Source organism: Paraclostridium dentum, from assembly GCF_012922555.1.
Taxonomy (GTDB): Bacteria; Bacillota; Clostridia; order Peptostreptococcales; family Peptostreptococcaceae; genus Paraclostridium; species Paraclostridium dentum.
Genome location: NZ_WIPK01000012.1, coordinates 1 through 57,671, shown reverse-complemented (window position 1 = coordinate 57,671; position 57,671 = coordinate 1). Strand labels below are relative to the sequence as shown.

Here is a 57,671-nt window from a genome sequence, read left to right as displayed (position 1 = left end):
AGAAAGTGTCCATCCACCTCTACTGTTACTTAAACCAGTGTCTGGAACACTTATTGGTACGTTTGATACTGTATAATTTCCTGATAAAGAATTTTGTATATATGATGTTACATCTGCCGCTCTATATCTATCTACAGTTCCCGATGTACCTGTATTTGTATCTGTATATTGAGGTGAAATTTGGTAGCTTCCTTTTGATGTTGTAAAAGTTATTGGATTGTCTTGTATACTTCTAAGGTCTTGTGCACCTTGTACATTACTCTTTACAGTCGAATACCATAAAAGTTCTGCATATAATATCGTACTATTTGATAATATATTCAAACTTGCTGTACTTCCAGCTTCTGCCCAATCCCTTGTTGTACCTCCGTCTGGTTTTATCATATCCGACGTATTTGATCCTGTAGCTGTAGTACTTCCGCACACCACGAAACTATTCCCTGTAGCTACTAATACAGCTTTATCTATAGCTGTAAATCTAGGTGTTAACGACACAATATCTCCTCCTAATTTTCTATTATACTTGTAAGGTTTCATAACTTGAAAATAACCCTCATATATACTATTGATATTTACCTTTTTAGTTGACTAATTTATTTATTTTATAATTTTAATTTTACTTTTAAATAATTTGTCGTATCACAAAGTATTTAGATTGAATATATTTTATTAAAAGGAGTGATTTCATGTCTTCAAATATACTGAGTATGACTATTGATAAAACCCAAAATATACCTATCTTGGTCGGTAATACATCTACATTTGATATAAAAATAAAAAATTTAAGCACCTCTCAAAGATTATATAATTTAGGTTTGTTTTTAAAACTACCCGATGGCATGGTACTTTCTAGCTCAACGATAACACAGACATCTAGTGTAACTAATGCTGATAATAGTATTACTTACTCTTGGATTAATTTAAAAGATTTAGCTCCACTTGAAGTTGATTACACTTTTTCTATAACTGTAAAGTGTAATACTAAATTTAAAAATGGAACAACAATTCCCTTTGACTACACATTTTCAGGAATCACTGTTTCTTGCCAGGTTGATACTATGCCAAGAGGAATTTATGATATAGGAAATGAAGTTATAACGCAACAGATAGATATGACATTTAAAACAGTGCGATTTTATAGCACGATTTCTACTGCAGGTAAAGTATTAAAAGGAGCAGGTACTTCAGCTTATTTAAATGATTATACTCAAGTTAATACTGCAACTTGTAAGTTTTATAATAATTCTACTTCTACATCACTAGTAAACATATCAATTTTATTAGAAGATGGTATTAGATATATTGGAAACATCAATGTATCAGGCACAGATTCTTCTAAATTTATAAATCCTACTATAAGCGTAATAAGTATAAATGGTAAAATTTATACTCAAATTTATTATGGGAATATTAATTTATCCGTAAGTGGTACCACAACTTTAAATTTTAATTATGCTGTTTGGAATCAATATAATAATAATCAAGGGAATTTTATAATTCATGGAACCCAATTAAATATGCTTATAAATATGAACTCAGCAGATCCACTTGTTGTTTCAAGCTCAGATAGCAATACTAAATTTTCTGCTATGGATTTAATTATTACTACGTCTACAAGTAAAGGTTTGGTAGATGTTCAAAGTACTGTAACATATACTTATGTATATAAAGTTGGTCAGTATTATAATATTCAAAATATAGTTGTTAATTATTTTTTACCAGATGGAATATATTATATTTCTAGTTCCTCAACGCCTACATCTGTTTTTGATGATCCAATACTTAAAGGATTTAATTTAACATATAACTTTAGCTTAGCTACTCAAAACTCAACTAAAACTGTAACTATATCTGCAAAAGTTGACAGTTACTATAGATATAAAAAAGATAGTCAATCTTTAAATCTTCCAGTAGTTGCATCTGATCCATTTTTGGCTACTACAAATATATCAGGAGTACTTATTGGCCCATTATCAACAGTAACAGATAATTCTAGTGTGTCTTCTAGTATAAGTGTCGGTTCTATAACAAAGCAATTTGTAAAAGGATACTACAAAGATGGAACTCCTAAAACTATAAATACTCTAGCTCCAGGAGATTTAGCTGAGTATTTATTATCATATAATGCTTCAACCTTGAAAGCTATTCAAAAAGAAGTTTATATAGATGATTTCTTCCCTCTTTCAGCAGACCCTATAAACAACTTAAATTATGCGTATACAGGATATAATCCAATTGCTTCTCCTAAACTTATAAGTCCTCATGGTGTCGACTTTTATTATGGTGATATTCCAGGGTTATCATCAGCTACAATTAACTTTAAAGTTCCAATAGCTCAACTAGGTTCATCTACACAAAATGCAAACCTAATGAAGTTAAAAGGAATAAACACATATGGATATGCTTATAGTAACAGAGCTCAAGTAAACTTCAATATAGGTACTCCAAATTTACAACTAACTAAAGCTGTAAATGGTCCTAATAAAAATGCTATAAAATCAAATGAAGTTTATACCTACTCAGTTACCATATCTAATACTAATAATTTAGGAACTGAAACAGATGCATTTAACTTTACACTTAGTGATACTTTATCATCATGGTTTACACTTGACTCAAGTAGCTTAAAAGTTAGTGGTTCAGGAAGTTATTCTTCTATAAATATACAAAATAATAATATAGTTGTAAGTATAAGTAAGTTAGCTCCTGGTCAATCCTTAAACTTAACTTATAAGGTTACAATAAGCTCTGTATTAGCTCCTGGAGTTAACATAACAACTACAGCTACTAATACAAATCCTTACTCACAAGCTTATGAGGAAGGTTCTTCAAATTATCAGTACTCTAACCTTATAAAAACTGCATCTATAACTTTATCTTCATTAGCTATATCACTTTCAAAAACTAATATATCCGATTTATTTAAAGTTGGATCTAATATAACTTATTTAATAGGAGTAACTGTTCCTCAAGGAACTATTGCTTATGGTTTCTATCTAAAAGATACTCTACCAAGTGGAGGTCAATCTTATGTAGGTCCAACTACAAGAAACAATGTTCCTATTACTCCAACAGTTTCCTCTAATATAGTAACATTTCCTAGTGAAGGTACTGTAGATGCTAGAAACTCTTCACAAACAATCAATTATACTATGGTTTGTAAAATTACCAATGCAAATAAAAGTTTAAATGTGACAACATCAACTCAATCTAATACTGTTCAATGTTTATATCAACAAATTCAAGGAGGAAGTTTTTCTAGTGTTAGTAAAAGTTTAACTGTAACTATAAATCATCCTAATTTAGTTTTAAATTTAACTGCAACAGATAAATCAAATTCTACAGTATATAATCAAAATGCAAATATAAATATAAACTCAGTAATGCAGTTTAAATTAACATTCCAAAATAATAGTTCTATTAAACTTGTAAATGGAACTATAGAGATACCTATAAGTGGAAATTTCTTATTCTATGAAGTAAATACAGCAGTATTTTGTACTGCTTCTTACAACTCAACTTCAAAGAAAATTATTATATCAATACCTCAGTTAGATGCTTCTACAACTGGATATGTATACTTTACAGTAGTTCCTCAATCAACACTTAGAGCTGGCACTTCTATAGCTACACAAGCAACTGCTGTATCTTATTATAATGATATATCACCTTCAAAAATTTACAGTGGTGAAAAAAGTAATATAATAACTTGTACTTTAGCTCCTGGTGTATCACTTACTCCAGATCCATTAACCAAAATAAATGATTCCACTTCATTTATAGTTACACAGCCTGGTAATACTGCTGTTATATTAGACTACTTCAAAAATACAGGTGGCGGTTATGATGATTTCACATTGATAATACAAAAAGTAGGAATACCATACACACTGTATATAGATAATGTTAAAATAGCTGATGTTCCAAAAAACACACTATACCAACAAACATTGCCTATAATGTCAAATTTAGCACCTAATACAACTAAGGTTATTCAAATAAATGCTTTAATTCCTTTAAATAATCCACTTGGAACTAGATATGATTTTATATTAACCGCTAAATCGGTTACTAATCCTTATCCTGAACAAACTGTATTAAATATAGATCCAAGTTTTTAAATTAAAAAAATCCCTTATATTAAGACTATTTTTTAATCTTTTATACGGGATTTAACTTTTTATTTTTATTTAAATTATTTTCAAAATACATATATAAGTTTGTGCTAGTAACTATTAAGTTTTTATTTATTAAATTTGCTGAAGCATAATCCACGTTAACTTTTATATTTTCATTTTTTATGTATGCAATTCCTATAGGTGTCATTAAGTACGATGAAAATCCAAATTGATATCTAATTATATTAACATTATTGTTTTCTTTGTTTCCAGATAAAAAATGTATTTTATACTCTATAGATCCAATAACAACTAAGTTGCACATGTTAGATCTATTTTTTTGATTCGTTCTATTGATTGGACTATCTACTATTTTTGACTCTAATACTTTTACATTAACCTCATATTTTAAGATTTTAGTAATATCTTTTTTTAACCTTATGATCTCACATATGTTTATTTGCTTAAATACTTTTCTCTGAAATTCACTACTTACAATGTTACTATCAATATTTAATTTAACAGGCGCTTCCTCTATATTTAATATATGATTTTGCTGGATAGTTGAAAAGTTAGTTATTGATTGTGTAAAACATTGAGGTAAAACTATAACCTTAAATCTTATGATTACACTACTTCTATAATTAATTTTATTTATATAAAAACCATTATCAGGTCTTAAGCACCTTTTTTTGATGTCGTCCACTTTTACTGAGTTTTCTATAAAAACAGTTCCTTTTGGTATTTTATCTTTAAAAAATACATTCGTAATTGTAAAATTACTTGTATTAGTTATAACTATACTATAAGTTAATATATCAAATGTATATGTGCATTTTTTATCTACAAACTTTTCTACGTTCAACATATCTTTTATTATTTCCGTTGATACTAAATTGCTAAAATTTGTTCTCGTCACTAATGGACTATCTTGAGTTAATCTATATTTAAAATCAACTCTACATTCATTGACAACCCTCATTGAATCACCTTTTCTACTTTGTATAGTTACATTTTAATAAATTTGTATCAATCTACATATTGTATTAGCATAGTAACACTTACTAAAACTTGATTTAAACTAATTTTAGCAACTGTTATATCTTCAATCAAATACCTTAAGTTTATTGTGTTTGTTGTACATATATCTTCTGGTATTACAATAACTGTACTAAAAGGCATATTAAAGTTAATAATTTCTCTCTTTTTAGCACTTTTATTTTTTTTACCTTTAGTACTGCATTCTAATATCAAGCTCATATTTATATTGCCTACTACGATAAGATTTTTACCACTTAAATGTTGCCCCTCTAGAGATGTACCTTTTATACTTTCAGTTATTTTAGTATCAATTATTTTAGTTGAGTATATTTCTATTTTTGGATTTGTGTTTTCTATATTTGAAATATCTAAGTTTTTACTACTTAAATGTAAATTTTGATATACGTTTAATTGCTTAAAATACTCTAAAGGCGGCAGTTCTTCAAAACAAGATAATTTACAATTCATTTTTTTTAAATTTACTTCCATATAATATTCTCCATAATATTTATATTTAATTTTTAATATACTTTTTATCCAATATATTAAATAATATGTAAACTTGTTGATTTAAATAACTATCATCTTAAAATATAAAAAAAGAAGAGAATATTCTCTTCTTTTTTAGCTTAAATTTAGATAATTATAAATTTCTATATGTTATCCGCAACTTCAAGTTCTCTAATTTCATTAAGTTCTTCATCTGTATACTTTTTCATAGAAAATCCTGTTACTCCATAAGTAAATGAAATGATTGGAGTTATCCAACTTAAAAAACAATATGGTATAAAGTCAAATGGGCTCACCCCTAATGTTTGACTACAAAATATTGCATTTGAATTCCATGGAATTAATGGTCCGCCAAGAGTTGCCGTATCTTCTATTATTCTAGATAAATTTTCTGGTTTTAATTTAAATTCTTTATACAAAGGTGACATAACAGTTCCTACAAATACAGATGTGAACATCATAGAAGAACTAAATGCATTTGCAAAATAACTAGTTATAAATGTTGCTCCTACTAACTTAGTTCTAGAGTTCCCAATTTTTTCAATCATAGGTTGTAGTAAAACTTCTAAGAATCCAGTTTTTTGAAGTATCCCTGCTATAACAAAAACTATAAATACTAGTAATACAGTTTCTGCCATACTCATCATTCCACCACGATTTAGTAGTTTGTCTGCATATTCAAGCCCTGTATCTACAGAGTATCCATTTAGCATATAGTTTAGTAAATCTCCTATTTTTTCTCCTTCTTGGAAAACTGCTATAACTCCACCAAGAATAGCAGAAGCTAATATTGATACTATTGGTGGTTTTTGTAATAAAAGCAATATAAGTAAAAAGATTATTGGTAGTAAAGCAATAAACCCTATATTAAAATTAGCTTCTAAAACATTTATAACTTCGTTGATTTGATTATAATCGATTGTATTGTTTGCATATTTAAATCCAATTACAGTGTACAAAATTATACATATTATATATGATGGTACGGTAGTGTACATCATATGTTTTATATGAGTTATTACATCCGTCTTACAGACAGCTGCAGCTAAATTTGTAGAATCTGATAATGGGGATATTTTATCTCCAAAGAATGCACCTGATATAATAGCCCCTGCTGTAAGTCCAGCTGGAACTCCCATACTCGTACCTATGCTCATTAGAGCAATACCTGAAGTTCCTAAAGTTCCCCATGATGTACCTGTTGCTATAGATGTAAGAGAACATACTATTAGTGCTGTTAGTAAAAAATATTTAGGTGTTATTATCGTAAGCCCGCTATACACAATAGTTGGGATTGTTCCTGCTGCTATCCATGTAGCAATTAATACTCCAACCGATAATATAATTAAGTTAGACTGAAATGCATCTTTTCCCACAGAAAATCCAAATTCTTCAATTTCACTATTCGTATAACCTAATTTCATAGCTGCCGGAACAACTATTAACCACGATAATAAAAACATAGTTGTTATAGATGCCTTAAATACAACCATTCCAACTGTAGTCAAAGATATAATCGCAAGCATAACTAAAACTGCAAATCTAAATGTAGGTTTCTTTTTTTCAACATTTTTACACATGGGAAAACTTCCTTTCTCTTCAATTAGTTTTTTGGTATCGTTTTCATAACTATTAAAATTTAGACCTCAAAATAAGTCTTATATAATTTTGAGGTCTAAGTTTTTTATAATGAATCTATAGCATTTTTTATTCTTGTTAAAGCTTCTTCAACCATAGACCTAGGACAAGCTAAGTTTATTCTTTGATACCCTTGTCCACCTATCCCAAATGAAGGTCCATTGTTTAATGCAACTTTAGCGTTTTCTACTAAAAACTTGGCAACTTCATCATCACTTAATCCAAGTTCACTAAAATCTACCCATAATAAGTAAGTTCCTTGTGGTTTTATTACCTTTAACTTTGGCATGTTTTGCCCAATATAATTAACAGCAAAGTCCATATTACCTTCTAAATAATCAATAAAATCTGTTAGCCATTCTTCTCCATGATTATATGCTGCTTCTGTTGCAACTAAACTAAATGCATTATTTCTTCTAATATCTATTCTTGCAAAAGCTGAGTCTAGTGCTTTGTAATCATCTTCGTTAGGAAGTATAACTTGAGACATTTGAAGTCCTGCTATATTGAAAGTTTTAGTAGGTGCCATACAAGTGATACTATTTTGTTCAAATTCCTTACATATTGATGCAAAAGGTATATGTTTATGACCTTTGAAAATTATATCACTATGTATCTCATCTGAGATAACTTTTACATTATGTTTAATACATATATCACCTAATTGCTTTAGTTCTTCTTTTGCCCAAACTCTACCCACTGGATTATGAGGATTACAAAGTATAAATATTTTTACATCTTTTATCTTAGCTTCGATATCTTCATAGTCCATAACATAATTTCCATCTTCTAACTTCTTTAAAGGACTTATAACTAATTCTCTTTTATTATCTTTTACTACACTATTGAAAGGACTGTATACTGGTTCTTGTATCATTATCTTGTCCCCTTGATTAGTAAGTTCTTGTATCAATATACTAATTGCAGGAATAACTCCTGGACTAAAAACTAGCCATTCACTTTTTATATGCCATCCAAATCTTCTAGATACCCAGTTTACTATTGATTCATTGTAAGAATGTGGTCTAGTTGTGTATCCATAAACTCCTTGTTCTAATCTGTTTCTTAAAGCATCTATTATGCATGGAGCTGCTTTAAAATCCATATCTGCAACCCACATAGGAATAAGATCATTTGTTCCATATTTCTTATCCATTTCTGACCATTTAGCTGCAAAGTTATTACTTCTATCAATTATAGTATCAAAATTATAATTCATTATTTACTACCTCCAATAAATTCTTTATACTTAAATGTATAAGCAATATCTATGCCAAATCTTTTTAATCTAAATTTCATTTTCAGATTAAAAATGAATTCATTGAAATTTCAATGCAATAACAAATATATTAGTTAATATATTTGTTATTCATTTTTGTATTAGTTATATAAGTTTTAAAATTTGTTTTTGAATTTGTAATAAATAAATCAAAAGAGGGTTAATGGGTTGAATAATTCAACCCATTAACCCTCTTTTTTGATTTTTACTTTACATTATTTTCAAAATTTATAATTATAAGTTTTTACTATAATTATCATATGATTTTGCTATTTAACATCTTCATTTCAAAGTAATATAATATTAATTGTAATAAATACATTTAAAATATCGAAAGAAGGAATTTGAAATGGCTATAAAATTAATATGCATAGATATGGATGGAACTCTTCTAATTGATCAACAAAATGTATCAGAAGAGAATAAAAGAGCTATAAAAGAAGCTGTTTCTAGAGGTGTCCACGTAGCTATAACTACTGGTAGAGTTTATAATTGTGCAAAATTATATTCTGATGAAATAGGTTTGAAAACTCCTATCATAGCTTCAAACGGAGCATTTATTGGTGGAAGTAATGGTGAAACTATATATAATAATCCATTAAGTTCTAATGAGATAAAAAACTTTTTAAATCTTACAAGACAGTATGGATTATTATCTTACTTAACTGGTAATTTTGGCATAGTATCTACAACGGAACTTCCAGATAATCATATATATAAAGTTTTAAACAAACGTCTCAAAGATGAAGAAAAAATTAAATTTGAAGTTATTGATAATATAGATAATGCTTTTAAATTATATCCAAATCAATTATTAAAAGGTGTTTGTATAGAGAAAAATAATATATCGAATTTAATGAAAGTGAAAAAAGAATTAAAACGATTAAATCCCGAACTTGAAATTGTTTCTTCTTGGGATGATAATTTTGAGATAATGAAAAAGGGAAGTTCTAAAGGAGAGGCTGTAGCACAACTTGCAAAATATTTTAATTTAGAAAGAGATGAAGTTATGTGCATAGGTGATAGTGAAAATGATTTATCTATGATTGAATATGCAGGAATAGGAGTCGCTATGGGTAATGCTATAGATATAGTAAAACAATCTGCTCAATATATAACTCTTCCAAATACAGAATCTGGAGTAGCTAAAGCTATAGAAAAGTTTGTTTTAAGTTAAATAAAAAAACACTATTTTAAATAGTGTTTTTTTATTTAACAAACTTATGCTAACTCTTGTTTTAATGCTTCACTGTCATGGTTACAACTTTCATATCTATAATTTTTCCCATTAGATACTAGCATTATAACTTGAATCATTGTAAATACAAGAGAAGTTCTTTTTTTATAAGCCATATATCTTCCATCCCAAGACTCACAATACTTTTCTTTAAACCTCTTTAGTCCTTCAAAAGAGTAAAAGTATTGTCCATGAGAATAAATTTTAGCAGCCATTTTTTCTCTTAAAAATGAATATTTAGATCTTCCCACATTAGATAAAGGTGCCATTCCCATATTAAATCTTGAATATCCATGATCTATCCCATATTTAAATAAATTTACAAATATAAAATCCATTATCCCATTACAGCTATCTTTTGAGAAACGCATTAAATCTATAGATAATGTTTTATTGCCATCATACATAGGCATTAAATTTGTAAATCCTTTAATTCCTCCATCTTTATTTTTCACTATAGCAATAGCATCTAAACTTAAATATCCTTCATCGAAGAACCCAACTGAGAATCCTTTTTCTGGTCTTCCTTCAAGCCATTCATCAGAAACTTTTTTAATTTCTTCAAGAAAACTTTTACTAAATGGCGGATATACCATTTCAAATGTATATCCTTCTTTTTCAACTCTAGAAAGTGCATTTCTTACACTTTTCATTTTACGTCCTTCTAACGTAAACTCTTCTAAGTTTACAGATGCCTCTTCACCTAATTTAATAAATTCATATCCAGTTTCATGTAAATGAGGTATCATCTTTTCATCTATTGCTGTAAAAACAGGTATATATCCGTATCTATCAGACATTTCATAAAATTCTTGGATCGATTCAAAGAACTTGCTGTCATCACCTACAAGGTTACCAAGAACTACTAACTTATTTGCATATACTTGATATTGAAGCATAACATCCTCATCTTTATTCATATATACAAACTTATCATTTAAATTTACAAAGTGAATTACAGAGCTTCCATTATATTTTTTTAATATATTGTCGACTTTATCTTTACACTGATATAATTTAACTTTCTCAAAATCATTCTTTTTATTTAAGTAATATAAAATAACTAAAAACGCTACTGCAATTAAAAATCCAATAGTACTTATTGCTCCAAACTTACTTACTTGTTCAAAAGTATGGTAATTACTTAAATTAAATATGGAGTTGCTAGAAACTTTTAAATGAGTGTTATTATAAGCTACGTATATATATAATCCTTGGAAAAATAATAATATTAATGTATTTTTTAATATATCTCCCCATCTCATTACAAATCCATCTCTATAAAATTGGTTTTTACTAATTTTTAATACTACGCCTACAATAATTAGATATATACTAACTTGATATTCAAATCTAATAATTAAAGATACAAGAATTCCAATTATAACTAATGCCATAGTTATCTTATATACATTTTTAGATTTAAAGCTTATTACTCTAGACATAGCAATTAGTAAAAATCCAATTATAATAGAAAATCCACCTGACATACATGTAATTTTAAATCCTAAAATTTGATTTACTACATGTATTCTCTCTACCATACCAGGTATAGCTTGTGATGCTAAAAGTAGTAATCCCGCAGAAAATACTAATATAATTAGTCCATAATGAGCAAATTTTGATGATACTATTGAAACTAAATACTTTTTATTTTTATCTACTTTGGTCCAAAGTTCAGATATATATAATAATGCGCCTATAAGTAATGGTATTATATAGTAAGTTAATCTATATAAAAATATAGCTAATATTACCTTCTCTGATGCAACACCTAGAGCATTAAGCCCTGTTAGTAAAGTTAAATCAAATGTACCTACCCCACCTGGTGACATACTTATTATCGCTACAGCTATAGCAGCTACAAATATTGGGAAAAATTGTGCTATCGATATATTTTCTCCTAATATTATCACTATTGAATAAACTAAAGTTATAGTTGTAATCCATTCTAATAATGATATTCCTATTATTTTAAATGTATCTATAACATCCCTTCTTACCTCATTTTTATACTTTATATATCTTCCAACTAAAATCAATGTTAAAACTGGTAAATACATACTTATGCATATAGTTAACACATTTGTGATACTAATTTTACCAAGATTAAATTTCATCATTATTAAATATATAAAACATGTCATTGAAAAACCAGTTAGATTTAAAGCTACTACTTTAGATACCTCTTTTGCTAAATGTTTTTTGTCTTTAACATATGGATTGTAAAAATGACTTTTTAAAGCAATAGCACTGCTTCCTCCAAACCCAACAATACTAGATACAGAACTGGCAATCCATGAGTATTTATATAATTTTTTATTATCTAAGTTTATTCCAACTCTCTTCTTGATTATAAAATCATAAAAAGTTAAAGGTATATATGAAATTATGCCCAGCGAAATAATAATAAGTATATTTCCTAATGTAAGCTGATCTGCATAAGTATAAAATGTTTCGATGTTAAATCCGCTAATAATATTAGCTGACTCTTTAGCTGTTATTCCTAAAATAATTACTACAAATAATATTTTTAATCCTAGTATTAGTCTATTTTTATTTGTTTTGATAACCATCACCTCTCTAATTTGTTTTACTTTATCAAGTCTACCACATTACATTACGCTTTTTCGCTTTATTACAAATTTGTTATGTACATGTAACATTACTGTAAAATATGACCTCTATCTTAGTATATTAGTACAAAATTCTTAAATATTTTGAGTGATATTTCTTAATTTTTTCTTTAGAAATTGTTATTTTTTACAATATGAAAATAAAAATCAGCATATAACTTATAAGTTATATGCTGATTTAAATAATTTTTATCATTAAAATTTATTTTACATTATTTTAAGCTACTAGTTCCTCAATACTAACAACAGGATAATCCTCACCTAATATTTTAACTATTTCCTCATCACTTAATGTCCCATCAAGTAATACATAAGATCCTTCTAGCATTACATCTACATTATTAACCTTATTATTTTCTTCAAAAATTCCTTTTACTCTTGCTACACAATGTCCACAATTCATTCCAGTTATTGTTATTTTCTTTTTCATAGTTAAATATCTCCTTAAATTTTTTATAATTATCAATATTATTTATAAGACTCAAACCCTTTAAGTCTAAGTGCATTACCAATTACAGATACTGAGCTTAAACTCATTGCCGCTGCTGCAATCATTGGATTTAATAATGGTCCTCCAAATATATATAATACTCCTGCTGCTACTGGTATTCCTACTGTGTTGTATGCAAATGCCCAAAATAGGTTTTGTTTGATATTTTTTATAGTTTCTTTACTTAATTTTATAGACGTTGGTACATCCATTAAATCACTTCTCATTAGTACTATATCAGCTGATTCCATAGCTACATCTGTTCCGCTGCCTATAGCTATACCTATATCTGCTTGCGCTAACGCTGGAGCATCATTAATTCCATCACCCACCATTGCAACAAATCTTCCTTGATTTTGAAGTTTTTTAACTTCGTTTGATTTATCTTGAGGTAAAACTTCTGCTAGTACTATATCTATTCCAACTTCTTTTGCTATAGCATTAGCAGTTTTTTTGTTGTCTCCTGTTACCATAGCAACTTTTATCCCCATGCTGTGGAGTTTATCTATCGCTTTTTTACTACTTGATTTAACTACATCAGCTACTGCTATTATCCCTCCTAACTCATTTTCTAAAGCTATATACATAGGTGTTTTACCTTGACTTGCTAATTCATCTGATGTTTTACTTAAATTTCCTAAACTTATTTTTCTATCATCCATAAGTTTTTTATTTCCAAGTAACACGTTTTTATTATCTATACTTACCTCTATACCATACCCAGGTATAGCCCTGAATTTTTCTACTTTCATGAAATCAATATTTTTTTCTTCTCCAAATCTTACTATAGCTTCTCCTAATGGATGTTCTGAGCCCTTTTCAGCACTTGCCGCTATTTTTAATAAGTAATCTTTATCTATACTTTTACTTACAACTATATCTGTAACTTTAGGTTTACCTTCTGTTATTGTTCCTGTCTTATCAAAGATTATAGTATCTATCTTATGAGCTAACTCTAATGCTTCTCCACCTTTTATTAGTATTCCATTTTCTGCTCCTTTACCTGTACCAACCATAATTGCTGTAGGTGTCGCGAGCCCTAGGGCACATGGGCATGCTATTACAAGTACTGATATAAATATTGTAAGCGCAAATTCTACACCTTGACCTCCAATTGTAAACCAAAGTAATGCCGTTACTATAGCTATTGTTATAACTGTTGGAACAAAATATCCAGATACTGTATCTGCAAGCTTTGCTATTGGAGCTTTTTTACCTTGAGCATCCTCAACTAATCTTATAATTTGAGATAAGGCTGTGTCCGATCCTACCTTTTCTGCTTTAAATTTTATACTTCCATTTTTATTTATACTTGCTCCTGTAACTTTATCTCCTATATTTTTCTCTACAGGCATACTTTCTCCTGTAAGCATAGACTCATCTACAGAGGTATGACCTTCTATCACTATACCATCTACAGGTATTTTACTTCCTGGCTTAACGACTATTAAATCTCCAACTTCTACCTCTTCAATTGGAATTTCTATTTCTTTTTTATTCTTTATAACAATTGCTACTTTAGGTTGAAGTCCCATAAGCTTTTTAATAGCTTCACTTGTTTTTCCTTTTGATCTTGACTCTAAATATTTACCAAGTAATATTAAAGCTATTATTATACCTGCACTTTCATAGTATAATTGGTGGTGTTCATGACTTGATACCATATTAGCGTTAGCCATTTGAAACGTTGTATATAGACTATATACAAAAGCTGCTAATGTTCCTATAGCTACCAGTGAGTCCATATTCGGGCTTTTATTTATAATTGCTTTAAATCCATTTTTATAGAATTTATTTCCTGCAATCATTACTGGTATCACTAGTATTAATTGAATTAAAGCATAATTTAAAGAGTTTGTTGTTGGGTTTATAATATTTGGAACTGGCCATGGCCCAATTGGACTTGGTACCATAGGCCCCATAGCTATATATAGTAAGGGGATCGAAAATCCTACTGCAACTAAAAACTTAGTAAACAGTGTTTTCATTTCTTTTTCTTTTATTAACTTATCTTCATCTAAATTTTCATTTTTACTTTCACTTTTTTCTAACACCTTATACCCTGCTTTTTCAATAGTATTTCTTATTTGAGTTAATTTTAATTTAGATATATCATAGTTGATAGTTGCTCTTTCTGTAGCTACATTTACATTGATATCTTCTATTCCATCTAACTTATTAACAGCCCTTTCTATTGCTTTTGCACAAGATGCACAAGTCATTCCACCTATCTTAAAATCTACTTTATTGTAATTGATATCTTCTATTAAATTGTATCCTGCTTTTCTTATTGCTTTTGCTAAGTCTTCAAACTTAACTTTATCACCGTCATACTCTATATTAATTTTTTCTGTAGCCATATTTACACTTTGATTAACTACTCCATCGACTTTTTTAACTGCTCTTTCAGCAGCCTTTCCACAGGCTGAACATGTCATTCCTGTTATTTTATAGCTTTTATTTATTAAACTACTCATTTTATTTCTCCTTTCATATTATTATAGAGACTATTTCTCTTTAATCTATCTAATTTTATTTTGTTATATTTTGCAGCCGCTTTGATTCTTAATATACCCCCATGGGGTATATCTATACTATAAGTATAGCTCAAATTTTTTAATTGTCAACAATATAAAAAAATAAAAACAAATTAGTAATAAAAAAGCGTAGACTTAATCTACGCGCTAAAAAATCTATTTAATTTAAGTTCAAATTAATCTTAATCTATATATTCTAAAGGATATTATTACATCTCCTATTTTTCCAGACTTACTATTCATTTTTAGCAACTACTTTTTCATCATGTAAGCTTTCAAAATACTTACGTTTCTTTTCTATATCCTCAATTATAATTTTAGCTAACTCCTTAGGGTTTTCATTGACAGTGAAAGAGGCTCCCAATTTTTCTTTTAAGTCTTTTGTTAATATTTGAACTGCTTTTGATGATCCTCCTACGGGAGGCATAACTCCTAAATAAGTATCTATACCAGATGCTACCATGTATGTTCCTATTGCTACAGCTTTTTCAGACATCCATTCTGGAGCCACTCCTGCTATTGGAAGATCACTTATATCCATATCTACAAAATTAGCTAGTTCTGACGCAACTTCTAGTATACGACTACAATCCACACATGATCCCATATGCAATACTGGAGGTATATCAATTAGTTCACAAACTTTGGAAAGTCCTTTACCTGCAAGTGTTTTAGCTGCTGATTTGTCCATTAACCCAAATTTAGCTGCTGCTGAAGCTCCACATCCAGTACTAACCACTAAAATATCATTTTTTATTAATTCCTTCATTATTGTTGTATGGGCTAAATTTGAAGCTACTCTAGCATTATTACATCCAACTACTCCCACTACCCCCCTGATTACTCCTGATTTTATACAGTCTACTAACGGCTTTACTGTTCCCGTCTCCTCTATGTTTTTGTTTACAACTTTATCAAGTTGCTTTATTATTGCATTTGTACTATATCCAACTGTAGCTCTTGATTTTAATTCAGGTATAAAAACTTTAGACTTATCCCTATTTTTAAAGTTAAGAATTGCTTCTCTTACAATTTTTAAAGCATCTTGATATGCATTTTCTTCTTTAAACTCCATATAAATTGAATCTGCAATTTTTGCTTTTTTGGATGTTGTGATAAATTTTGTGTGATAACACTTTGAAACTCTAGACAATGATGGGAATATACATTGAACATCTACGATCATAGCTTCCACCGAACCAGTTATTACTGCAAGTTCTTGTTGATGGAAATCTCCAGCTATTTTTATGCCATGTCTCATAGTTATTTCATTTCCTGTACAACACATCCCCGATATATTTATCCCCTCTGCACCTACCTCTTTTGCTAATCTTACTAACTCTGGGTCTTCTGATGCTAAAACTATCATTTCTGATAATGAAGGTTCATGTCCATGTAATATTATATTTACTTTGCTTTCTTCTAAAACTCCAAGGTTTGCCTCTGTCTCTCTAGGAGTTGGTGTTCCAAACATAATATCACTAAACTGAGTTCCTATCATTGATCCTTGCCAACCATCAGCCATTGATGTTCTTAGTGATAAACTAATTAAACTATCTATATCAGCACAACATCCTATATGCGTCGAATGCATAACTGTAGCTATTTCTCTATCAATTGCTCTTGGTTCTATATCAAGCTGTTTCCATATATTTTGTCTCTTTAGTGGTGCATTTTTTAAAAATACTGATACTCCATCAGGTTTACCAAACTCCATTAAAGCTATATGTGCCACTTCATGCGCTATATCATAAATATCTTTATTCACAGTTTCTATACCCCAATTTATTGCTAAATTTATTAATTTCTCTTCTTCTATTATTTTGTAATTTCCATCTTTACTGGTTAAAGCCATCGTATGTGCTATATCTCTAGCATGATCTGAGTGAGCAGCAGTTCCTCCAGCACACATCCTTGCAAAATTTCTCCCTACTATAACGTGTTCATCGGCCCCACATAACCCCCTTGGAGTTTTTTGTGAAATCCTACAAGGTCCCATTGCACATATCCTACAACAAGTACCCTGTAATCCAAACCCACATTGAGCTTTTGCTGCAATCTTTCTATCATACATAGTTTCCACACCATCTTTTTCTGCTTTTTCTATCAATACCTGGCTATTTAAATCGATAGTCATTAACTTCTTATCCACATTCATTCCCCCTTAATAAAAGTATTAAATATGCATATACTTTCACTTTGAATTGTAACAGATAGATACTTGTTTAAATAACAATACTTTGTTGTATCTATTACAACTTATAGTTATAAGAGAATTTTATAGTTTATCTAAATTTTTAGTGCTATACTTTTATTAAAAAAGGTTTATTTAAAATTAAAACATAAAAAAGGTGGGGTATATGGATATTAGATCTTTAAAATATTTTTTAGAAGTCTGCAAGCATGGAAGTTTTTCAAAAGCTGCAAAAAACTTATACATATCTCAACAAGGTTTAAGCAAAGCAATCAGTACACTCGAAAAAGAAATTAACGCCCCTTTGTTTTATAGAAATTCTAATGGAAGTGACCTTACAAAATACGGTGAGTACTTAAAAGACAAGTCAGTTTCTATAGTATATCAATTTGATATTTTGACTGAAGGAATAAAAGAAATGGCTCATACAGATAAACACATTATAAAAATAGGTGTTTCATATGGGGTTTTAAATTCACTATCTATGGATTTATTTGATAACTTTAAAGAGTTTAACCCTAATATAGATTTAATCATTGAAGAATATACTGACTTTGAATGTGAAGAAGCTGTTCTTAATAATCATGTTGATATAGGATTTGCTATATCACATCTTGATAAAAATAAGTTTGATTACGAATTAATAAAAAGTGAAAGATTATACGCGCTTGTAAGCAAAGCACATCCTCTATGCACTAAAGACTATCTAGATTTCAATGATTTAAAAAATGAAAATATAATAATTAGCAGTAAGTCTTCTAAGGTCTATCATAATTTTTTAATAAAATGTCTAGAAAGTAATTTCGATCCTAATATAATTAAAGAGAGTAAAGAGATGATTCTAATACATGATTTAAGTAAACACAATGAAGGTATAGGTATAAGCATACATTATGCCCATACTCCTAATTGTAAAATTAATTATATCCCATTTAAAGATAATTCCTTTACATGGGATATATGTATTATTACAAAAAAAAATATACAACTAAATGATAACTTAACTTTATTTATGAATTATATATTTTCTAGTTTAAATCTCTCTATTAATTAAAATATATTTCGAATTCAATAAAAAAACGAATATGGTTATCTTTAAGGACAACCATATTCGTTTTTTATAATTTATTTCCTTTTATATCGAATTTTCCTGGAATCGGATTATAAGATTCTATTTTTTTATCTGGGCCGTTTGGTTCACAACTTATCCCCAATAACTTATCTTCATCTGCTATTATATACATAACTGTAGAATTAACTTTATCTCCTTTTTTAGAATCTAATGGATGTTTTTTCACAACCACTGTATATTTACTTAAATCACTTAAGTTATTATAATTAGGTTCAATTTTATACGCTATACTTTCTTCTTCAGATATATAATAATTCTTCTCTTCATCAAAACTTATAAGTCTTAAATCATTGTCTTCTATAATTTTTTTTATAATAGGCGGTGTAAGTACCCTTTGAGATATATTTGCTTCTATTGTCATGTATGCACATAATAAAACACCTACTAATAGTCCTGATTTTAGACTTCTATATTTTGATTTTTCATAAGCGTCTAACTCATCTTTCTTTATATATTCATAAAAATTTGTAAATGTTAACTGAATATAAGGTCCTACCCAAATATATGCTATCCCAAAGGTAAATCCAACTAAAAGCATCCATCCAATAAAACTTAATGAAAGTAATATATAGTCCCAAATATAATTTTTAATAATACTGATAGATTTTTTAATAGCTTCAATTAATGAAATATCTTGTTTATCTGCAACAATGTATTGAAGTTGTGAAAAAATTATAGAGAAAAATAAATTTGATATACTACTTATAAATGCAATCATAGTTAATCTTGTATGACTATCTTTTACTAAAAATATGGGTATAGCCATAAAAGGAGCAGTCATAATAAAAGTTATAGACATCTGAAGTAATATAGATCCATATGATTGATATAATATATTAAATCCTTTTAATATATCTTTTGCTTTGATTTTCTCCCCTTTTATACAATCTAAAGATACTATATTTAATCCTACTACTAACGGAGTAGACACAAGCATCGATATAATACTTATAACCAATGTCATTCTATACGATGTGAAAATTTCTTCACTTAAAAACTGTGGTATAAACGTAATCATTCCAACTAATACAGTAGCTATGGTAATATCTATTTTATTATCAGCTAACTGTCTCCTAGCTTCTGCTTTCATATCCACCCTTAATTCACTTTTACTCATTTTATTCCCCCCTGATTTGTTGCTATATAATCTATTTATTATAAATTATATATATTTTATGCTTAACTTTAGTTACAACATTCCTACAAATATAAAAACTTATCTAAAATTTATTTTTCATGTCTTTTTTTATATTTTAAAAAAAGATATTACCATAAATATTATGGTAATATCTCGAAATTCCTTTAATTTATTCTAATTTTTTGTCCTGGATATATTAAGTTTGGATCAGGTATGTTATTAATATTTGCTAAATATTGATAGGTAGTATTATACATTTGAGCTATCTTACTTAAAGTATCTCCACTTTTTACTGTGTAATAAATATTTTCAGATTTTTTACTAGCACTATCTGCCTCTTTATATTCATTTAATAATATTTGTTCAGTAAATATATCTAGATCTGTTTTACTTTCTATTCCTCTAACTATTCCTGACTCAGAATATTGCCATCCAGCATAATTTTCTCCCCATATAGGATTACTTTCCGGTTTACTGGTTCCGTATTGAGCTATCCACAAAGAGTATTTTCCTAGTCCAGATTCTGAATCTAAATTATTTTGAGCAAATTTAGTATACGTGTAAATAGCTAGATCCAATCCGCTTAAAATTTTAACTTCCTCCAAAAATTCTATTGCCTGTCTGGATAACTTTGATTTACTTAGTCCTCCTGTTTTTTCTAAATCTAAAACTAACTTGCAATCGCATTTTAATTCCTTTATCGTACTTACAAAATGTTGAGCTTGTTCTTTAGGCGTTCCAGAATTTACAGGATTAAAAAAATGATAAAAACCTATCTTTAGTCCTGCTGCTCTTGCTTCATTATAGTACTCTCTAAATCTAGGATCTATATAATTAGTTCCTTCTGTTGCTTTTATATAAACAACTTGAATTCCACTATTAAAAACATCTTTAAAATTCACATAGCCTGTCCAATGACTGACATCAATACCTTTTAATTTATTCACATAAAACCTCCTTTTTAAAATTTTTCCAAGTAAAGTCCCCCTAATCTATATAATATTCAAAAAAATTTTTTATGTTCCTTTACATTAAATAATTTATAAAATAAAAAAGTTTGATAGACTGTACTACTTATCTATCAAACCCTTTTATTTTCTTCTAAAAATAGAATTCCTTTTTCTGTTATTACCGATCCACCTCGTCCAGATAAAATTTTTACAAATCCAAACTCTTGCAATTCTATTAATATACTTCTAATTTGTTGCTCTGTTAAAAATATTTTTTCTTCTAACGCATATTCATATATTTTTCTTCTTCCTATTCTCTGTTTTAAAACATATGCGTTATTTATTTTTTCTAATACAAATATGTAATCTCTTAAATCTCTTTTTAAATTTGATATATTTTTAATATCATTTTTATTCGATAATTCTAAGCAATAATCTTTATGTTTTATTGATTCTAACATATACTCAGGTAAATCATATATTTCTATTATACTTTTATCTAAATATGAACAATACTCTACTAAATTTCTTAATTCTCTTATATTCCCTTCCCAGCTATATGTTTTAAAAACCTCAACAAGTTCATCCGAAAGACTAAACTTTACATCAAGATTTTTCTTAAATGATTCGAAAATTAAAAATACATCTTCATTTCGATTTCTAAGTGGTGCAATTTTTAATGGCAATACATTTAATCTATAAAATAAATCTTTTCTAAATTTATTTTCGCATACTAGCTTTTTTAAATCTCTATTGGTAGCTGCTATAATTCTTATATCCACATCTATAATCTTATCTGAACCAACTCTTCTAATTTGTTTTTCTTGAATTACTCTAAGAAGTGTAGCTTGAGAGTTCAAGTCCATTTCTCCTATTTCATCTAGAAAGATAGTACCTTTATTAGCTAATTCAAATAATCCAATTTTTCCACCTTTTCTAGCTCCTGTAAATGCACCTTCATCATATCCGAAAAGTTCACTTTGCAATAATCCTTCTTGAAAAGTGCTACAGTTTACAGCTACAAACGGGCCTTGGCTTCGTCTTGATGCACTATGTATGGATTGTGCAAATAACTCTTTACCTGTACCACTTTCACCAATTATAAGAATAGATGAATCAGATTGAGCCATTTTATATGCAATTTTTTTTGTATTTTTTATAGAGTCACTACACCCAATTATATCGTCAAAATTATATTTACTTACATTTCCTGAGCTCATTAACTGTGCCCTTAACTTTGCTTGTTTCTTTTCAGCTTGATGGAATTTGGATACTTTTATTATAAATCCATTAAAAACACTTATGTGCGTGTATTTAACCTCCATGTTTATATCTATATTATTTACTTTAATAAGTTTTTGAAAATACGGAACTTCTTTTTTAATTATTTGATCAAAGTCTAGAGATTTTACATATTCACCTATATATTTCCCTATCATTTCATTTCCATTGATAGACAATATTTCTCTGGCTACGTGACTATAAAACTGCACTATCCCCTCATTGCTAACTCCAATAATGCCATCGTCAATTGCAGATAACAAGAAATCAAATTGATTCTCTAGTTTAGTTTGGGTTACTAAAAGTTTTTCTGTTATATAGCTAATTGGAACAATCTTATCCATAAATTTTTTTACTAAATCCTCTTGAATAAGCCTTTCTAAGTTGAGCTTCATAGCTATGTCTGCAATAGAACTTAAATCTATTATTCTATATTCTAAATCTATAATCTTGCAATTTTTAGCTTCTATATTTAATTTTTCTCCTGGTGTAAGAACTATTGAGTTTTCTGGTATCTTTTCCATCTCAGTATAGCAAGGTATAAGATTTGGTATGTCTACACCTAATCTATATATAATTGCTATTGTTTCTAATGCCATACTTTTTGATAAATTATAAACGAATACAGTTTCGTTTTTATTTATCTTGCATATTTTTTCAAAACTTGATTTCTCAAAAGTTAAATTAGGTATGATTATTTGTGCATCTGAATTGCACATCTTTAAGATTTCTTCATATTTTAAATTTACAGAAAGAAGAATTAGTTTTTCTTCAAAGAAAGTAAATCCGCCCTCTTCAAAAGAATACAGGTTTATCTTTATACTGTCTCCTAAAAAATAATTTATTTGATTTGCATATATTTCTCCTGCATCTTTTTTTAATGTTACTATAGCTAATTCTCTTTTTTTCATTTTTATCCCTCATATCTAATAGTCTATAATCATTAAATAAATTATAACAATATCATATATAAATTGCAAAATATAGTAAAGAGAGATAAATTAACTTTATCTCTCTTTACTATATTTTTAATTACATTTTTTTATATAATCAACAATCTCTTTTGCTGTATCAATTAAGTACTCGCCTTTAAAATAATTTAATTTGATTTCTTCAAAGTTACCAATTGCTGAAACAACTTTAGGAGTTTCTTCGAATACCCCTAAAACATTCATGTCTTTATCTAAAATTGCAATTGTAGGAGCTTTATAATTTTCAATTTTTAAAATAGGTGCTAAAAACTTTTTACCTCTTGTTATACTTATTACTGACATATTGAAATTTTGATTTAAATCACAAAGTCTTTTAACTACACTTACATTAAGTTGGAAATCTGGACAAAAGATTTCACCTGAAACTAAAAAGTTTATTTCTTTATCAAAGTTTTTAACCTCTTCTATTAAATCATTTGGTAAGTTGATACGAGAAGTATTTTTTACTATTCTATATCTTTCTTCTTTTGTTCCTAGTCCTACTGCTGATTCAAAACTTACTCCTACTTCAAATAACTCTTTGATATTCATTTCCATATTAATAAATCCTCCAATATATAATTTTTGTACTATTAATATAGAGCAATTACTATGCCAGTTTTTGAAGTTTTAAATTAAATCTTATTGATAAGTTTCAACCCACTGAAAGTATCACATTCTATAAATTTTAAATTTATAGAAACTAATTAAATTTAATTTTCAACTTTGGTTTTATTGGTTATTATGGTTGTTGTTTAACCCTGTTAACCCATTTATCTATTTCTACAAATGTTTCATTATAGGTTACTTGACCTCCCATATCTGAAATTCCACTATATGTTAAAATATTTGGATTACCATGTTTTTTCCACCATCCAGCGTACATTAAAATTGTATTATCCCCTACACTATCACTTATTTTAATTTGAACTTTTATAATTCTATTTTTACTAACTAATTCTACTATATCATTTTCTTTAATATCTTCTCTATCTGCCATGTCTTCATTTATATAAGCTTTTGCTATTTCATCTTTATCCATCATATGCTGACTAGCAATGCTATCTCTATAGTGATTAGTTAATAATCTATACTTATTTCTTTTCTCAGATTTTATGTATATAGGAATTGGATTTACTCCATCTAAAATAGCATCATTTGAATATATTTCAAATTTTTTTGATGGAGTTTCAAATATTTTATCTTCCCATGCTATATGATTATGTATAGTCATGTAATTACTTTTTATTGATTCTAAATTTATATTTCTATCAAGTTCCATCAATGGTTTTATTACCTCACATATATATTCTAACTTAGATACAATTGGATAATCTTTTATGTTTAAACGTTTTGCTAACTCCTTAAAGAAATAATATTCATCCATTAGTTTATTGCTTGGATTTACTGCTTTTTCATTATATATAATATAAGGGTTCATCATTGATGAATATAGTAAATCTTCACTTTCTAAAGTATTTGTACATGGTATAAATAGATCACATTCTTTTGCTGTGTCTGTCATAAACATATCGAAACATACTTTAAATTCTATATAATCAAGTGCTTGCTTTACATCTACTACGTCAGCTAGTTGATTTAACAAATTACTCTTTGTTATAACTGCCATTTTAATAGGAATTTTACTATTCATAGATTCTTTTATAAATTTACTAATATAACTAGTATAAAAAAATCTATTGTCACAATAACTTTCACTGTTAAATGGGTCTGTATTTAAAGCTGATGGATATACTTTATTTGCATAATTAATACCTCCCCCAGCAAATCCTATTTGCCCAGTTGTAGCCCCTAAAGCATCTATAGCCCTTATATTATTTCCTCCATTTTTATATTTTTGCATTCCATATCCTATGTATATAGTCGAATACTTATCTGTATATAATTCTACTAACTCTTCTACTGTATTTAGCTGTACTCCACATTCATTTAATAATTCTTCTAAATCTAAACTAAGTATATATTCCTTATAGGTATCAAATCCTAATACGTATTTATCTATATAATCATTATCACAAATTCCTTTTTCTATTATAATTTTTGTCATAGCCATAGCTAATGCTCCATCTGTACCTGGATTTATTCGTATATATTTATCTGCAATTTTAGCTGTATCTGTATATATTGGATCTATAACAACTACCTTTACTCCTTTAGATTTTGCTTTTTTTATCATTTGAAATGTATGTATTGTAGTATACGCAGGATTTTTTCCCCATATAAAAATACTTTTACTATTTAACATATCTTCTAACGAATGACTTTTAGATGTACCATAATCATATTTTTGAGCTTTTATTCCAGCACTCCAACAAGGGCCTCCCTTGCTTTTACTTACTCCTCCATAAAAATTAAAGAAGATATCACCTATATCTTTTAAAATTGAACCACTTCCGTATTGAGTGTAATATAGTATAGATTTTGATGAGTATTTATCTTTATATATCTTTAGTTTTTTTGCAATTATATTTATAGCTTCTTCAAAACTAATTTCATTCCAAACTCCATCTATTTTTATCAACGGATTATATATTCTTTCTGGATGATTTAGCCTTTTTAAATGAGCTCTTCCTTTATTGCATATAAATCCTTTTGTATATGGATGATTTTTATCACCCTCTATTTTTATAACTTTTTCATCTTCTACATATACATTAAACTTACAACAATCAAAACAATCTAGCGTACATCCATGACTTAAAATTTTCATTAATGATTCCCATCCCTCTTATTTATTTTGATAAATAATATTTTCTTTATAGATAATAATATAAACATCTATACACACAATCAATACTTTATACACTTAATTTGCATAAATTTTTAGATATGATATAATGTTAGACAATTTAACCAAAATATAGATAACTTTTATGAGGTGATAATATGGAATTTTTAAGAATTCAATCTGAGAATAATAAATATTGGAATGATATAATAAATATGTATAATACAAGCTTTCCATTATTTGAACAAAGAACTTTAGAGGATCAAGTATTAGCTTTACAAGATGAAAAATATTATTGCATGGCCCTTTGTGAATCTGAGTCACTAATTGGACTTTTATTTTATTGGGATTTAGGCGAATTTGTATATATAGAGCATTTTGCAATTTCTTCAAATTTAAGAGGAAAAAGTTATGGCTCTAAAGTTATTAAAGAGTTTTGTAAAATTAATAAAAATGTAATTTTAGAAATAGATCCACCTTTGGATGATGTATCTATTAAGAGATTAAATTTTTATTCAAAATTAGGATTTAAATTACAAGAATTTGATCATACTCATCCATCATATAGAAAAGATACACCTGCTCATGAACTAAAAATCATGACTTATCCAAATGATATAACGGAGTCTGAGTTTAATAATTTTAGCAATTTTTTAACTAATACAGTAATGAAATACTCTGAAATATAAAAATAGGTACATGCTAGCATGTACCTATTTTATTTATTTTTCTACTAATCTATCAATTATGCTAACTAGATTAGCAATTTCTGGTTTAGTTATTTGTTCGTCTGCACCTATAGATTTACCTTTTATTCTCATTTCTTCACTTATTAATGAAGAGAATAATATTAAAGGTATGTCTTTAAGCACACTATCATCTTTTACAAGCTTTGTTAATCTATGTCCATCCATTAATGGCATTTCAATGTCTGAAACTATACATGAAACATGCTTTTTAACTGGCTCTCCGCAAGTCTTAACTTCTTCTAAGTATTCCCATGCCTCTTGCCCATTATCAACTTTTATTGTGTTTTTGTATCCCGCTTTGTGTAAACATTCAACGATCATCTTAGAAAGTAACATTGAATCTTCTACTATTAGTATAGTTTTGTCAGTGTCTTTACGCTTACCTAATCTATCTATTTCTTCATATTGAATACTTGACTCAGGACTTATTTCTGCAATAATTTTTTCAAAGTCTAGTATAGTTATAAGCCTATCTTTATATTCTGCTATACCAGTTGAGACTCCTTCATCTCCACCGTAAATTACTTTATCTGGTTTTTTTATATCTTGCCATGAAACTCTTGCAATACCTACTACAGATTCAACATGGAAAGCAAAGTTTAACTTGTTGAAATGAGTTACAATAAATATATCATTATTTTTATTTTCTGTTTTAGGTAAGTTTAGATATCTACCTAAATCTATAACTGTTATAATTTCATTTCTAGGCTTAAATACACCTTCTACTAATTCATGTGAGTTAGGCATTTGTTTTACTGGTTGCGCAATCATTATTTCTCTAACTTTTGCGACATTTATACCAAATAATTCACCTGCTATAGTAAACTCCATAATTTCAAGTTCATTTGTTCCGGATTCTAAAAGAATTTTTGTTTTACTAGTATTCTCTGAAACGCCCATAGTTACCTCCCGATTTTTATTTTCAACTATAAATATACTTTCTATATATACGGAAGATTCTTTTAAATCTAGAGATACGTATTTATGTATATATTATTAAAATATTATATAAATTTCAAAATAACTATAATAATTACTATAATTATTAACACTCCACTTAAATTATCCACTAGTGATGAAGTATTTAAATAAAAATAAGGATTAATCCAAAGCTGTTTATTTTTTTCTTTTTTAATTTCCCTTTCTAAACTGTTTATATAAAATAAATTTAACTTAAACTCTAAATCTGAAATTCTATTATTCTTAAATAAACTGTCTACATCATTAAAAGTCTTTGATATTTTTTGTTGTTTTTCCTCATTTGTATTACAATTGTTAACCTCATCCTTTAATAATTTATTCTCTTTAATTATTTTGTTAATTATTTGCTTTATATTTGGTATTTTTTCTTCTATTAAAGCAAGTTCTTTTGAAGTTAAATTTTGATTCTTCAATAACTTTATTGCTATAACCTCAATCTTTTTATTTTCTATTTTCATTGTATTTGAAAATTTTTCAACTTCAATTAAAGCTCCTAATTTTAACTTCACTTCAACTTCCGATATTAACCCCTTTTTCCCCATAAGATTTACATTATTTATCTCTCTATTGATTAAATCTTTTCTTTCTTCATCTGAATTACAATTTTTTATTAAAATCTTTAATTGCTTTATGTCTTTGTTCAATTTTTCAGCTAATTTTTTTATATCAGGATATTTAAGGTTTATAAATTTTTCTTCTGATTTATTTATATTTTCTCCACTTATAATTTTCATAGCTATTAAGGTTGCTTTTTGCAATTCATCTTTAATTCTACCTACTATAGCTTCACATTCTTGGCTTGGAGTTTTTATTTGTTGTTTTAGCTGTTCTTTATTACTTGTAGTCATATTACTTTTATTTCCTATATCATAAGAATTTTTATTTATACTATTAATCATCAGTTCACTCCTAAATATGATAATAATTTATAATCATATTATTTATATACGGATTAACTAATTTATATCTAAGTTAAATTCTTCAAAGCTAGACAATATAAAGTTATTAATTTATAATAATTTTATATTTAAAGTAATTTACAAGTTAATAACTTTGCATATATAAGTGTTTTGTAGAAAGGATATACTATGAATAAAATTGGATTAATATTAGAGGGTGGCGGTATGCGTGGTATATACACCGCTGGAGTTTTAGATTTTTTTATAGAAAAAAATATAGAAGTTGATATAACAATCGGTGTATCTGCTGGTAGTTGTCATGCTTCTTCATATTTATCAAAACAATATAAAAGAGCATATAATGCTACTGTAGACTATATACACGATAAAAGATATTTAAGTTTTTCTAATTTAATTAAAACCGGATCAATTTTTGGTATGGATTTTATGTTCAATAAAATTCCTAATGAACTAAATATTTATGACTATGATACTTTTGCTAAATCTAAATCTAAATTCGTAGTGGTTACTACTAATTGTGAAACTGGATCTCCAGAATACTTTGAGTTAAAAGACTTGAAAAAAGAAATAATTTATATGCAAGCATCTTGTTCAATACCTATGTTTGCAAATATAGTAGAAATAGATGATTTTAAATTGGTAGATGGTGGTGTATCCGATTCAATACCTATCGAGTATGCTTTAAATAAAGGATATAAAAAGAATATAGTTGTTTTAACTAGAGATATTACTTACAAAAAAAATAAACAAAAATTTCTTTCTATTGTAAATAGAAAATATAAAAAATACCCAAATCTTATTAAAGCAATTGAAAATAGACATTTAAATTATAACAAAAGTCTTAATTTAGTAAACCAATTAGAAAAAGATGGAGACGTTCTAGTTATTAGACCTAAAAAACCAGTTAATGTTAGCCAAATTGAGAAGAATGCTAAAAAACTTACATCATTATATGAAGAAGGATATGATGATGCTAAAGAGTTATATGGTAAAATTTTAGATTTTATAAAAAAATAACTGAACTTACTTATGTAAGTTCAGTTATTTTTATTTAATGTTACATTTCAAAATCTTCTGTGTCAAATAACATTTTCCCATCAAAATACTTATCTTTCTTATCTTGATTATTTTTTAATTTAAACTGTCCAATAAGATCTCTTAGCATATTAGCTTGGCTAGATAGTTCTTCACTTGCTGCAGCACTTTCTTCAGAAGTTGCTGAGTTTGTTTGAACTACTACTGAAATTTGTTCCATTCCAGTGTTTACTTGATTTATATGCTGAGCTTGTTCATTACTTGCGTCTGCTATTTCTTGTATAACTTCAGATGAAGTCTTAGCTCCATTAACAACTTCTTCAAGAGATATTGCTGTTTCTGATACAATCTTTGATCCATTTTCTATAGCTAGTAAAGATCTTTCAATTAGCTCAGCTGTATCTTTTGCACTTTGTGCTGATTTTTCAGCTAGATTTCTTACTTCATCTGCAACTACTGCAAATCCTTTACCTGCTTCTCCAGCACGAGCTGCTTCTACTGCTGCGTTTAATGCTAAGATGTTAGTTTGGAATGCTATATCATCAATATTTTTAATTATATCTCCAATTCTATTTGAAGTGCTGCTTATTTCATCCATAGCAGTAATCATCTCTTGCATTTGCTTTTTACCTTTATCTGTAGCAACGCTTGATTTTGTTGAAATAGCCTTAGCTTTTACTGCATTTTTAGCTGTTTGTTGAATTTGATCTGATACTTCACTTATAGTTGCAGAAAGTTCTTGGATAGAACTAGCTTGTTCTGTTGCTCCTTGAGAAAGAACTTGAGCTCCTTCTGATAACTGTATCGAGCTAATTGCAACTTGTTCTCCAGCTATGCTTATTTGATCTAATGTACTATTTAAACTATCAATAATTTTATTTACAGCTACTAACATAGGTTCAAAATCATTTATGAATAAATGACTTAATTTTTCATCGTTTGTATCTAAATCTAAATTTCCATTACTTATCTCTGTTAATACATACATTAATGTACTAATCATTTCACTCATATCAATAACTATTTTATTTGTAGCATTAGCTAATAATCCAATTTCATTTTCTTCATTTATTTGTGGAGTTTCTGAGTTCAAATCTCCTTCTGCTAATTTTTTAAGTCTTTCGCTACAAGCTTTTAGTGGATTTCCTATCTTGTTAGCAAACTTTATAGCTGCTATAAATGATACTATAGTAAATATTATTGCTAATCCAATAGTTGTCCCAATTGAAGTATATACTGGTCCAAGGAAATCTGCTTTGTTAGTCATTATTCCGACTCCCCATCCATTAGTATCTTTAACAGGAGTATATGATAACAGCCATTTTTCTCCATTTACCTCTACATCATCTTTACCAGTTTTCCCTGATATAAGCTTTTTATCAATTTCTGCAAAAGTTTTTTCATTTGGGTTTGTTTGTGCTTCTTTTATAGAATTTTTAACAGCTACAAGACTCACATCCTTATGAGCAATTATAGTTCCTTCGCTATCTATTAAATAAGCATAACTATTTTTACTTATTTTTATGTCATTAACTATATCATTTAAAAAGTCTTTATCTACATCAAAAGTTACTATACCTACAATCTTACTTCCTTGTATTCCATTTTCCCAAATAGGCGCTGAAACTACCATTGTAAGATCTCCTGTTACTTTACTTACAACAGGACTACTCATATATGCATCTCCTTGCATAGATATTTTAAAGTAATCCCTAGATGAATAATCTTTTCCACTGAAAAGATCCTTTCCATCTGCATATATAATTTGTCCTAATGTTAAACCTGTAAGTTTTTCTTGTCGTGTAATAATATTTTTCTTTTCCTCAACACTTATTTTAGGATCTGAAAGTTCTTTTATTATACCCGTTTGTATTGTAGCATCTTTAAGATTAGTTATCTTTTGTGCAACTGTTTGTGATGCTTCTTTAGTAGTTTCTGCAACTGAATTTGCTAAAATCGTATTCGAAGTTTTATAGTTTAAATAACTCGTAATTGATCCTAACAATAAACAACAAACTACTACTACACATACTATTATAAAAGTAAGCTGAGTTTTTATACTTTTATTTTTGTACTTAATATTAGTTTTAATTTTTGATTTCATACAATTATTCCTCCTTTTTTAACCTTATTTGTTAACATATACTTTACATTAACAACTTTTTCACAACCCATTTCCAACATTTAACCTGCAAAATGTACTACTTATAATATTACGAACCATAGCCGATTTTCTTTAATACTAAATTCAATAATTTATTATTATTTTTAGTTAAATTTTTTTAACATGTTTCGCCTAAATTGAATATTATATGCCAGGGATATACTTTATCTCTAAAAAATATACAAAGGTGATAATACATGACATGTTCTAGTAGTTTATTAAAAAAAGAAGTTTCTATTCCTTATGCTTTATATCAGTCTGAACTAGGAAGATATTTTATAGGTCAAACTCCACCGTTAAATCCAACAGGCGCAAATACTAACTCTATAGCTGCACTAGTTAATCCAGCAGGATCATCTAGAGATATATATGTAAATGTAATAACTATATTAAATCCATCTGATACTGCAATAACTGCTGATTTCTACCTTAGAGCAGCTTTACCATCAGGAACATCTGTTAGTACCTTAGTAAGCTCTACTAATCTAACAATTAACCCGTATCCCGTACCTTATGGGCAAATTCACTATTTGGCTAATGCTACTGCTGCTCCTAATGGCATATCTATCTTTTCTAGAATAGTATCTCCATCTTCAACAGAAATTGTAGATGGAGGTCAAATTATTCTTCCTCCTGGTCAATCTTTAATTGTTTATTTAAGAGGATTGACTACTAATTCTAATATTGTCGTTGCATTTGGATGGTGGGAAGAGTATTCAAATAGTTGTAATTGCCACCATTGTTAACATTTCTAACAATGATTAGTTTTAATTTTTAAGTGTTATACCATAGACATTCTGCTTTCATTACAGTGGAGTGTCTATATTTATGTTATAATAGAAACATTATACATAGGAGGTACAGTATGAAATCAGCAAAATATTATATAGAAAACCTAGGTATGACACCTCATGTTGAAGGTGGTTACTATAAGGAATCAGTAGTTTCAAAAGATTTATTTAGAGATGATAAAAACTTATTTACTAGTATATACTTCTTACTTGAAACTGGAGAAGTATCTAACTTCCACAGATTAAAATCAGATGAAATGTGGTACTATCATGATGGGCAACCCCTTACTATATATATGATTACTCCAGAGGGTGAGCTAATTACTAAACAATTAGGGCTAGATGTTGAAAACGGAGAACTTCCACAAGTTTTAGTTCCTAAAGGATATATATTTGGTTCTTCAATGAATAATGATGGATTTGCATTAGTGGGTTGTATGGTAGCTCCTGCATTTACATTCGAGGATTTTGAGTTATTCAATCGAAAAGATTTATTAGAAATGTATCCTCATCTTGAAGATGTAATACTTAAATTAACTAGATAAAAAAATTACTTTTATTGAGCGACTACGCATATGAACTACTTTATGTAGTCAAATACCTAAAAATAGGTCCGTTGCTCAAGTTTATAAATTGGAAATTATATTTATCCACAGTTTAGGATTAAATATAATTTCCATAAGAATAAAAATTACCTCAATGATAATTTTACCAATTTATCATTAATGCATAATTTGCTAGAATATACTTATATATGCTGATGCTCCGAAAATTGCGCCTACTATTGGAGCTACTACGGGTATCCATGCATAACTCCAATCAGAGTCACCTTTATTCGGTACAGGCATTAAGTAATGCATAAGTCTTGGTCCAAAGTCTCTAGCTGGATTTATAGCGTATCCAGTTGGTCCTCCTAAACATAGACCTATTGCTCCTACTATCATCCCAACTGCCATTGGCTGAATCCCATCAGCAAGTGAAGATTGTCCTATCCCTAATATTGCAAAAACTAATACAAAAGTTCCTACAGCCTCAGTAATAAAGTTTATTTTAGTATTTCTTATTTCTGGTCCTGTACAAAATACAGCTAATTTAATAGCCTTATCTTCGGTTTTTTCAAAATGATTATAATAGCAAACAAGAACTAATAATGCTCCTATAAAAGCTCCTATAATTTGAGCTAATATATACATAGGTACATTTTCCCATGGAAAATTCCCAATAACTGCAAGAGCTATTGTAACTGCAGGATTAAAATGAGCTCCACTAACACTTCCAAATATAAAAACCGGAATTGCTACTGCTAAAGCCCATCCTGTTGATATTACTATCCATCCTGAACCATTTCCTTTAGTCTTAGAAAGTATTACATTTGCTACAACTGCGTTTCCTAATAATACTAACAATAAAGTTCCCACTAGTTCTCCTAAAAATATTGACATATTCATTTATTCCCTACCTTTTTATAAAATCTATTTTTTTCAAAATATAATATAAAGTTTTATATTCTTAAATAACTAAATAAATAATTAATGTAAAAAAGTGTATATATTTAAACTATATATACACTTTTTAAAAGCTATCCAACATTATTAAAATGCAGATTTAAATATCTCTATTATGTCGTTTTCATTTCCTTTTCTAGGGTTACTGAATGCATTTCCATCTTTCAATGCCATTTCTGCCATATATTCGAAATCTGCTTCTTTAACTCCCATTTCTTTTAAGCTTGCAGGTATTCCTATATCTGTAGATAACTTAAACATTGCATTTATTGCTTTTTCTGCAGCTTCCATTACTGATAATCCATCTATATTTTCACCCATAAATTCAGCTATATTAGCAAATTTTTGAGGATTAGATATTAAATTGTATTTTTCAACATGTGGAAGTAACATTGCATTTGCAACTCCATGAGGCATATCATATAGCCCACCTAATTGGTGTGCCATAGCATGAACATATCCTAAATTTGCATTGTTAAATGCCATACCTGCTAATAATGAAGCATATGCCATGTTCTCTCTTGCAACTAAATTTTCACCTAATGCAACTGCATGTCTTAAATTGTTTGATATTAATTTTATAGCTTGAATAGCAGCAGCATCAGTTACAGGGTTTGCATCTTTTGATACGTAAGCTTCTATAGCATGAGTTAATGCATCCATTCCTGTCGCAGCCGTTAATCCACCTGGCTTTTTAACCATTAATTCTGGGTCATTAAAAGAAACTAATGGTAAGTTTCTCCAACTTACTATAACATATTTTACTTTAGTCTTAGTGTTAGTTATAACACAGTGTCTTGTAACTTCACTTGCTGTTCCAGCTGTAGTGTTAACAGCAGCTATTGGTGGTAATGCATTTGTCAAAGTTTCTATACCTGCATATTCATAAAGATCTCCTTCATGAGTAGCAGCTATTCCTATTCCTTTACCACAGTCATGTGCACTTCCTCCACCGACTGTAACTATCATATCACAATTTTCTTCTTTGTATATTTTAAGACCATCTATAACATTAGTATCTTTAGGGTTTGGTTCTACTTGGTCATAATATGTAACTTCTATTCCAGCTTCTAATAAAGATTTAACTGTTAATTCAACAGCTCCACCTTCCATATGTCTTAAAAAGTTATCTGTAACTATTAAAGCTTTTTTCCCACCTAATATTTTACATCTTTCTCCAACTAATTTTACACATCCAGCTCCCATAAAGTTAACGCTTGGTACTAAATAATCATACATTCTCATTTGTCATTTCCTCCGATTAATTTTTGTTGTATTATTAAATTTAAATGCCTACTTATTAAATGCATCTATTGCTGCTTGAGCTATAGCCATGTCTTCTTCTACAGTTCCTCCACTTACTCCAACTGCACCAACAACTTTACTATCAACTATTACAGGAAATCCCCCGCCAAAAGGTACTATTTTACAGTTATTTGTAAGTTGAAGTCCGTAAAGACTTTGTCCTGGTTGGACACACTCTGCAATACAGTGACTCCCTTGCTTTAAACAAGCTGCTGTATAAGCTTTATTTATTGCAATATCTATACTAGTTATAAATGCTTCTTCCATTCTGTGCATTAACATTAGGTTTGCACCTGAATCTACTGCCGCAAATATTATTGGAACATTCATTTCTTGTGCTTTTTCTTCTGCTGCCTTTGCCATTTCTTTTACTATATCTAAACTTAATTCTTTTATTTCATTTAATTTTTTCATAACTAAAGCCTCCTAAGCTATCTTAGTTTTTTTGTTATTTAAATGGTATTCCTTTTACTAATCTGCCTGCATTTGATCCTAAGTTTCTTAAAGTATTAGGACTATCATAAATATTAGCAATAAATAAAGGTTCATTTTCCTTTAATTTATTTAAAGTTAATGTAACTTTACCAGTTTTATCTATACCTATACCTACTGATAACCTAGAAAGTTGAGATGCAATATAGCTTAATTTCTCTGAGATAAGAGATTCTTCATTTTTTAATACTTTACAAGGAATTCCTTCTTCTTCTATTCCCCATAAAATCTCATCTATACTTTTTAAATCTTTAAGTTCTTTACAAAGGTACATATGTATTGTTGGTATATTATGATTAAAATCTCTAGTTAACATTACCTTTTACTCCATTTCCATTAAAAGCTAACACAAGTCCTGTAGCCACTGCATTTCTAGGTCCTTCTGTACCTCTAATGTTACCTCTTCCCGCTACTACTCCATATTGAGATAATGAGTTAGTTACTAATTGAGGAACTTCAAAATCTAATGATGATCCACCAACTAATACAACAAATTCTATGTCTCTTATATTTCCTGTAGGTGATACTATCGTTAATGCTCTTATACAGTTAGTTACAAATACTTTTTCTTTAGCAGATTTTCTTATATTTTTAATTTTTTCTATAGAATTTTGTCCTTCAATAGGCACAAGTTCTCCATTTTTTAATATTACTACTTTGGCAAAAACCGAAGAGTCTAATGGTTTTTCGAAAAATTCTACTGTACCATCTTCATGTCTTATATTGAATAAGCTTTCAACTTTAGCAAGTGGATATTTTTTTATATCTTCTGCCAAACTAAAATCTTCAAGTCCTAATTCAGACTTTATAAGCATAGTTACCATATTCCCTGCACCCGCTAAATGTATTGAACATATTTCACCTTGCTTATTTATTATTGATGCATCTGTTGAACCTGCTCCCATATCTAAGATTGCAAGTGGTGTACTACTTCCTGGAGTAGTTAAAGCTCCTCTTATAGCCATATCAGCTTCTACTCCTCCAACTTCAACTAAGACACCTAATTTTTCTTGTAACTTATCAGCTATCATTTGCATTTGAAGTTTATCAGCTTTAACCATAGCAGCTATCCCAACTGCATTTTCCATTGAAAATTCTTCAGCTATACCACCTTTTACCTTTTGAGGTATAAAAGTGTCGACTGCTAGTAAATCTTGTATAGTAATATCTGATATTTTTTGTTTAGTAAGATTTGCCATAACTTGTCTTACTCTTTCAAGCATTCCACCTGAATTTGTACCAGGTTCACCTTTTACATCTAGTATAGGAACACATAAACCAACTGCATCCATAATTTTTTTAGCACCGTGTTCTACATCTACATCCCCTTTTCTTTTCAATCCATTTATATGGATTTTCCCAGCAGGTATGACTTTTTCTTGAACATCTCCTTTTGGGGTTTTTATTACTACCGCTGATCTATTTCCTATTAAGGCTCTAGATATAGGAACTATCATTTTAGTTTCTTCTGAAGTTAAATTAAAAACTGTTGCAATTCCATATGGATTTGACAAAGTTTCAATAATATCTCCTTGTTTAGCAACTTCTACTGCTGCCTTCATTCCTATGGAAACCTTTTCCAAAAGCATAACTTCATCAACTATTGGTATTTTATTTTCCAATCTATTATTTATTAAGACCCCATCGTCCCTTTGAACAATTGCTGCTTGTATATTTATTCCCATTTTAGTAGCTGCATTTATTCTTGCTGTAGCCTCTAAGAAATTAACTCTACTTAAAATAAGTGGAATAAATTGTTCATCTTTTACTTTCTCTGCATCTAATCCATCTAAATCTTCTATATATATAGTTTTTCCTATACCTAGTCCCACTCCACCTGGAGTAGATGGGTTATGACCTATCATTGTAGATTCTGTTATAATTGTTTCAGTTATAGTTTCCATAGCAACATCCCCGATAACAGGAGCTGCTTCGTTTATTCTTACCAAATCTAAATCTTCAAGTTTTAGATTTACTTTATCTAAAGCCTGTTTTAAGGAGGAAAAGACTCCTTCTATATTTTCTTCAGTGCCCTTTATTCCTGTTGTTGGAACTATTCCACTTGAAAGAAATTTTATCTTTTCATTTTCAACTTTTGCTAATACCACTTCTGTTGTAGCATTACCAATGTCTACACCTGAGATTATCTTCATTAACCTTCCTCCATAAATTTAAACCATATTACTCTTGTCTTAATTTTTTTCTTTCTTCGTAAACTTCGCTAGCTTCTCTTATAAATTCAGCATTAACTTTTGCTCCATATACATTTTCAACCTCATCTGCGATATCCAGAAGCTCTTCTTTTGTTGATCTATATGGTCTTAATGCATTATATATTTCAATTATTCTATCATCAGGAAAGTTTATAAGCTCCGCTGCTCTTCTAAAATTTCTAGCAATAGCATCTCTATTCATATCTTCAGCAATTTGAGCTTGCATTTCTAAAGTTTCTGGAGATATTCTAACATCTTCTGGTTTAATTTCTCCGTTTATTACATTTTCCAAAGTTATCTCTTGCAAACCCTTTCCAGTCGGTGTCTTTATAACATCAGCTCTTTTTTTAGCTAAAGGGTAGTCGTAAGAATTCATTCTTTTTTGTTCCATAAAATTGCTCTCCCTTCAAATTAAAATTTCACATCTATTTGTATCGGTTTTGCTCCAACCTCTACATATTTAGTTTCTTTTATATGGAATAAAGCTGCTTTTGCCATAAATTTAGGTCTAACCATTTGGTCATTTTTAGTTGGCACAGGATTAGGGGATTCTCCTTTAGCATATTTAGCTGCATTTTTTCCTATTAATCTATATATATCTAATGTTAATAGCGGCGCTTGTGGGAATAATTCTAAGTTATTTAATGGTAATAAGTCCTTTTGATGAATAACTGTTGTTCCTTTTGACTGTATACCAATCCCTATTCCTGATCCACTTATTTTAGCTGCATCATTTGCTATAAATGAAACATCTGATGTTCTTATAAATCTAACAATTCTTGCCTTTAATCCTTCTTCTTCTATACCTGCTATAAGTTCTGTTAATATCTCACTATGTGAAGTATCTACTAATGTCTTAGTTTGAAATTTTAGAAATGCTGGTGCTAATCCTATAACAACTTCATCTACATTAGTCCCAACTTTTGCCTCTCCAGTTTCAGTAAGTTCAAGTGCTTTAATTTCATATTGATTTGTCATTTTTCCCATTTTTTTCACCTCTCACTTATTTTATATCTTCTGGTTTTACTACGTTAGGTATATTCTTTATTTCTTCCCATCTTTCTGGACTTATTCTGTATCCAGTTCCTGGTCCTTTATAATCATTTTTATAGTTAACTGCACTTATAACATCAAAGTCTGTATTTAATATAGCTGAGGTTTGTAAATAATCCCCTGTTACTCTTTGCTTAAGCATGTTTAATATGTTGTTTGCTATATCATCAAATCCATTAACACTTAATGCTTTTACTACATCAAGACCTACTATTCTTCTATTTAACATTTCTTCTGCTGCCTTTAAATCTTCTACTATATTTCTTTCAGGCATATCTTTACTTCCATGAGCATAAGTCGCCGCTTCAACCTCTTCATCTGTTATAGGTGGGAATCCTAATTCTTTAAATACAGCTTGTATCGCTCTTGCAGCTTTATTTCTTATTGCAATAGTTTCTGCTTCTGATACTGGTCTTAATCCACCATCTACCATTAAGTCCCTTTGCAACACGTTGTAATCATCAAAATCTTCAGCATCAAAGTTTGAACCTGCGAACATATTATCGTAGTTTGGGACTGCACTATATCCAGAGAATATAAAATCTGTTCCTGGCAACATTTGCATTAATGTTCTCGCTGTTCTTCTTATATCTGAATGTGAAAAAGTTTGGTCGTTTCCAGAAGCAACCTCTATATCAAGCATAGATGCTATTAAGTTTTCAGCTAAAACAGCTCTTATTCCTGACGGAACTGCACCTGTCATACCTATACAACTTACTGCTCCATTTTGAAGTCCTTGGACTCCAGCTCCTTTAGTTATATATATACATCTCGCCTCTAGATAAAGCATTGATTTTCCTTCTGAATATCCCATTAATGCTTCTGAACCTGTACCTGATGTAAACCTCATCTTAAGTCCTCTTGATGCATACGCTGATGCTAGGAAAGCTTTTGACCATGGCGTATCATCTCCATCTGTAAATACAGGTTCTGTTCCATATACTGAAACTGTTTCTGCATAACATGTAAGTCCTCTCATTCCAAGGTCAAGTTCAGTGGCTTCCTCAACTGAACATTGAGTTAAGACCCCAGGACGTCCTACTTGAGCTCCAATTAATAGTGATAATGCATTAAATGGTGCATATCTAACGATAGCAACTGTAGTTTCCTGCTCAGAGAACCCTCTTAATCCAGCTTCTGCTGCATCTGCTGCAATTTGAACAGGGTTATCTTTTAGGTTTGTAACATGACATTGATTTGAAGGAGTTTTTCTAGCTCTCATTTTTTGAAGTGCAAGCATCATTTCAACAACATTCATATGAGAAACTACCTCAACTACTTTAGCAGGAGTTATGGCTGTTATTATCTCAACTATTTCGTCTCTACCAATATTTATATCAACAAGTTTCTTTGCTATTTCTAAAGAATCAATTTTCATAGCTTCTTCAGCTTTATTTAAGTTGATCGCATAGTCAGCTATGAATCTATCTATCATATCAAAATCTTCTCTTTTTACACTATCTAGCTCTAATACTTTTCCATTTTCAATCTTTATAGATGGTTTTGGATCGTTAGGACTGTGCATTGCCACTAATCCCTCTTCTGGCCATTCATCTATAATCCCATCTTGATTTACAGGACGTTGTGATAAAACTTGGAATCTTTTTGATTTCACTTATAGTTCCTCCCTTTAATTCAAATAAAATTGTTGGCTTTTGTCGTTAAATAAATATTAATATATATTTACCTTAATTCCATTACAAATTCTTGCTATGTTATCGGATTTTATTGTTTAATTTTTATCAATTGAAATAGTACTTTTTTATTTTATAGAATAAAAAAATACTATTTTTATTAATTAAATAGTACTTTTTTATACCTTCGCTAAATATATTAAAACTTTTCTATGAAATTGGATTTTAAAAAAGCACTTTACCAGTAATTAATTTTAATTATTGGTAAAGTGCTTTTTTACTTAGATCTATATAATTCTCTATACTTTTTCGGAGTAACTCCTTGTAATTTTTTAAATACTCTTATAAAGTATCCACAATCTTCAAACCCCAAGTCAATAGATATATTTGTAATAGGAATATCCGTATTTTCTAAAATTTCTTTAGCTCTATTTATTTTTTTATCATTAACATATGAAATAAAATTTATCCCTACTTCTTTTTTAAATACTTTACTAAAATAACACGGACTTAAATTGCATATAGAAGCCGCCTTTTCTAGACTAACGTTTTTCCCTAAATTATTATTTATGTATTCTATAGATGAATTAATTGATAAGTCTCTTTTATCTTTTGAATGTCTTCCTATTTGTAATATGTTGTTAGTTTTTAGATTAACAATATATTTATTAACAGTATTTATTAGGTCAATTGGTTTAATAGGCTTTAATATGTAATCATCGATGCCTAAAGTTAATAATTTATGCATTAATTCAAAATCATCATATATCATCATTATAACTATTTTATTTATATTTTCTTGCTTTATTACCTTTGCAGCTTTTATCCCATCTGTACCAGGCATCTTAGCATCCATTATTATAATTTCTGGGTTAAACTGCTTATCTAATTCAATTGCCTCTTTTCCATTTTTAGCTTGAGCTATAATTTTAACATTTTCACATTTATTGATAATTACACTTAAAGCGTCTCTTTCTAATTCTTCATCGTCAACAATCATTATCTTAACCATGTATTCAACTCCTAGCTATATTTTTTTAAAATAGTTATTTTTACTAAAGTCCCAAGATTTTCTTTACTATTTATTTCTATTTTATAGTTTTCTTCATAATAGTACTGCAACCTCTTATTAGCCCTTTTTATTCCTATACTATTCATATCCGTATAATCTTTTAAATCTAAATCTTTTTGAATTAAATTTAATTGATCTCTCTCAATTCCAATTCCATTGTCTTCAACTTTTATAACTATATAATTTCCTTCTCTTTCTAAGAAAACCTTTACATAACCGCCATCTTCCTTCTCTTCAAGGCCATGTATTACAGAGTTTTCAACAAAAGTTTGTAAAATCATAAATGGTATTTTTATATTTTTAAATTGGTCATCAATGTTAACCTCATAATTTAGTCTTTCAGAAAACCTTATCTTCTGAAGTTTCAAATATGATTTTATATAATCAAACTCTTCTTCTAAAGTAATTATTTTATCCGATTTTTTTAACGCATACCTTAGCATATTTGATAGGTTATATATTATTTCATGAGTTTTTGGTGCATTTTCAACTATAGCTAAAGATGAAATGCTATTTAATAAGTTGAATAAAAAATTTGGATTCACCTGTGTTTGAAGAGCTTTTAATTGATATGCTTTGTGTTCTTTTTCTAACTTCTCTGTAATTTTTTTATTTTCTTCAAGTTCTTCTTTTTTATCATCTAATTCTTTTTGAAGTGTTTTTGATAAACATTCTGATACTATATAATTACTTATATGTAACATCATTTCTGCTAATGCTTCTACTTTTTTAAAACTTACCACAGGCAATTTATTGTACGCATTTTCTAATTCTTCTTTTTCCATTGAACCATCAAAGTTTATTTCTACGGGTACTATATTTTCCAAATATAATGTCTTTGCATCCTCTACTAAAACTTGTCCAGCCATTAGTGCTCCTACATATTGACCATTAACAATTATAGGAGTAGCAAAGTCAATTAGACCTTTATGACATATATATATGTATGTTCTTTTCAACCTAGCAGCTTCAATTCCCCCTCTTGAATCACATCGTTCACATAAATGAGAATATAGCTCATTTTTCCTAATAAGTTTACAGAATTCACTACATCCACTATGGTTGGTTAATGCCTTTCCTATATAGTCAACTGTTATTATAGCTATTCCTGTAGCAGCTGATATATCATCTTGTATTTTTTGAAATTTTTTTATATCTATAATGTCATCTAAATGGAGTATATTTTTCATACTTTAATCTCTCTCCTCACCAGTTTTCGCAAAATTCCAATATTTTATTAATTTTATTATATTATTTTTCGTCCATAAATTACAAGACTTAATTATAAGTACAAAAAATAGATTTATCCATCTATATTGTATAAATATCTTATTTAATTTTTTATAATACGATACAGTTCTTATAAACAGTATGTATTAAGTTCCTCTTTTATTAAAAATATATAAAAAAGAACTGTAGCATAGTAGTTCAAACTTATTCTATGCAACAGCTCATAAATTTTAGAGTACTTAATAATTTTAACAAGCAATAATTTCTTTTATAAAAAATTCTTTCCCACCTAAAATGGCCCACTCTGTACTATTACAGTTTGGGCATTTACGATTATTTTCAAGTAAATTAAAGACCTTATTACACTTTTTACAAATACCGTTACCTGGTAAAATTTCTATTTCTAATTTTGTGTCATGTAGCATAGTCCCATCAACTGCAGCTGGATAACACTCTCTAATATATTTTGGTATCATAGATGATAATTCACCTATTTGAAGTACTACTGTGTCAACCTTATTTAGATTTTGTTCTAATACAACTCTTTCTACAGTTTTTACAACCTCAATTACAACCCCTAACTCATGCAAGTCATTCACCTACTCCTATGATTTTTAAGATATATTTCCAATATAAAGCCCTTGCTAGTATTATAACACCAAATTTTTATCAATTCATTACTCAGGAATATATTTTGTTCGTTTTCTTACTTTTTTTGGTAAATCGCTTTCATTTATAAATAAATAGTGCTACAATATTCGTGAATAAACACTTTACATTCGATGGGGGGATAATTATAATGTTTTTATTCGAATCTCAGCCAATATCAAATTGGCTAATGTTATTTTTTGTATTTATAGTATTGGTTGTATTAAATGAAATTGGACGACGTTATAAATGGGGTGGGGTTTCGCTATTTATAATACTTCCAATTATTCTTACATTTTTTGTTTGGCCTAAAACTACAAAAGGCACTAGTGTAAACGATTGGTTCCATTATGCAAAAGTTTACTCTGCCTTAGCTGGTTGTGTAGGTTTCTGGTTATTACGCCATATAGATGGAGCTACTAAGCATAAATGGGTTTTATGCTTTCCACCATTAATACTTGCAATTAATATTATGGAAGCTGTTGCTCGTGATTTCCAAATAGGCTCTCTTGGACTTACAAGACAAGTCTTTGAAGGTATGATGACATATAGTGGTTCTTGGAACTACTTAAATGGTATTGCTGGAATTTTAAATATTATTACTATAACAGGTTGGATGGGAATATGTATTAGTAAAGATAAAAGCAAAGATATGTTATGGCCAGATATGTGCTGGTTCTGGATTATAGCTTATGACCTTTGGAACTTTGCATATACTTATAACTGCTTAAGTGATCATGCTTGGTATTGTGGAATTGCTTTACTTGTTGCTCCAACTGTAGCTGCTTTCACACTAAAAAAAGGAGCTTGGCTACAACATCGTGCTCAAACACTTGCACTATGGTGTATGTTTGCAATGACATGTCCTTCTTTTATTGATGAGTCACAATTTGCAGTTAAATCTACACAAAATCCAACTGCTCTGCTTATAATAAGTTCAATTGCTTTAATTGCTAATGTATCATTATTCATTTATATGGTTTATAAAGTAAGAAAAACTAAACGTAATCCATATACTTCAGAACTTTACACTGACTTACAGTGTTATGAAGAAGTAAAAGCATATGCTGAATAAATAAAAAACCATCTCAATAAATTTGAGATGGTTTTTTTATTTACCACATTCAAGATTTTTATTACTCCATGTTATCATATTCTTCATTATTGGTAATAAGCCTAATCCAGATTCACTTAAATAATAAATAGATTCAACCACTTTACTATCAGTATTTTTTTCATTAATTATGATGCCATTTTCTATTAATACTTCTAGTTGTTGAATTAGCATTTTCTTACTGCATCCTTCTATAGATCTTTGCAACTCTCCAAATCTTATTTTATTATCTTGGATTTGCCATATTATAGCAGGTATCCATTTTTTACCTAAGATACTAGATAGAGCTTCAACCGGACAATCATATATCAGATCCTCTACGTTGTACATTCTCACTCCTCCTACTTATCATAATTTTCTTTAATTTAAACTTTATTATACCTATTATACTTGTATATTTCAAAAATAAAAGCGTAGAACAATCTACGCTTTTATTAAAAACTCATTTCTGGGTATAAAATTTTAATTATTTTTATGTTTTTTTGTATCTTAGGAACATAATATTCTTTAGCATATGCTCTTCTATCAATAGTATCATCTGCTTTATTTCTTACATTCCATTCTTGAACCATTTTACTTAAACCTTCATCCTTAAACTTTGATAAATAATATGCTCCTAATTTTAAACTTGTCTTATCATCTACTAAGTCACTAGACTTAAAATTATTCATATTTAATTCATGTGCTAATTTTATTGAAGATTCATCACTAAATCTTAGTATCCCATTATTATCATTTTTCTCATAATCTTTTTCATCAAATCTAGATTCAAAGTGTCCTATAGCAGCTAAAAAGTATGGATCAATATTGTACTCTTTAGATATAGATTTTATTTCTGATATATCTTTTACTGGATATATAGCCGTTCTAGCAACAACAATGCCTCCTACTACTAATACTAGTAGTGATATTATTATTATCGATAATGCTTTTTTCATAATATTCCTCCTAATTTTGTTTAGTTACTATGTTGAAATAGAACTTAGAAGTAATTAAATAATATATTATATAAATTATCGAATACGGAATTAATGTCCATAACATTACTATCGATAAATTTTGTCCAATCATATTGCAAACAACATAATTTGCCACAATACTGTGTAAACCTCCTAATACTAAAGGTAGGAAGAAGTTAAAACCAACTTGCTTATATACAGATGACTTAATATCATCTTCATCTACTCCAATTTTCTTTAGTACAGTATATCTAGGCGCTTCATCTTGAGCTTCTGATAGTAATTTGAAGAAAATTACACTACCTGTACAAACTAAGAATACTAAACCTACAAATACACCTATAAATACCATAACTCCTGAAGTTGTAAATTCATCTTTAAAAGTTTTGTAATAAGAAAATACATAACTTGAAGCTGGTCTTTTTTGATCTCCAGTATAGTATTTTTCTGTTAATTTCAATACTTCTTTATCAAATTCTTCTCCATCTTTTTGATTTGTTATATTATATGTGTAATAATTTTCTACTTTATTGTTTATTTTTAAATTTTCAAATTCGTTATCCGAAACAACAATCATATCTACTGGACTAAATGAATTATATAGTTTTTTATCTATATTTGATTTAAGATTTAGTTCAACATCTTTTCCATTATTGTTTATATTTATAGATGATTTAGCATCAAATCCTCTTTCTTTAGGGTAAACATGAACAAACTCATTGTCATTTATATTACCTATTTTTTCATCTCCATTTAAATTTAATATTTCATTTAAATTTGATAAGGATATTATTTGATATGAATCTTTAAATCCATGTGAATTACTTTTATATGAATCTAAATTTATATATCTAATTACAAATTTATCAACTAATTTATGATCTTTTGAATTTGATAAAGTCTTTTCAAATTCTTTTATATACTCTTTATTATCAAGTGATAAAGTGTAAGAGTATGGTGACTGTTGTTCAACAACTTGAGAACTCATAAAGTAAACTGATATAGATACCCCTATTGCAGTTAATGTAGTAGCACTTAATATTGCTATTATTGATAACATCTTTGCATTACTCTTTATTCTATATAGTAATTGAGATGTCGATATCATATTTAATCCCTTGTAGTAATTCGCTCCATTTTTTTGTTGTCTTTTAATTATAAAAAACATAAATGAGCTAAAGAATAAAAATGTACCAATAACTACCATAAATAATGTAGCAAATGCTCCAAGAATTAAATCCATTCCATTTGTTGTAGAAAGATATATTGCATATCCAACTACTATAAATATTATTGATAGTATAGCTAATAATTTTGATCCTTTTTTAGCTTTCTCAGAAGTGCTTGAAGCTTTAAATAATTCAATAAGCTTAAATTTATATATTATTCTATTACTTTGATAAGCTATAACTAAAAATATTAATATGAATAATATAAATGTCTCAAAAACTCCTTTTATTGAAACTGCAAAATTTATGCTTAAATTTAATCCTATAAGCTTTATAAGTATTCCTAGCATAAGTTTAGAAAATACGACTCCAGCTATTATACCTATTACAATGGCAACAACTCCTATTATTAATGTTTCAAAGAATAATAACAGCCCTATCTCTTTATTTTCAATTCCTAATAATGCATATAGCCCTATCTCTTTTTTCCTCTTTTTTATAAAGAAACTATTTGAGTACCATATAAATAGTACTGAAAATAATGCTATTACAATTGATGCGGCATTAAATGCTGCTGATGCTTTAGAACTTGCTGATAAAGCTGCATCTATACTTGGATTATATTGTAAATTTTTAAATGCATAATATATTCCAACTGTGAAAACTATAGAGAAAAAGTATAAAAAATATCCTTTAAGATTTTTTTGTACATTTTTCTTAGCTATATTAAATAAGATCATTATCTCCACCACCTATCAATGATAATACATCTAAAATTTCTTTAAAAAACTCTTTTCTCGTTCCTCTTCTATTTATTTCTTTAAATATTAATCCATCTTTAATAAATAAAACTCTTTTACAATAACTAGCTGCAAATGCATCATGTGTAACCATCATTATCGTTGCATCTTGCTCTTCATTTAACTTTGTCATAGCATTTAAAAGGTCTGTTGATGATTTAGAGTCAAGCGCTCCTGTTGGCTCATCAGCTAGTATCAACGATGGATTTGTAATTATAGCTCTTGCACAAGCTGTTCTTTGTTTTTGACCTCCTGATATTTCATAAGGATATTTATCAAGTAATGTTTCAATTCCTAGTGTTTTAGAAATTGAAAATACAGTTTTATTTATTGTCTTTTCATTTGCACGAGCAAGCGCTAAAGGTAGTGCAATATTATCTTTTACTGATAATGTATCTAGTAAGTTAAAATCTTGGAATATAAATCCTAAGCTTTCTCTCCTAAACTTTGATATTTGTTTATTGTTTAAGTTTGTTATGTTTTTCCCCTCTATTTTTACATCTCCGCTAGTTGCAGTATCTATAGTTGAAACTATATTTAAAAGTGTACTTTTTCCTGCTCCAGATGGTCCCATTACTCCTACAAACTCACCTTTGTTTATATCAAGATCTATTCCATTTAATACAGTCTGTGTATTTTTTTGTGTTCCGTATGATTTAATTAAGTTTCTAACTTCAAGTATTTTTGTCATGTTTGTTAACCTCCTTTGATTATTACAATACTAAGTATATAATCTTTTATCAGTTTCTAATATCGATTTAGCTATCATTAAAATTACATATTTGTAAGTTTATTAAAATAAAAAAGGTATTGATTTTCATCAATACCTTTTTGCTTATCTTTTTATTTTGTTTTTTACAGTCTCTAAAATTAAATTTACTTCATCTATCCTTAGTAATATTATACATATACCATATGTCAACGCTCCACATCCTATAGATATAGCTAATGATATAGTTTCATATAATTTTCCAACTGGTAGCATTCCGCCTAAAAACTTATATACAAACATTGTAACTACTGACATTAATCCAGCTGATACAATTGACTTTATTAAAACTATTAGAATTTCTTTACCACCAAATTGTCCAATTTTTTTTCTTAAACTTATAAACAACAATACTATAGTAACAATAGCAGATATACTAGTTGCAAATGCTAATCCGGCTATACCCATATTCGTAAATCTTACAAATAATAAATTTAATACTATATTTAATATAATTGTTATTATCGCATTTTTCATAGGTGTTTTTGTGTCTTGTAGTGAATAAAATACTTTTCCAAGTATATCCCTAAGTCCAAAACCTATCATCCCTATAGAATAAAACACAAGTGCTATAGCAGTCATTTGAGTAGCCCTTGTATCAAATTCTCCTCTTTCAAAAAGCATTTTTACTATTGGTTCAGCAAGTATCATAGCTCCTGCTGATATAGGTATAACTAAAAGAGTTACTGTATTTACAGATGTTTTTATAGACTTATAAAATTCTTCTTTATTATTTTCTGTAGTTAACTTAGATAACATAGGATAAATAACAGATGAAATTGACACTATAAACATACCCATTACGAATTGATTTAATTTGCTAGCATAGTTTAATGCAGATATACTTCCTTCAGCAAGCGTAGATGCTATAGTTCTATCAACTATTGTACTTACTTGATTTACTGCAACACCTATTAAAACTGGTATTACAAGCCAAAGTAATCTTCTTAAGTACTTATCATTAAGATCCACAAATAGCTTGTATTTGAATCCTTTTTTTCTCGCAAATGGATATTGGAATAAAAACTGTAATGATAATCCTAGTAAAGCTCCCCATGGAAGTAAGTGTATATTTATTGTTGCACTTAAAATAATCGAAGCTATTACTATAATATTATTTGGGACACTCATCAATCCTGGAATTACAAAATTATCTTTAACCTGTAAATATGCAGTCATAATATAACTCATCCCTAAAACTGATAATCCAAGCATCATAACCCTCGTAAAGTAAACTGCTTGATCAAATACCTCTCCTTTAAATCCAACTGCAAATAATTTTACAATTTGAGGTGTAAATATTAACCCTATCACAGAAAGTCCTAAACAAATTAGTATTACTGTATTTAATACGTTATTTGTAAATTTATTTGATTCTTCTTTACCACCATTTTTTCTTATATCATGATACAAAGGAATAAACGCTGTATCTAAAGAGGTTCCTATTGCTGCAAATATAACCGCAGGTATATTCATAGCTACTAAAAATGCATCGCTTGTCCCAGAAGCTCCGTATACTGAAGCTAGTGTAAGCTCTCTTGCAAACCCTAAAACTTTCGCTATTAGTGTAGCTATCATTAGTCCGACAGCTGCTTTTGCTACTTTTGACATACATACTTCTCCTTATATTTTTATTTAATCTTATTAATTTTACTCTTCATATTATTATAATTATCAAAAGTTAAAATAAAATTAACTAAAAATGAAAATTTGATTAAAAACAAAATAAAAAACAAAACATGTAACCTAATAAAATCAGGTTATACATTTTGTTTTTTACATTTTAATATTATTAAGACCTCATTACGTACCCTATAGATCTTACTGTTTTTATATATTCTTCCTTGTCTTCAGTGTCCAACTTATTTCTTAAATGCCTTACATAAACATCTACAACATTTGTTTCTGTTTCATAGTTGTATCCCCAAACACTTTCTAGTAAGATAAGCCTCGATATAACTTTCTCTTTATTTTCCATAAGATATAATAATAGTTCATACTCTTTATTAGTTAAGTTTAATTCCTTATCACCTTTTTTTACTAATCTAGACTCTATATTTATAGATAAATCTTTGAAGTTTAAAGTTTTAGAGTTTGCGTTATTTTCTCTTCTAAAAACAACTTGAATCCTTGCTAATAATTCCTCAATTGCAAATGGCTTTGATACATAATCATCTGCTCCCATCTGAAGTCCTGATACTTTATCCATAACACTATCTTTTGCACTCAACATAATTATAGGTGTATTTTTTTCTTTCTTTAATCTTCTGCATATCTCTATTCCATTAAGACTTGGAAGCATTAAATCTAGTAAAATCAAGTCATAATCTTTATTTATAGCTTCATCTAATCCTTGTTTCCCATCCTCTATAACTTGAGTTGTATATCCTTCAAATTCTAATTCCATTTTTACAAATGAAGATATATTTTTTTCATCCTCTATTATAAGTATCTTTTTCATATGAAATCCTTTCTGTAGATATCATTAACCTTAATAAATATTATATATTAATAAATTAAATTTTATTATATTGTTATTAAAAATATTTTTAATAAAACTTTATTGCTTTAATTTATTAACTACTCCCTAAATAAAAAATACCTATGTGAACATAGGTATTTTTTACTCAAATTATATTTAATACAGATATCCACTAGATAAAAAAAGGTGGTGCAATAAATGGAAAAAGCAATAATGATAATCCAGATATTGACCCAAATGGAATTCTTCTACGTCTAAATCGTCTAAACCTTCTAGGCATTTGTCTTGACTTACTTTCGTCTGATCTTTCTATTACATCTTCTCCAACTAACATAGTTACCCCACTGTCGTCTACATCTGTAATTATACCATCCATTTTACATCCATCTTTCATGGCTATAATAATATGAAAATTCATCAATTCTTCACACTTTTTCTGCATTTCTCTATCATTTCTAGATGTATTCATTGTATTTCATCTCCCTTCCTTTATCATAATATGAATTTTTATTCACCTTGTTACTTTATAAATCGTTTATTATAAAAAAACTCATATCTTGTTTGATATGAGCTTCTCTAGTTTATAGTTTTAAACTATTTGATAATATAATCCGTCATTTGTGCAGTAAAAATATAATCTCCCATGTCCTTGTTTACGGAATCTAAATTGCATATTCCATTCAGGGTATTGCTTTACGATAAGTGCTCTATCACCTCTTACATATGCTACAAATGAAATATAATGTTCCTTATTCATCTTATGTTCAGAAGTTACGAATAATTCATCTTCAACAGGTTCTATATTAAGTGAATGTTCATCATCTGCTTTTTTAACTTCTAATGGTTCTATTTTTTTTCCACAACATGATATACTCGCATCGCCTGTAGCAGTCATTAAATTATTACATTGTGGACATACATAAAATTTTAATTTGTTCATATTTCCTCCTACGAATTCGTTTAAATTTATTTCTCCTGATAAAATTCCATCAACACTTGTTCCTAATATTTGTGCTAACTCTGGTAATAATGAAATATCTGGGCAGCCTTGCCCTCGTTCCCATTTACTTATCGTTTTATCACTTATATTCATTTCATCAGCAACTTGTTTTTGCGTCATATTTTTTTCTTTTCTTAACTGATAAATTAAATTACCAATTTTTTTACAATCCATCGGCCCCACCTCTTAATAATAATTTAAACTACTTAAAGATTTTATTCAATAAACGAATCGTAGAGTAAAACAAAAGACATACCTGATAATTCAAGTATGCCTCAATTTATTTTAAATATTATAATTTAAATCCTTTTTTTATAGCATTAGTTGGACATGACTTAATACATTCTCCACACCTTATACAATCTATACTATTTGGCTTTTTATAAACTTCTATTTCCATATGACATTTTTTAGTACATGCATTACATCCTACGCACTTATTTTTATCAATACTGTATTTATAAAAGCTAAATTTATTAAAGATTGAATAAAATGCTCCTAATGGGCAAAGGTATCTACAAAACGGTCTATATACAAATATAGATAATATAATAATTGCTATAAGTATAAATAACTTCCAAGCATATAAAAATCCTATAGTGCTTCTTAAAGATTCATTTAATAGTACTAGTGGTATACCTCCCTCTAAAGTACCCGCCGGGCATATAAATTCACAGAAGTATGGTTTGGATAATCCAAATTCATTAGTTACTAACATAGGTAAAATTATTACAAATACCAATAATATTACATATTTAAGATATTTCAAAGCTCCATCCAGTGTTTTGTTCACTCTAACTTTTTTTACCTTAACTTTATATAATAAATCTTGGAAAAATCCAAATGGGCATAACCATCCACATATAAATCTTCCAAATACAACACCAAATAAAGTCATTAACCCAACTATATAATAGGAAAAATTGTACTTTATACTTCCTAAAACAGCTTGTAATGATCCTATAGGGCATGAACCTAATGCTCCAGGACATGAGTAGCAATTAAGTCCTGGAACACATAATTTCTTAGTATCTCCTTGATATATACCTTTTTCAATGAATCCTTTAAAATTAGCATTTGTGAGTAAAGTAGCTATTAATTGAGTTATATTCCTTTTATCCAATTCCAATACACTCCAAGCATATATTAACAGCTTTCTTTAATACTACTTTAACCTCACCCCTACTAGATCCTACTACAATAAAACAAATACTCATCGCTAACACTATATATCTTGTTAATTTCTCTTTCATATAATAATCCTACTTAATAGATTTTAAGACTTCATCTATTTTTGCATTATATTCAGCTTTACTTGCTGTTCCTACTAAAGCTGTGCTTACTATTTTACCGTCTTTATCTACAAATATTGTAGTTGGAGTTCCTTTAACATTTTTAAGTATCCACTCATGTAAATCTTTATCTGGTATTACATTATCAAATTTAACACCTTTCTTATCTAATATTGATTTTGCTAATGCCTCATTATCTTCATCTGGAGTGTCTGCTACAACTCCAATAACATTAACACCTTTAGATTTAACTTCTTCAGATAATTTTTGTAATTCTGGCATTTCATCTATACATGGCATGCATGATGTACCCCATATATTTATCATTGTAAGTTTATTCTCTTTAAATATAGAACTATCTATGTTTTTTCCTTGTATAGTTTTAGATTTAAAAGATATATTTCCATTTATACTCTCTTCACTTGCTTTTTCATCTTTAGTATTAGATTTTACTTTAGAAGGATCAACTGGTTTTATACTATTTTTAAATTCATTTATAGACTTTTCAATATTTTTAACCTCAGTCTTTGAAGCGTCTGATAAGTTACTATCATCTATTTTTTCGTTATATACAAAATAGTACACATAGTTATTTAACTCTCCAACTTTATCTTTTTTACTATAATTGGAATACTCATCACTTTTTAATACTTTCTCAGCATCATTTTTATTTAATCTTAATATAGAACCTATATTTTTCATTTTTTCCATATATAAATTCATTAATTTTTCTTCATCTGCTTTGTCTTTTTTCCCGTTGTTAGCTACTTTCTTTTCATCCATTTGCTTAGATAGTTCAGCAATTTCTTTTGCATCATCAGGGCATATGAAACTAAATGACATTTCATTTTCACCTGCTAATATTCCTTCAACACCAATTTTTTCCCAAGAAGTAGGTAACTTAAATTTAACTCCTAAATCTTGTATCACTGTTTCATCAGAACTTTCTTGATTGCTACTTTGTGTTTGTGCTGACTTATTTTTATCAGAAGTTTTGCTTCCTAGATTGCTGCATCCCCCTAACGCTAAAGCCGCTATTAAAAAACCTGTCATTAGAAATCTTCTTTTCATTTTATCTCTCCTCGTTTTTTATTATTTACAATATCTATCTTAAATGATTAACTTTAACTGTAATTAAACTTAAGCTTAAATAAACCTTAAAAAATAAAGCCTTAACATTTTTAGTAAAATTAATAGTATTTAAGCGTAAAAAAACATCGGATGCTATTTAGCATCCGATGTTTTTTTATATTAATCTTCTACAAGTTTGCTTAGTTTTTTATCAAAGCTCCATAGTACTATTCCACATACAATTACTACAGCTCCTACCATAGCATATGCAGGTGCAAATGAGAATTTTGATAAGAATTCATATAAATAACCATGTGCTTTAGCAGCTATAAATACTGCAAATGGCCATATACCCATCATTAATCCTAGCACTTTAGCAGGTGAGAATTTACTTATAAATGAGTTTCCAAGTGGAGAAAATACCATTTCACCAAGAGTCATTAATACTCCAAACATAACTATCCAAATTAAACTCGCTTGACCATCTCCTCTTAATACTTCTGCTAATGCCATTACAGCAAATGATAAGCCTAAAAATACCATACCTAATGCAGTTTTCTTAAACATACTTAAATCTCCTTTAGGAGATCTTGCACGCTTATTCCAAACCATAGCTAATATTGGTCCAAGAATTATACAAGAAAGAGCATTTAATGAGTCAAACCAAGCTGAAGGTACTCTAAAGTTTCCTATTATCCAATTAGCTTTATTAGCATCGGCAAAATCTGGTCCCCAATGATACAATATTGGTAGACTCGCTAAGTAATAAACTAACCAAAATGCTATAGAGAATACTGTAAGAAATACAATTGCACCTACTCTTAATTTATCTTTTTTAGTTAAAGGCTCTTCGTCAGATCTTTGTACCCCTGATCCAGAGTTATCGTTATCTTCATTTACTTTAAATGGTTTTTTACCAACCTCTCCAAATGAAGCTTTTCCTCCAACTACAAACCATATTGTATCTAAGAATAAAAGTAAGCCACATATTAAGAATGTTCCTCCAAATCCTACTGAAGAATAAGCTATAAAAGATACAAATGTAGTTCCTATAAATGAACCTATATTAACAAAAGAATATTGAACAGAAAATGCACCATCAAGGTCTTCTTTGTTTTCAAATAATCTACCATTTATACCTGATAGATTTCCTTTAAATAATCCTGTACCTATTGATACAAGTATTATCATTGCCCATACAAGTGAAATTGATGTTTGAGCAGATGCTTGCCATCCACACATATATCCAAGTCCCATAAGTACTGTTCCAATAGGGACGCATAATCTTGGACTTAACCATCTATCTGCTATAAATCCTCCAAGTATAGGAGTTACATAAGTAAATGCTACTAAGTTGGCAATCATTTTAGCTCCGTCCGATGCGCTTAATCCAAGTCCTCCCTTTGCAACTGCCGCAACTATGAATATTCCAATTAACCATTTAGAAGAATAAAATGCCATACGTTCTAATGTATAAGAGAATGAACAAACATAAAAACCAAAAGGATATTTCTTTTTATTTTTTACTGCGCTTTCCATATTCCCCTCCAAAATATTTAATATAATATTTTCTTGTATATGGGTAATTTCACTACATACCCCTACATAATGAAACTTTAACTATTACATATACAAATTACTAGTATCTATAAAAGATAACTAGCTACCCCTTTTAAATTTTGTTGGATATACCTCTCCAACTATTACCGTTATAATTTAATCATTTTTTAATACTCATCAGTGTCAATTAAGTATAAATATTCTGAATATAATAAATAAATGTAATGATTCCATTTTGACTTAAACACTGATTTTAAAACTACAAACTTAATAATATTTTTATTTTATAATACTCTTGGATTCTTGTTTGATACACTTAGATGTTATATGTTACTTTTTAAATGTTTGAAAACTAATTTTATTTAGTCTGTTAAGATTATGTCTGAATTGATAAACTCCATTAGAAATTTTTAGATGTCTATATAGCTGAATTTAAATAATATGTACGATTAACTTTTAGCTATATATTTTTAATTTAGTCATTTTATAAAATAGTATTTTACTATTCTAGTTGAAACTTTAGTACTTTTACCTGTTAAGTATTTATGCGTGTACTATATCGTTTTTGCCAAAATAAAAGTGATGATTATAATCACATCCAATTTTAACAATTTTCCAACAATTTACATTATACACTCCCTTAAACTGTTTACCCCCTTATGAGAAATTTATCAAAAAAACTTTTTACTGTCAATATAAATATTCTTTATATTAAAAACTAGTTTTCAAATATATCTTTTTAATATAAATGTTTTAACTATAAGGTCCAATTTATAATTAATCAATATCATCTTTATAGTTTATTTATTAAATTGGTACACTTATTTATTGCCTAATAAACTAACTTTACACGACTTCTAAATAAATAATTTCACATGAAACATCACTTCCTCATTTATTTAAAATTATTGTGAGAAAATTTAAATAAATTATTAATTATCTCACAATAAACTTATTCGAAAACTAACTGTTATATGTACACAATAAAAAAATTTAACATGCTTTTTATGTAACTTTTCTATAAGTTGAAATCACTTATGTAAAATACTCCTTTTTTTTACATTAAATCTCTAATTTGAGTGTCAAATTTTGCAAAATTCTATATACATATTATATGGGTAGATAAAAACTACCTACACTAAAAAACACATATAGGAGAGAAATGTATGCGTAGACCAAAAATTGAAAATAGATCTAATCCAAAACCATGTTGTAAAAATAATAAAGAAGAAATGTGCTCTTTGAGAGATTTAATTAAAATGCTTGAAGAAGCTCAATCAAAGAGAAAACATAGTCATTGTTGTAACCCAATGCACGATGATGATGATGATATAAATTCAAGAGAAGATATAGATATAAACACTGACGTGTGTGCAAATTCTAAAGCTTGTTCTGATGCTGACGCTACTGCTGATGCCGACGCTACTTCTGATTCTACTTCTGACTCAGACTCTACTTCAGATGCCGATGCTACTTCTGATTCTACTTCTGACTCAGATTCTACTGCTGATGCTACTGCTGATGCCGACGCTACTTCTGATTCTACTTCTGACTCAGACTCTACTGCTGATGCCGATGCCGACGCTACTTCTGATTCTACTTCTGACTCAGACTCTACTGCTGATGCTGATGCTGACGCTACTTCTGATTCTACTTCCGACTCAGACTCTACCGCTGATGCCGATGCTACTTCTGATTCTACTTCTGACTCAGACTCTACTGCTGATGCCGATGCCGACGCTACTTCTGATTCTACTTCTGA

At 28.5% G+C, this 57,671-nt stretch carries 49 protein-coding genes (1 of these 49 running past the window's edge); 8 read left to right on the top strand and 41 right to left on the bottom strand.

Annotated elements, in window-relative coordinates:
* Window positions 1–495: the start of a DUF11 domain-containing protein gene (locus GFJ41_RS14745; RefSeq protein ID WP_170075737.1), read on the bottom strand. 7,587 nt of this gene lie to the left of the window's left edge; 495 of the gene's 8,082 nt are visible here — the first part of the coding sequence; the start codon lies at window positions 493–495; the stop codon falls past the left edge of the window.
* Window positions 496–686: 191 nt separating this feature from the next.
* Between GFJ41_RS14745 and GFJ41_RS14740 the strand changes: the two genes are divergently transcribed.
* The gene (locus GFJ41_RS14740) at window positions 687–4,121 is read left to right on the top strand and encodes an isopeptide-forming domain-containing fimbrial protein (protein ID WP_170075736.1); all 3,435 of its coding nucleotides are present in this window, start codon (window positions 687–689) and stop codon (window positions 4,119–4,121) included.
* 40 nt (window positions 4,122–4,161) lie between these two features.
* On the opposite strand, the gene GFJ41_RS14735 is transcribed toward GFJ41_RS14740, so the two are convergent.
* The 4 genes from GFJ41_RS14735 to GFJ41_RS14720 form a co-directional block, all read right to left on the bottom strand.
* Window positions 4,162–5,100 (bottom strand): DUF11 domain-containing protein, encoded by a 939-nt coding sequence (locus GFJ41_RS14735; RefSeq protein WP_170075735.1) that lies wholly within the window; start codon window positions 5,098–5,100, stop codon window positions 4,162–4,164.
* Between the two features lie 47 nt (window positions 5,101–5,147).
* Window positions 5,148–5,648 carry an SPOCS domain-containing protein gene (locus GFJ41_RS14730; protein ID WP_035118086.1) on the bottom strand — a complete coding sequence of 167 codons (501 nt, stop codon included), beginning with the start codon at window positions 5,646–5,648 and terminating at the stop codon, window positions 5,148–5,150.
* A 164-nt stretch (window positions 5,649–5,812) separates the two neighbouring features.
* Window positions 5,813–7,249, bottom strand: coding sequence for a Na+/H+ antiporter NhaC (gene nhaC / locus GFJ41_RS14725; protein ID WP_035118087.1), 1,437 nt, complete (start codon window positions 7,247–7,249; stop codon window positions 5,813–5,815).
* A 104-nt stretch (window positions 7,250–7,353) separates the two neighbouring features.
* Entirely contained in the window at window positions 7,354–8,526 is a 1,173-nt protein-coding gene (locus GFJ41_RS14720) for a MalY/PatB family protein (protein WP_170075734.1), read from the bottom strand.
* A gap of 409 nt (window positions 8,527–8,935) precedes the next feature.
* Here GFJ41_RS14720 and GFJ41_RS14715 point away from each other — a divergent pair, with 409 nt between their 5' ends.
* Window positions 8,936–9,763 carry a Cof-type HAD-IIB family hydrolase gene (locus tag GFJ41_RS14715; protein WP_170075733.1) on the top strand — a complete coding sequence of 276 codons (828 nt, stop codon included), beginning with the start codon at window positions 8,936–8,938 and terminating at the stop codon, window positions 9,761–9,763.
* A 44-nt stretch (window positions 9,764–9,807) separates the two neighbouring features.
* Here the strand turns inward: GFJ41_RS14715 and mprF are convergent, their stop codons facing one another.
* From mprF to cooS, 4 genes are all read right to left on the bottom strand, one after another.
* Entirely contained in the window at window positions 9,808–12,399 is a 2,592-nt protein-coding gene (mprF, locus tag GFJ41_RS14710) for a bifunctional lysylphosphatidylglycerol flippase/synthetase MprF (protein ID WP_170075732.1), read from the bottom strand.
* Window positions 12,400–12,676: 277 nt separating this feature from the next.
* Window positions 12,677–12,889: a heavy-metal-associated domain-containing protein gene (locus GFJ41_RS14705; protein ID WP_035118093.1), complete on the bottom strand. Its 213-nt coding sequence runs from the start codon at window positions 12,887–12,889 to the stop codon at window positions 12,677–12,679.
* A gap of 38 nt (window positions 12,890–12,927) precedes the next feature.
* Window positions 12,928–15,426, bottom strand: coding sequence for a heavy metal translocating P-type ATPase (locus GFJ41_RS14700; protein ID WP_081949299.1), 2,499 nt, complete (start codon window positions 15,424–15,426; stop codon window positions 12,928–12,930).
* 295 nt (window positions 15,427–15,721) lie between these two features.
* Window positions 15,722–17,638 (bottom strand): anaerobic carbon-monoxide dehydrogenase catalytic subunit, encoded by a 1,917-nt coding sequence (cooS, locus tag GFJ41_RS14695; RefSeq protein ID WP_170075731.1) that lies wholly within the window; start codon window positions 17,636–17,638, stop codon window positions 15,722–15,724.
* Window positions 17,639–17,846: 208 nt separating this feature from the next.
* Between cooS and GFJ41_RS14690 the strand changes: the two genes are divergently transcribed.
* The gene (locus GFJ41_RS14690) at window positions 17,847–18,734 is read left to right on the top strand and encodes a LysR family transcriptional regulator (protein ID WP_170075730.1); all 888 of its coding nucleotides are present in this window, start codon (window positions 17,847–17,849) and stop codon (window positions 18,732–18,734) included.
* A 64-nt stretch (window positions 18,735–18,798) separates the two neighbouring features.
* Here the strand turns inward: GFJ41_RS14690 and GFJ41_RS14685 are convergent, their stop codons facing one another.
* The 5 genes from GFJ41_RS14685 to GFJ41_RS14665 form a co-directional block, all read right to left on the bottom strand.
* Entirely contained in the window at window positions 18,799–19,929 is a 1,131-nt protein-coding gene (locus GFJ41_RS14685) for a DUF975 family protein (RefSeq protein ID WP_170075729.1), read from the bottom strand.
* 185 nt (window positions 19,930–20,114) lie between these two features.
* Complete coding sequence (locus GFJ41_RS14680; RefSeq protein ID WP_170075728.1) at window positions 20,115–20,897, bottom strand: GH25 family lysozyme; 783 nt, start codon at window positions 20,895–20,897, stop codon at window positions 20,115–20,117.
* Between the two features lie 134 nt (window positions 20,898–21,031).
* Window positions 21,032–23,092 (bottom strand): sigma-54 interaction domain-containing protein, encoded by a 2,061-nt coding sequence (locus GFJ41_RS14675; RefSeq protein ID WP_170075727.1) that lies wholly within the window; start codon window positions 23,090–23,092, stop codon window positions 21,032–21,034.
* A 117-nt stretch (window positions 23,093–23,209) separates the two neighbouring features.
* Entirely contained in the window at window positions 23,210–23,710 is a 501-nt protein-coding gene (locus GFJ41_RS14670; protein WP_052169296.1) for a thioredoxin family protein, read from the bottom strand.
* 184 nt (window positions 23,711–23,894) lie between these two features.
* Window positions 23,895–25,883, bottom strand: a complete 1,989-nt coding sequence (locus GFJ41_RS14665; protein WP_170075726.1) for a molybdopterin-dependent oxidoreductase — start codon at window positions 25,881–25,883, stop codon at window positions 23,895–23,897.
* Between the two features lie 176 nt (window positions 25,884–26,059).
* Here GFJ41_RS14665 and GFJ41_RS14660 point away from each other — a divergent pair, with 176 nt between their 5' ends.
* Entirely contained in the window at window positions 26,060–26,590 is a 531-nt protein-coding gene (locus GFJ41_RS14660) for a GNAT family N-acetyltransferase (protein ID WP_035118096.1), read from the top strand.
* Between the two features lie 33 nt (window positions 26,591–26,623).
* On the opposite strand, the gene GFJ41_RS14655 is transcribed toward GFJ41_RS14660, so the two are convergent.
* Both GFJ41_RS14655 and GFJ41_RS14650 read right to left on the bottom strand, forming a co-directional pair.
* Window positions 26,624–27,550, bottom strand: a complete 927-nt coding sequence (locus GFJ41_RS14655) for a chemotaxis protein (RefSeq protein ID WP_021430302.1) — start codon at window positions 27,548–27,550, stop codon at window positions 26,624–26,626.
* 104 nt (window positions 27,551–27,654) lie between these two features.
* Window positions 27,655–28,530, bottom strand: coding sequence for a hypothetical protein (locus GFJ41_RS14650; RefSeq protein WP_170075725.1), 876 nt, complete (start codon window positions 28,528–28,530; stop codon window positions 27,655–27,657).
* 189 nt (window positions 28,531–28,719) lie between these two features.
* Here GFJ41_RS14650 and GFJ41_RS14645 point away from each other — a divergent pair, with 189 nt between their 5' ends.
* Complete coding sequence (locus GFJ41_RS14645) at window positions 28,720–29,568, top strand: patatin-like phospholipase family protein (RefSeq protein ID WP_170075724.1); 849 nt, start codon at window positions 28,720–28,722, stop codon at window positions 29,566–29,568.
* Window positions 29,569–29,608: 40 nt separating this feature from the next.
* Here the strand turns inward: GFJ41_RS14645 and GFJ41_RS14640 are convergent, their stop codons facing one another.
* Entirely contained in the window at window positions 29,609–31,690 is a 2,082-nt protein-coding gene (locus tag GFJ41_RS14640) for a methyl-accepting chemotaxis protein (protein ID WP_052169297.1), read from the bottom strand.
* A gap of 257 nt (window positions 31,691–31,947) precedes the next feature.
* On the opposite strand from GFJ41_RS14640, the gene GFJ41_RS14635 reads away from it, so the two are divergent.
* Both GFJ41_RS14635 and GFJ41_RS14630 read left to right on the top strand, forming a co-directional pair.
* Window positions 31,948–32,496, top strand: a complete 549-nt coding sequence (locus GFJ41_RS14635; RefSeq protein WP_035118104.1) for a DUF6143 family protein — start codon at window positions 31,948–31,950, stop codon at window positions 32,494–32,496.
* A gap of 119 nt (window positions 32,497–32,615) precedes the next feature.
* Entirely contained in the window at window positions 32,616–33,086 is a 471-nt protein-coding gene (locus tag GFJ41_RS14630; RefSeq protein ID WP_150841499.1) for a cupin domain-containing protein, read from the top strand.
* Between the two features lie 192 nt (window positions 33,087–33,278).
* On the opposite strand, the gene GFJ41_RS14625 is transcribed toward GFJ41_RS14630, so the two are convergent.
* The 11 genes from GFJ41_RS14625 to GFJ41_RS14575 form a co-directional block, all read right to left on the bottom strand.
* A complete protein-coding gene (locus GFJ41_RS14625; RefSeq protein ID WP_332841161.1) occupies window positions 33,279–33,989 on the bottom strand; it encodes an MIP/aquaporin family protein in 711 nt (236 codons plus the stop codon).
* A 144-nt stretch (window positions 33,990–34,133) separates the two neighbouring features.
* Entirely contained in the window at window positions 34,134–35,291 is a 1,158-nt protein-coding gene (locus tag GFJ41_RS14620; protein WP_035118107.1) for an iron-containing alcohol dehydrogenase, read from the bottom strand.
* A 48-nt stretch (window positions 35,292–35,339) separates the two neighbouring features.
* Entirely contained in the window at window positions 35,340–35,765 is a 426-nt protein-coding gene (locus tag GFJ41_RS14615) for a GlcG/HbpS family heme-binding protein (RefSeq protein ID WP_035118109.1), read from the bottom strand.
* Window positions 35,766–35,799: 34 nt separating this feature from the next.
* A complete protein-coding gene (locus GFJ41_RS14610) occupies window positions 35,800–36,159 on the bottom strand; it encodes a glycerol dehydratase reactivase beta/small subunit family protein (protein ID WP_170075723.1) in 360 nt (119 codons plus the stop codon).
* Window positions 36,149–37,996 (bottom strand): diol dehydratase reactivase subunit alpha, encoded by a 1,848-nt coding sequence (locus GFJ41_RS14605; RefSeq protein WP_170075722.1) that lies wholly within the window; start codon window positions 37,994–37,996, stop codon window positions 36,149–36,151. The genes GFJ41_RS14610 and GFJ41_RS14605 overlap by 11 nt, the downstream gene beginning before the upstream one ends.
* Before the next feature lie 28 nt (window positions 37,997–38,024).
* The gene (locus GFJ41_RS14600; protein ID WP_170075721.1) at window positions 38,025–38,447 is read right to left on the bottom strand and encodes a diol dehydratase small subunit; all 423 of its coding nucleotides are present in this window, start codon (window positions 38,445–38,447) and stop codon (window positions 38,025–38,027) included.
* Between the two features lie 20 nt (window positions 38,448–38,467).
* Window positions 38,468–39,043 (bottom strand): propanediol/glycerol family dehydratase medium subunit, encoded by a 576-nt coding sequence (locus GFJ41_RS14595; RefSeq protein ID WP_035118116.1) that lies wholly within the window; start codon window positions 39,041–39,043, stop codon window positions 38,468–38,470.
* 16 nt (window positions 39,044–39,059) lie between these two features.
* Complete coding sequence (locus GFJ41_RS14590) at window positions 39,060–40,724, bottom strand: propanediol/glycerol family dehydratase large subunit (RefSeq protein ID WP_170075720.1); 1,665 nt, start codon at window positions 40,722–40,724, stop codon at window positions 39,060–39,062.
* Window positions 40,725–41,020: 296 nt separating this feature from the next.
* On the bottom strand, window positions 41,021–41,755 hold the full coding sequence (locus GFJ41_RS14585; RefSeq protein ID WP_035118121.1) for a response regulator transcription factor: 735 nt from the start codon (window positions 41,753–41,755) through the stop codon (window positions 41,021–41,023).
* A gap of 11 nt (window positions 41,756–41,766) precedes the next feature.
* A complete protein-coding gene (locus GFJ41_RS14580) occupies window positions 41,767–43,005 on the bottom strand; it encodes a sensor histidine kinase (RefSeq protein WP_035118123.1) in 1,239 nt (412 codons plus the stop codon).
* Window positions 43,006–43,293: 288 nt separating this feature from the next.
* Window positions 43,294–43,644, bottom strand: a complete 351-nt coding sequence (locus GFJ41_RS14575; protein ID WP_332841159.1) for a hydrogenase maturation nickel metallochaperone HypA/HybF — start codon at window positions 43,642–43,644, stop codon at window positions 43,294–43,296.
* 200 nt (window positions 43,645–43,844) lie between these two features.
* Between GFJ41_RS14575 and GFJ41_RS14570 the strand changes: the two genes are divergently transcribed.
* Window positions 43,845–44,768 carry a DUF5692 family protein gene (locus GFJ41_RS14570; protein WP_035118127.1) on the top strand — a complete coding sequence of 308 codons (924 nt, stop codon included), beginning with the start codon at window positions 43,845–43,847 and terminating at the stop codon, window positions 44,766–44,768.
* A 36-nt stretch (window positions 44,769–44,804) separates the two neighbouring features.
* Here GFJ41_RS14570 and GFJ41_RS14565 read toward each other — a convergent pair whose 3' ends face one another.
* The 13 genes from GFJ41_RS14565 to GFJ41_RS14505 form a co-directional block, all read right to left on the bottom strand.
* Window positions 44,805–45,137 carry a winged helix-turn-helix transcriptional regulator gene (locus GFJ41_RS14565; RefSeq protein ID WP_035118129.1) on the bottom strand — a complete coding sequence of 111 codons (333 nt, stop codon included), beginning with the start codon at window positions 45,135–45,137 and terminating at the stop codon, window positions 44,805–44,807.
* A 104-nt stretch (window positions 45,138–45,241) separates the two neighbouring features.
* Window positions 45,242–45,745, bottom strand: a complete 504-nt coding sequence (locus GFJ41_RS14560; protein ID WP_035118130.1) for a transglycosylase SLT domain-containing protein — start codon at window positions 45,743–45,745, stop codon at window positions 45,242–45,244.
* Window positions 45,746–45,755: 10 nt separating this feature from the next.
* The gene (locus tag GFJ41_RS14555) at window positions 45,756–47,675 is read right to left on the bottom strand and encodes an ABC transporter permease (protein ID WP_035118131.1); all 1,920 of its coding nucleotides are present in this window, start codon (window positions 47,673–47,675) and stop codon (window positions 45,756–45,758) included.
* Window positions 47,662–48,426, bottom strand: a complete 765-nt coding sequence (locus GFJ41_RS14550; protein ID WP_021430160.1) for an ABC transporter ATP-binding protein — start codon at window positions 48,424–48,426, stop codon at window positions 47,662–47,664. The genes GFJ41_RS14555 and GFJ41_RS14550 overlap by 14 nt, the downstream gene beginning before the upstream one ends.
* 144 nt (window positions 48,427–48,570) lie before the next feature.
* Window positions 48,571–50,115: a murein biosynthesis integral membrane protein MurJ gene (gene murJ, locus GFJ41_RS14545; protein ID WP_035118135.1), complete on the bottom strand. Its 1,545-nt coding sequence runs from the start codon at window positions 50,113–50,115 to the stop codon at window positions 48,571–48,573.
* Between the two features lie 181 nt (window positions 50,116–50,296).
* Complete coding sequence (locus tag GFJ41_RS14540; protein WP_035118137.1) at window positions 50,297–50,965, bottom strand: response regulator transcription factor; 669 nt, start codon at window positions 50,963–50,965, stop codon at window positions 50,297–50,299.
* Window positions 50,966–51,158: 193 nt separating this feature from the next.
* Window positions 51,159–51,455, bottom strand: a complete 297-nt coding sequence (locus tag GFJ41_RS14535; protein WP_035118139.1) for a hypothetical protein — start codon at window positions 51,453–51,455, stop codon at window positions 51,159–51,161.
* Window positions 51,456–51,575: 120 nt separating this feature from the next.
* Window positions 51,576–52,160 carry a helix-turn-helix domain-containing protein gene (locus GFJ41_RS14530; RefSeq protein WP_035118142.1) on the bottom strand — a complete coding sequence of 195 codons (585 nt, stop codon included), beginning with the start codon at window positions 52,158–52,160 and terminating at the stop codon, window positions 51,576–51,578.
* Between the two features lie 118 nt (window positions 52,161–52,278).
* Complete coding sequence (locus GFJ41_RS14525) at window positions 52,279–53,109, bottom strand: 4Fe-4S binding protein (protein ID WP_052169298.1); 831 nt, start codon at window positions 53,107–53,109, stop codon at window positions 52,279–52,281.
* On the bottom strand, window positions 53,102–53,239 hold the full coding sequence (locus GFJ41_RS14520; protein WP_021430316.1) for a CD1871A family CXXC motif-containing protein: 138 nt from the start codon (window positions 53,237–53,239) through the stop codon (window positions 53,102–53,104). Before GFJ41_RS14520 ends, GFJ41_RS14525 begins: the two co-directional genes overlap by 8 nt.
* Before the next feature lie 9 nt (window positions 53,240–53,248).
* Entirely contained in the window at window positions 53,249–54,349 is a 1,101-nt protein-coding gene (locus GFJ41_RS14515) for a TlpA family protein disulfide reductase (RefSeq protein WP_035118146.1), read from the bottom strand.
* A gap of 180 nt (window positions 54,350–54,529) precedes the next feature.
* Window positions 54,530–55,888: a peptide MFS transporter gene (locus GFJ41_RS14510; protein WP_035118149.1), complete on the bottom strand. Its 1,359-nt coding sequence runs from the start codon at window positions 55,886–55,888 to the stop codon at window positions 54,530–54,532.
* Between the two features lie 1,315 nt (window positions 55,889–57,203).
* Window positions 57,204–57,671: hypothetical protein (locus GFJ41_RS14505; protein WP_206001569.1), on the bottom strand; the 468-nt coding region annotated here is incomplete at its 5' end.

Excerpts from the sequence above, each read along its gene's own strand:
- GFJ41_RS14740 (WP_170075736.1), top strand. The coding sequence starts at position 687 with ATGTCTTCAAATATACTGAGTATGACTATTGATAAAACCCAAAATATA.
- GFJ41_RS14735 (WP_170075735.1), bottom strand. The coding sequence starts at position 5,100 with ATGAGGGTTGTCAATGAATGTAGAGTTGATTTTAAATATAGATTAACT.
- GFJ41_RS14730 (WP_035118086.1), bottom strand. The coding sequence starts at position 5,648 with ATGGAAGTAAATTTAAAAAAAATGAATTGTAAATTATCTTGTTTTGAA.
- nhaC (WP_035118087.1), bottom strand. The coding sequence starts at position 7,249 with ATGTGTAAAAATGTTGAAAAAAAGAAACCTACATTTAGATTTGCAGTT.
- GFJ41_RS14720 (WP_170075734.1), bottom strand. The coding sequence starts at position 8,526 with ATGAATTATAATTTTGATACTATAATTGATAGAAGTAATAACTTTGCA.
- GFJ41_RS14715 (WP_170075733.1), top strand. The coding sequence starts at position 8,936 with ATGGCTATAAAATTAATATGCATAGATATGGATGGAACTCTTCTAATT.
- mprF (WP_170075732.1), bottom strand. The coding sequence starts at position 12,399 with ATGGTTATCAAAACAAATAAAAATAGACTAATACTAGGATTAAAAATA.
- GFJ41_RS14705 (WP_035118093.1), bottom strand. The coding sequence starts at position 12,889 with ATGAAAAAGAAAATAACAATAACTGGAATGAATTGTGGACATTGTGTA.
- GFJ41_RS14700 (WP_081949299.1), bottom strand. The coding sequence starts at position 15,426 with ATGAGTAGTTTAATAAATAAAAGCTATAAAATAACAGGAATGACATGT.
- GFJ41_RS14690 (WP_170075730.1), top strand. The coding sequence starts at position 17,847 with ATGGATATTAGATCTTTAAAATATTTTTTAGAAGTCTGCAAGCATGGA.
- GFJ41_RS14685 (WP_170075729.1), bottom strand. The coding sequence starts at position 19,929 with ATGAGTAAAAGTGAATTAAGGGTGGATATGAAAGCAGAAGCTAGGAGA.
- GFJ41_RS14675 (WP_170075727.1), bottom strand. The coding sequence starts at position 23,092 with ATGAAAAAAAGAGAATTAGCTATAGTAACATTAAAAAAAGATGCAGGA.
- GFJ41_RS14670 (WP_052169296.1), bottom strand. The coding sequence starts at position 23,710 with ATGGAAATGAATATCAAAGAGTTATTTGAAGTAGGAGTAAGTTTTGAA.
- GFJ41_RS14665 (WP_170075726.1), bottom strand. The coding sequence starts at position 25,883 with ATGAAAATTTTAAGTCATGGATGTACGCTAGATTGTTTTGATTGTTGT.
- GFJ41_RS14660 (WP_035118096.1), top strand. The coding sequence starts at position 26,060 with ATGGAATTTTTAAGAATTCAATCTGAGAATAATAAATATTGGAATGAT.
- GFJ41_RS14655 (WP_021430302.1), bottom strand. The coding sequence starts at position 27,550 with ATGGGCGTTTCAGAGAATACTAGTAAAACAAAAATTCTTTTAGAATCC.
- GFJ41_RS14650 (WP_170075725.1), bottom strand. The coding sequence starts at position 28,530 with ATGATTAATAGTATAAATAAAAATTCTTATGATATAGGAAATAAAAGT.
- GFJ41_RS14645 (WP_170075724.1), top strand. The coding sequence starts at position 28,720 with ATGAATAAAATTGGATTAATATTAGAGGGTGGCGGTATGCGTGGTATA.
- GFJ41_RS14640 (WP_052169297.1), bottom strand. The coding sequence starts at position 31,690 with ATGAAATCAAAAATTAAAACTAATATTAAGTACAAAAATAAAAGTATA.
- GFJ41_RS14635 (WP_035118104.1), top strand. The coding sequence starts at position 31,948 with ATGACATGTTCTAGTAGTTTATTAAAAAAAGAAGTTTCTATTCCTTAT.
- GFJ41_RS14630 (WP_150841499.1), top strand. The coding sequence starts at position 32,616 with ATGAAATCAGCAAAATATTATATAGAAAACCTAGGTATGACACCTCAT.
- GFJ41_RS14625 (WP_332841161.1), bottom strand. The coding sequence starts at position 33,989 with ATGAATATGTCAATATTTTTAGGAGAACTAGTGGGAACTTTATTGTTA.
- GFJ41_RS14620 (WP_035118107.1), bottom strand. The coding sequence starts at position 35,291 with ATGAGAATGTATGATTATTTAGTACCAAGCGTTAACTTTATGGGAGCT.
- GFJ41_RS14615 (WP_035118109.1), bottom strand. The coding sequence starts at position 35,765 with ATGAAAAAATTAAATGAAATAAAAGAATTAAGTTTAGATATAGTAAAA.
- GFJ41_RS14610 (WP_170075723.1), bottom strand. The coding sequence starts at position 36,159 with ATGTTAACTAGAGATTTTAATCATAATATACCAACAATACATATGTAC.
- GFJ41_RS14605 (WP_170075722.1), bottom strand. The coding sequence starts at position 37,996 with ATGAAGATAATCTCAGGTGTAGACATTGGTAATGCTACAACAGAAGTG.
- GFJ41_RS14600 (WP_170075721.1), bottom strand. The coding sequence starts at position 38,447 with ATGGAACAAAAAAGAATGAATTCTTACGACTACCCTTTAGCTAAAAAA.
- GFJ41_RS14595 (WP_035118116.1), bottom strand. The coding sequence starts at position 39,043 with ATGGGAAAAATGACAAATCAATATGAAATTAAAGCACTTGAACTTACT.
- GFJ41_RS14585 (WP_035118121.1), bottom strand. The coding sequence starts at position 41,755 with ATGGTTAAGATAATGATTGTTGACGATGAAGAATTAGAAAGAGACGCT.
- GFJ41_RS14580 (WP_035118123.1), bottom strand. The coding sequence starts at position 43,005 with ATGAAAAATATACTCCATTTAGATGACATTATAGATATAAAAAAATTT.
- GFJ41_RS14570 (WP_035118127.1), top strand. The coding sequence starts at position 43,845 with ATGTTTTTATTCGAATCTCAGCCAATATCAAATTGGCTAATGTTATTT.
- GFJ41_RS14565 (WP_035118129.1), bottom strand. The coding sequence starts at position 45,137 with ATGTACAACGTAGAGGATCTGATATATGATTGTCCGGTTGAAGCTCTA.
- GFJ41_RS14560 (WP_035118130.1), bottom strand. The coding sequence starts at position 45,745 with ATGAAAAAAGCATTATCGATAATAATAATATCACTACTAGTATTAGTA.
- GFJ41_RS14555 (WP_035118131.1), bottom strand. The coding sequence starts at position 47,675 with ATGATCTTATTTAATATAGCTAAGAAAAATGTACAAAAAAATCTTAAA.
- GFJ41_RS14550 (WP_021430160.1), bottom strand. The coding sequence starts at position 48,426 with ATGACAAAAATACTTGAAGTTAGAAACTTAATTAAATCATACGGAACA.
- murJ (WP_035118135.1), bottom strand. The coding sequence starts at position 50,115 with ATGTCAAAAGTAGCAAAAGCAGCTGTCGGACTAATGATAGCTACACTA.
- GFJ41_RS14540 (WP_035118137.1), bottom strand. The coding sequence starts at position 50,965 with ATGAAAAAGATACTTATAATAGAGGATGAAAAAAATATATCTTCATTT.
- GFJ41_RS14535 (WP_035118139.1), bottom strand. The coding sequence starts at position 51,455 with ATGAATACATCTAGAAATGATAGAGAAATGCAGAAAAAGTGTGAAGAA.
- GFJ41_RS14530 (WP_035118142.1), bottom strand. The coding sequence starts at position 52,160 with ATGGATTGTAAAAAAATTGGTAATTTAATTTATCAGTTAAGAAAAGAA.
- GFJ41_RS14520 (WP_021430316.1), bottom strand. The coding sequence starts at position 53,239 with ATGAAAGAGAAATTAACAAGATATATAGTGTTAGCGATGAGTATTTGT.
- GFJ41_RS14515 (WP_035118146.1), bottom strand. The coding sequence starts at position 54,349 with ATGAAAAGAAGATTTCTAATGACAGGTTTTTTAATAGCGGCTTTAGCG.
- GFJ41_RS14510 (WP_035118149.1), bottom strand. The coding sequence starts at position 55,888 with ATGGAAAGCGCAGTAAAAAATAAAAAGAAATATCCTTTTGGTTTTTAT.